Here is a 52991-nt window from a genome sequence, read left to right on the forward strand (position 1 = left end):
TGAGTTGCCTAAACCGAAGATGTGTGAATGCCGTAGCCCGCGAAGCGGGGGAGGGAGGGAGCCATGCGTCCGCATGGGGGGAGGGGGCCTTGGCGGGGGCGGCGTCACAACAGCCGCCCCTGTCGGTCGGGAGGCTCGGCCCGTTTGGGCGGCGGGCGCAGTTCCGGCATCGCCTCCGCCACCAGTTCGGCGGCGGCGGCCAGCAGTTCGTCCGTGGCGTCGCCGTCGATCCGCTCGCGCCCGATTTCCAGGATCACCGGCACGGCCAGCGGGGAAATCCGGTCGACATCCTTGCGGGCGATCCGCCCGCGAATCCGCGCCAGAAAATCGGCCAGTCGCCGGATGTCGGTCAGCCCGCCCGCCGCGTCGGCCCGCGTCGCCCGCAGCAGCACATGCCCCGGATCATGCTTGCGCAGCACGTCGTACATCAGGTCGGACGAGACGGTGACTTGCCGCCCGCTTTTTTCCTGGCCGGGATGGCGGCGTTCGATCACCCCGGCGATCAGCGCCACGTTGCGGAAGGTCCGCCGCAGCATCGAGGATTCCTCCATCCAGGCTTCCAGATCGTCGCCCAGCATGTCCTGATCGAACAGCGCGTCGAGATCGTCGGGGGAGCGCAGCGACCACACCGCCAGCACGTAATCGGTGGCGACGAAGCCCAGCGGCCCCAGCCCCAACCGCTCCATCCGCCGGGTCAGCAGCATCCCCAGCGTCTGGTGCGCGTTGCGCCCCTCGAAGGCGTAGGCGACGAGGAAGCGTTTGCCGTTGCGCGGAAACAGCTCCACCAACAGCCCGTCGCGCGCGGGCAGGACCGAGCGCAGGCGCTGAAGCTCCAGCCACTCGCGCACGTCGTCGGGCAGATCCCGCCAGCCCGCCGGATCGGCCAGAATGGCCCGCACCCGCTCGGCCAGATGGGTGGTCAGCGGCAGCCGCCCCCCGGCGTAGGCGGGGATCTTCGGGTCGCCGGTCCCGCCCTTGGCGACCTGCGCCTCCATCTCGCGCACGCCCAGGAATTTCAGCACTTGCCCGGCGAAGAGGAAGGTGTCGCCCGGCGTCAGCCCCTGAATGAAATACTCCTCCACCTCGCCCAGAACAGGGCCGCGATTCAGGCGGACGCGCAGCAGCGGCTCCTGCGTGATGGTCCCGACATTCATCCGGTAGAGCCGGGCGACCGCCGGGCCGCTTGCCGCCATCCGCCCGTCCTCGCCCCGGCGCAAACGCTGGAACCGCTCATACGCGCCCAGCGCGTAGCCGCCGGTCGCCACGAAATCCAGAACATCGTCGAAGTCGTCGCGGCTGAGGTCGGCGTAGGGGGCGGCGGAGACCACCTCCTCATAGAGCGCGTCGGGGTGGAAGGGCGCGGCGCAGGCCATGCCGAGCATGTGTTGGGCCAGCACGTCGAAGCCGCCGGGGCGGGGCGTTTCGCCGTCCAACGCGCCCGCGCGCACGGCGTCCAGCGCGGCGCGGCATTCCAGCACCTCGAAACGGTTGGCGGGGACCAGCAGGGCGCGGCTTGGCTCGTCCAGCCGGTGGTTGGCCCGGCCAATCCGCTGAATGAGGCGGCTCGACCCCTTGGGCGCGCCGATCTGCACCACCAGATCGACCGCCGCCCAATCAATGCCGAGATCAAGGGAGGAGGTGGCGACCACCGCCCGCAGATCCCCCCGCGCCATCGCCGCCTCCACCTTGCGCCGCTGCTCCACCGCCAGCGATCCGTGATGCAGGGCGATGGGCAGGGTGTCGTCGTTGACCTTCCACAGCGCCTGAAAGACCATTTCGGCCTGCGCGCGGGTGTTGACGAACACCAGCGTCGTGCGTTGCTGGCGGATCCGTTGATAGAGTTCGGCCATGGCGTGTTGGGCGGTGTGTCCGGCCCAGGGCAGCCGTTCGCGGCTGTCGAGAATCTCGATGGCGGGGGCGGCGCCGCTGCGGCCCAGCACCAGCCTCACGTCCCCGTCATTCCGCCCGCCGCGCGACAGCCACGCCAGCAGGTGATCGGGGTCGGCCACCGTCGCCGACAGCCCGACCCGCCGCGCCGCCGGAGCCAGCCGCCCCAACCGCGCCAGCGCCAGCGCCAGCAGATCGCCGCGCTTGGTCCCGGCCAGCGCGTGCAACTCATCGACGATGACGCAGCGCAAGGGATGAAACAGCCGGTCGCCGTCGCTGTAGGACAGCAGCAGGGCCAGACTTTCCGGCGTCGTCATCAGGATGTGCGGCGGGTGGGCGCGTTGCCGCCGCCGCTTGGCCTCCGGCGTGTCGCCGGTGCGCGTTTCGGCCCGGATGGGCAGGCGCATTTCGGCGATGGGGCTTTCCAGATTGCGCTGGACGTCCACCGCCAACGCTTTCAGCGGCGAGATGTAGAGCGTGTGCAGCCCGTCGCGCGGCCGCTCCGCCAATTCGATCAGCGAGGGCAGGAACCCCGCCAGCGTCTTGCCGCCGCCGGTGGGCGCGATCAGCAGCGCGCTCGCCCCCTCGTCCGCCGCCGCGACCATGGCGAGCTGGTGGTCATGCGGCGCCCAACCGCGCGAACGGAACCATCCGGCGACGTTGGGCGGGATGAGGGGGGAGGCAACGGAGTCCATCGGGCGGGGACCGGGCGTTTGAGACACCGCGATACGCGGCGGTCCATCAAAGGCCACGCGGTTCCATCCAAACAAGGCGAATGTCGCCGCAACCCGCGCGGCGGACGATCACGCCGCTTTTTTGCCCGCCCCGATCTTCGGCTCTTCGCCCTTCAGCAGGCGGCGGATGTTCGCCTCGTGGCGGATGAAGACCAGGATTGCGATGAACAGGCACAGGCCCGCCACCAGCGGCCCGCCGAACCACCACCCCGTCAGCGGGCTGAGCGCGATGGCGGTCAGCGCCGACAGGGAGGAGATGCGGAACAGCCCGGCTGTCGCCAGCCAGGTCAGGCAGGCCAGCAGGCCGACCGGCCAGCAGACGGCCAGCAGCACGCCGATGGCGGTGGCGACGCCCTTGCCGCCCTTGAAGCCCAGCCACACCGGAAAGCTGTGGCCCAGCATCGCCCCGCCCGCCGCCAGAACCGCCGCCGTCATGGCCATGTCCGGTCCAAGGGCGCGACCGGCCAGATCCAAAGCGACCAGCGCGGCGACCGCGCCCTTGCCGCTGTCCAGCAGCAAGGTGGCGAGCGCCAGCGGTTTGTTGCCGGTGCGCAGGACGTTGGTCGCCCCGATGTTGCCCGATCCGATCTGGCGGATGTCCCCCAGACCGGCCAGACGGGTCAGCACCAGACCGAAGGGGATGGACCCCAGCAGATAGCCCAGCAGGGCGGCGGCGACCAGAATCAGCACGGCGATCAACCCTCCGACCAGACGGCGCGGCCATCGACGATGGTGCGCAGGGGGCGGCCCTGGACCGGGCGCTTGTCGAAGGGCGAGTTCTTCGACTTCGATTTGAAGCGGCTGACGTCGATTCGCCACGGCTGGTCAAGGTCGAAGGCGACCAGATCGGCGGGGCCGCCCTTGACGATGCGGCCCAGCGGCAGGCCCAGAATGTCCGCCGGTTTCACCGTCACGCAGGCCAGCGCCTGGGACAGGGTCAGCGCGCCCTTGTGCACCAGCTCCAGCGTCAGCGGGAACAGGGTTTCCAGACCGCTGATTCCGCAGGCGGCTTGCCCGAAGGGCAGGCGCTTTTGATCCTGGTCCTGCGGGACATGGTCGGACGCGATGGCGTCGATGGTCCCGTCGGCCAGACCGACGACGATTGCGCGGCGGTCCATTTCGCCGCGCAGGGGCGGCGACACCTTGGCAAAGGTGCGGTAATCGCCGACGTCGACCTCGGTCAGGGCGAAATAATGCGGGGCGGTGTCGCAGGTCACGCGCAGGCCGCGTTCCTTGGCCCGGCGGATCAGATCGACCGATTCCCCGGTGGTGACATGGGCGAAATGCAGCCGCCCTCCGGTCAGCTCGACCAGACGCAAATCGCGTTCGATCATGATGATCTCGGCCTCGCGCGGAATGCCGACCAGCCCCAGCCGGGTGGCGATCTCGCCCGAATTCATCATGCCGCCGCCCAGGCTCGGCTCTTCGGGGTGTTGGACGATCAGCTTGTCGAAGGTCTTGGCGTAGCTGAGCGCCCGGCGCATCGTCTTGGCGCTGCCGATGGCCTTGGTCCCGTCGGTGAAGGCGACCGCCCCGGCTTGGGCCAGCAGGCCCATTTCGGTGATCTCGTTCCCCTCCGTCCCGCGCGTGGCGGAGCCGTAGGCGAAGACCTTGACCAGCTTGGCTTCGCGCGCGCGGCGGGCGACGAACTCCAGCCCGGCGACCTCGTCCAGCACCGGGTCCGTGTTGGGCAGCAGGGCCATGGCGGTGATGCCGCCGACGGCGGCGGCGCGCGACGCGCTCTTGATCGTGTCCTTTTCCTCGTCGCCCGGCTCGCCGATCAGGACGCGCATGTCGACCAGACCGGGGGCCAGGCATTGGCCGGTCAGGTCGATGGTCTGGATCCCGTCGGGCACGCCGTCGGCGAACAGGCCGGGGCCGAAATCGGCGATCCTGGCCCCGTCGGTCAGCAGATTGGCGCGCTGGTCGAAGCCGGTCGCCGGGTCGATCACGCGGGCGTTCAGATAGGCGACGCGGCTCATTGGGCGGCTTCCCGGCAATCGGCGTTGCGGCGGTCACGGGTGAGAAGGTCGAGCACGGCCATGCGGACGGCGACGCCCAGTTCGACCTGATCGAGGATCATGGAGCGCTTGAGGTCGTCGGCAACCTCCGAAGCGATCTCCACCCCGCGATTCATCGGGCCGGGGTGCATGATGACCGCGTCGGGCTTGGCGACCGCCAGTTTTTCGTAATCCAGGCCGTAGAAGTAAAAATACTCCCGCGTCGAGGGGACATATTGGCCGCTCATCCGTTCGGTCTGAAGCCGCAGCATCATGACGACGTCGGCGTCCTTCAGCCCGGTCTTCATCGAATGATGGACCTCGACCCCCAGCCGTTCGATCTGCGAGGGCAGCAGGGTCGGCGGCGCGACGCAGCGCACCCGCGCGCCCATGGCGTTCAGCAGATGGATGTTGGAGCGCGCCACCCGGCTGTGCAGGATGTCGCCGCAGATCGCCACGATCAGCCCCTCCAACCGCCCCAGACGGCGGCGGATGGCCAGCGCGTCGAGCAGCGCCTGGGTCGGGTGTTCGTGGTGGCCGTCGCCCGCGTTGATGACCGAACAATTGACCTTGTCGGCCAGCAGCTTCACCGCGCCCGATTCGGCGTGGCGGACCACCAGCGCGTCGAGATGCATGGCGTTGAGCGTCATCGCCGTGTCGATCAGCGTCTCGCCCTTTTTCACCGAACTGCCGTCGGACGACATGTTGATGACGTCGGCGCCCAGCCGCTTTCCGGCCAGCTCGAAGCTGGTGCGGGTGCGGGTGGAGTTCTCGAAGAACAGGTTCACCAGCGTCCGCCCGTCGAGAAGATGGGACTTCTTCACGGGGCGCCGGTTCTGCTCGACATAGCCGTCGGCGAGGTCGAGGATCTGGGTGATCTCGGCGGACCGCAACCCCTCGATGCCGAGAAGGTGGCGGTGCGGGAAGATCGCTTCGGAGATGGGGTTCGCGCTCATGGGCGCGGACTATAGGAGCGGGGCGGGACGCCCGCAAGCGCCCGCAACGGGCCGCGCCGTCGTGGATCGGCTCAGGGCGGATCGGCTCAGGGCGTTTTCCCAGCCTCCTCGAACAGCCAATCGCGGAACGCCTTGACCTTGGGGCGGGTGAAATAATGCGGCGGGGCGGCGACGTAATAGGCCAGACTGCCCGGAAGATGCACGTCGAACAGGCGAACCAGCCGCCCGGCGGCGATGTCGTCGGCCACCAGAACGCCGCGCGCCAGGGCGATGCCGTGGCCGCTCATCGCCGCTTGCAGGGTGAAGGACGAATCGTCGAAGCGCAGGCCGCGTTCGACGTCCACCCCCTCGATCCCCGCCGCCCGGCACCACACCGCCCACGAGATGCTGTAGTCATCGTGCAGCAGGGTGTGGTGGCGCAGATCCTCCGGGCAGGTCAGCGGGTTGGCGTTTTTCAGCAGCGACGGATGGCTCACCGGGAAAATATCCTCGGTCAACAGCCGCTCGACCTGCAAATCTGGCCAATGGCCGCTGCCGAAGCGAATCGCCAAATCAACGTCCTGCCGGGCGAAATCGACGATCTGCACCGTGCTTTGCACGCGGACGTCCATGTCGGGGTAACGCTTTTGAAAGCGCATCAGGCGCGGCACCAGCCATTTCGACGCGAAGCTCGGCATCGCCGAAATGGTCAGCGGCCCGGCGCTGTCGTTGCGGATCAGCCGTTCGGTCGCCTGGGACAGCGTGTCGAGCGCCTCGCGCACCGACGGGACGTAGCTCTGCCCGGCCTCCGTCAGGGCCAGCGCCCGGTTCATTCGGCGAAACAAAGGTAATCCGAGCCATTCCTCCAGCGCCTTGATCTGGTGGCTGACGGCGGCCTGGGTGACGTGCAGCTCGTCGGCGGCTTTTGTGAAAGACAAATGACGGGCGGCGGCGTCAAAGGCGCGAACCGCGTTCAGCGGCGGAAGACGGCGGGACATCGGAAACCAGATGTGGGGGTGATCGGATTAGCTTTCCTAATTCAGTCTATGAGAAAGCGTCGTTTGTCCGCAAGAACCGGGTGGTTCATGGTTGGTCTCACGACAGACAGTCAGCGTGGCGCTGCCGACCGGCCCTTCGGTCCAGCGACCGCCCTTTGATCCGATGGAGACCGACCATGAGCCAGACCAACCACTCCGCTTTCGACACGTCCGGCGTCGCGGCCCCGCAGGCCGTCGCGTCGTCCAGCCACGTCGGCAGCAGGATCGGCGGCTTCGTCGCCGCGCTGTTCGACGGTCTGGCGACATGGACGGAGCGCCGCCGCCAGCGCTGGGCGTTGGAACGGATGCCCGACCACATGCTGGCGGACATCGGCCTGTCGCGCGCCGACGCCGAACAGGAAACCGAAAAGCCCTTCTGGCGCGGTTGAGCGTGATGAACGAGCTTGCGGAACCGCAGGATCTGACCGGGCGCTGCCTGTGCGGCGGCGTGCGGTTCAGGCTGACGGAACGGCCAATGGGGGTGGTGAATTGCCATTGCGGGCAGTGCCGCCGCTTCCATGGCCATGTCGGCGCTTACGTCAGCGTGCCTCGCCCAACGGTGCGGTTCGAGGCGGAGGAAACGTTGCGTTGGTTTCGGTCGTCCGCCAAGGCGCAGCGCGGCTTTTGCGGGACTTGCGGCTCCTCCCTGTTCTGGAGGGGCGACGACAGCCCGTTGCTGGACGTCACGGCGGGCTGTTTGGACGCGCCGACCGGGCTGGCCACGCTGCGGCACATCTTCGTCGCCGACCAGGGTGATTATTACGTCATCGACGACGCGCTGGAGCGTTTCCCCGGAACCGCGTCGGAACCGCCCTGATTGGGACGGATCACTGTTTTTAGCGCCCCACGCCGACCGGGCCGGAGTTCTTCCGGCCCGTTTTTTATGTTCGATCAATGTGTTGGCGGTTGGCTTCCGAAGCTGCGCGATTCGGTCGCAGGTGTTGCGCGCTTGCAGCAAAAAGCTTTTGATTGACCGAAGAGCCTATGGGTGAGAATGATTTGCAGACGCACACGCATTCCCTTGCTCTGAGGTCATTTTCCGATGCGCTCTTTGATCGCTCCGCTCGCCCTGTGCGCCGCTCTGCTGGCTCCGATGACGCCCGCGCTGGCCGATGACGCGCCGATCACCATCGTCATCAAGGATCACAAATTTGATCCCGCCGAGGTGAAAGTCCCGGCCAACAAGCGGGTGACTCTGCTGGTCGACAACCAGGACGCGACGTCGGAAGAGTTCGAGAGCGCCGAGTTGAAGGTCGAAAAGATCGTCGGCGGGCGCAAGCAAATCAAGGTGGCGTTCGGCCCATTGAAGCCCGGCAAATACCCCTTCTTCGGCGAATTCCACGAAGCCACCGCCAAGGGCGTCGTCATCGCCGAATGATTTGAGAGCGCAGAGTCTGATCGCGTTTTCTCGTAAGAACAGCCGCGCTTCGTTGTCTTTGTCGGATTGGAGAACCCCATGCTCGCCAGCCTGATTATCGTCTTCCGCGAGGTTTTGGAGGCCGGTCTCATCATCGGCATCGTCATGGCGGCGACAAAGGGCGTGGTCGGTCGCGGGCGCTGGGTCGCCATCGGCATTGGCGCCGGAATCGTCGGCTCCTGCGTGGTGGCGTGGTTCGCCGACGCGATCAGCGGCCTGTTCGCCGACACCGGGCAGGAGCTGTTCAACGCCTGCGTTCTGCTGGTCGCCGTCGCGATGCTGGCGTGGCACAACGCCTGGATGGCCCAGCATGGGCGGGAGATGGCGCGCGACATGGCGGCGGTGGGCCGCGCTGTGTCGAACGGCGAACAATCGCTCGCCGCGCTGGCCGTGGTGATCGGCGTCGCCGTCCTGCGCGAGGGGGCCGAGGTGGTGCTGTTCCTCACCGGCATTCTGGCGTCGGAAGAGGGCGGTTTGACGACGGTTCTGGCGGGCGGTCTGGGCGGCGTGGCATTGGGCGCGCTGATGTCCGCCCTGATGTACGCCGGTCTGCTGCGCATCCCGACCCGTCATCTGTTCCGGGTGACGACGTGGCTGTTGACCCTGCTGGCGGCGGGCATGGCGGCGACCGCCATGTCCTTCCTGTCGCAAGCGGGCGTTCTGGAAAGCGGCGGGACCATCCTGTGGGACAGCTCCGGGATTTTGCGCGACAAGAGCGTGCTGGGGCAGGCGCTGCACGTCCTGATCGGCTACACCGACCGCCCGACCGAGGCGCAACTGGCGGCCTACGTCGTCACCGTGCTGGTGATTCTGGCGCTGACCCGTCTGGCGGGCGGCGGCGGCAAACCCGCGCTGGCGGATCGCCGCGTCGCCAACCCGGCTGAGTAAGGCCTGGCGGAGCAAGGCCTCAGCGCTCGCGGTCGGTCCATTCCTCGGCGGAATTTTCATCCTCGGCGTCGCGTTCAGCCTGACGGCGCTGGTTGGCCAGCATGTCGAGCGCGCCTTGCAGGATGTAGGCGGCGGCCATCTTGTCCACCACCTCGTCCCGTCTTTTGCGGGTCATGTCGGCCTCGCCGATCATGAAGCGCTCCACCGCCGAGGTGGACAGCCGCTCGTCCCAAAAGGCGATCTGCGCGTCCCAGCCCAGCAGGTCGGCGCGTTCTTCCAAATTCTTGGCGAAGGCGCGCACGGATTCGACGCGCGGCCCCTCGGTGCCGTCCATGTTCAACGGCAAGCCGACGACCAGCCCGCCGACGCTGTAATCGCGAATCGTCTTGGCCAATTCGCGGGCGTCCTGGGTGAATTTTGTCCGCATCAGAACGCCGATGGGCGAGGCGACGATCAATCCAGGATCGGCGACGGCCAACCCGACGGTCTTGGAGCCAACATCCAGCCCAAGCAGACGCTGGCCTCTGCCCAACCGGGCGGTGAGTTCGGGGAGTGTGTGAATCATGCCCCGGACCATAAGATCCCGGACGCCTCCCGGCAAGATCGCACGGGCGCCGCCACACGGTGATCGGACTCTCCCTCTCCCGTTCCGGGAGAGGGAAGGGGCCTGCCGCGAAGCGGTGGGAAGGGTGAGGGGTGATCCAAGGAACCATACAGTTTTGGTCTCTTGGGCAACCCCTCACCCTCCCCACTTTGTGGGTCCCCTCCCTCTCCCGTTCCGGGAGAGGGCAATGATCGCCAAATGCGCCCCCCAATGCGCCCCCCCTGGCCGTCGCCAGCGCGGCGCGCGTTTTGCGCCACGCCGTCATGCGTGAACGGCTGCGGCGGCGCAGCATCGGTTGGGTGACAAGGCCCGCTGTTGGCGTTACGGTGCGCCTTCGCTTTGCCGTGGCCCGCCGTCGGAGTGTTTCGCGGCGGACGGGCCGTTGACCAAGACGGATGCCGACCGTGACCAAGCTCTCGCTCTCCAAGGACAAGATCAACATCCTTCTGTTGGAAGGGGTTCACGACAACGCCATCGACGAGTTGGCGCGGGGCGGTTACGCCTCGGTCGAGCGCCTGCCGCGCGCGCTGGACGAAGAGGAATTGCTGGAGCGCATCGGCTCCGTCCATATTCTCGGCATCCGCTCGCGCACGCATCTGACCGCGCGCGTTCTGGAGGCGGCCAACAAGCTGATGGCCGTCGGCTGCTTCTGCATCGGCACCAACCAGGTCGATCTGAAGGCGGCGCGCCGTTTGGGCATTCCCGTCTTCAACGCCCCCTATTCCAACACCCGGTCGGTGGCCGAGCTGGTGATCGGCGAGATCATCATGCTGATGCGCGGCATCTTCGAGAAGTCGGCGCTGGTCCATGACGGCGGCTGGATGAAGTCGGCCAAGGATTCCTACGAGATTCGCGGCAAGACGCTGGGCATCATCGGCTATGGCCACATCGGCACCCAGGTGTCGATCCTGGCCGAAGCCATGGGCATGCAGGTCCGTTATTACGACGTGGTCCGCAAGCTGGCTCTGGGCAACGCGCGCCCCTGCGAGACGCTGGAGGAACTGCTGTCGGTTTCCGACGTCGTCACCCTGCATGTGCCGGACACCCCGCAGACCCGCAACATGATCGGCGCGGCGGAACTGGCGGCGATGAAGAAGCGCAGCCATCTCATCAACGCCGCGCGCGGGCAGGTCGTGGACATTCCGGCGCTGGCCGCCGCGATGGAATCGGGCCATGTGCTGGGCGCCGCCATCGACGTCTTCCCCAAGGAGCCGGGGGCCGACAACGAGGTGTTTGAAAGCGCGCTGCGCGGCATCAAAACCGCCATCCTCACCCCGCACATCGGCGGCTCGACGGTGGAGGCGCAGGCCAACATCGGCACCGAGGTGGCGCAGAAGCTGATCGAGTATTCGGACAACGGATCCACCGTCGGGGCGGTCAATTTCCCGCAGGTGGCCTTGCCGGTTCAGGCGGGCTGCACGCGCTTCCTGCACGTCCACGAAAACCGTCCGGGCATGCTGCGCAAGGTGAACGAGGTGTTTTCGGGCCGCGATCTGAACATCGCCGCGCAGTTCCTGCAAACCGATCCCGAACTGGGCTATGTCGTCGTCGATGTCGATGGCGAGGTGGACGAGTTGGAGGTCACGAACGATCTGCGCGCCATCGACGGCACGCTGAAGGCGCGCTTCCTGTTTCCGGGCAAGCGTTGATTTTGGCCTGAGGCATTTGCTGAGGGCTTTTGTTGAAAGGGGTCTTGCCGGTGGGCGGCGTCGCGGCGACATTGGTCGCATGATCGCCCATCGGCTCGCCTTGATTGTCGTGTGTCACGTCGCGGCGGCGGGCTTCGCGCCCCCCGCCGGGGCGCAGACCGCCGCCTGCCCGCCGATGGCGCGGGCGACTCTGTCCCTGGACATCGCGCTGGCCCCGATCCAACGCGACGACGGCCTGTCCATCGCGCAACTCGCCCGGCAGCCGGGGCGGGCGCCCGGACCGGCGGGGTCGGCGCGCGGCCATGTGTTGGGGCTGACGCAAGCCCGCTATGGCGAGCAATCCCAGGTCAGCGCCCTGTTCCAACCGATGGGCGACGGCAGTTTTTGCGCCTCGCCCAAAACGCTGACCGTGTCCTTCGGCTTTCAGCAGCGGGTGGTTCACGTCGCCCGCGAATTGCCCCCGGCGAGCTGCATTTTCCGCGAAGTGCTGGAGCATGAGATGAAGCACGTCGCGGTGGACGAGGCGCTGTTGCGCGACTTCGCCCCGCTGGTCCGCCGCCGTCTGGACGACGTGGCGGCGCAGTTGGCGCCGGTGCGCGCGCGCAGCGAAAACCAAGCCATGCAAGCTTTCCGCCGCCGCCTGGATTCGGCGATGCGGGCGACGATGCAGGAGTTTGGTCGGGAGCGCGACCGGCGGCAGGCCCTGGTGGACACCGCCGAAGAGTATGAGCGGGTGTCAAAATCCTGCGGCGGCGAGGTCCGCGACTATCTGCCCAAACCGCCGACGCGGCGGCAGGGCTGACGCGGGACCACGCCTGGCATCAACGATCCTGCGCTCACTCACCCCTGCGGATCTGGCGGGCGTGGCGCATGGCGCAGCGCGCAAAACACCAGGATTGTCAGGAGACCGAGGAGCAAGGCGGCGGCGCCGAGGACTGTTTGGTGGGCGCTGGAAAAGGCGCGCGTCGCTGTCGCGACGATGGCGTCCCCCTCCGCGCCGCCGATGGATTGAGCGGCGGTCATGGCGTCGTTGATCGAGTTCGCCGCTGTCGCTGGAACGGCGCCAAGGACTCCCATCGCGCCGCTGAAATGGGAATGATAGGCGGCCCCCAGCAACACTCCGAAAAAGGTGATTCCAAGCCCAGCGCCGAGTTCATAGCCGGTCGCCTCAAGGGAACCGGCGGCGCCCGCCTTGTCGGTGGGCGCGCTGCTCATGATGGCGACGGACGAGGCCAGAAGACCGCAGCCCAACGCCGTTCCAAGCAGGCCAAGCAAGGCTGCGGCGACGAGGGGGGAGGCGTCGACGCTCACGCGCCCAAGCAGGAAGAAGGACGCCGCCGCCGCGCCCATGCTGGCCGTCGCGACCGCGCGCAGGCCGAAACGTTCGGTGAGCATCCCGGAAAACGGGCTGACGGCGGCGGACGCGGCGGCGAGCGGCAGCAGGAACAGCCCCGCTTCCAGCGGCGTCTTGCCGAAGACATATTGAAGCTCCTGCGCCAGGACCAGCTCAAAGCCCGCCATCGCGCCGGACGCGACGAAGGCCATCAGCAGGCCGACGCTGAAGACGGGCGCGGCGAACAGCGACAGATCCAGCATCGGCGTGGTGGACGCCCGCTGAATCCGGGCGAACCACACGAGCATGGCGACGCCGAGAACCAGCGTCAGCGTCCCAAAGACTCCTTCCCCGGTCGGCATGAAGCCCGACTTGATCGCGTAGGCGGTGGCGATCAAGCCGACGATGAGGATCAACGCCTGTTGGATGTTCCAAGGCCCCAGCGGTTTGGACGGCTGACGCGGCAGGACGAACCAGGCGGTCGGCAGGACCACCAGCATGACCGGCAGGTTGATGAGGAAAACCGACCCCCACCAGAAATGCTCCAGCAGGGCGCCCCCGGCGAGTGGACCCAAAGCCGCGCCGACCGACGCGACGGCGCTCCAGACGCCGAGGCCCAAGGCGCGCTCCCGTTCATCCTCGAAGCTCTGGCGGATCAACGCCAAAATCGAAGGCATAATCATCGACCCGCCGACCGCCATCAGGGCGCGGGCGGCGATGAGAAGCAGAGGCGCGGGCGAGAAGGCGGCCATCACCGAGGCGATGGTGAAGGCGGACAGCCCGATCAGCATCATCGGGCGATGGCCGACTCGGTCGGCCAGCGTGCCCATCGGCACCAGAAGCCCGGCCATCATCAGCGAATAGATGTCGATGATCCAAAGCGCCTCGGTTCCGGACGCGCCAAGCGCGGCGGTCAGCGAGGGGACGGCGATGTGCAGAATCGTCATGTCGATGACGATTGGAATAAAAGCGAGAATGACGGTGGCGAGAACCAGCCATCGGTTCGGCTGCGGATGCACGATACACTCCTTGTGGGGCGTTCACAGGCCCCGACGCAGGGGTTATATATAAATCCGTCCAGATGGATTGAAAAGAGGGGAGTCGAGTGGGAAGACGTCAGTCGATTGATCGCGACAGCGTTCTGGACGCCGCCGAAAGGGTTGTGGCGCGGGACGGGGCGCTGGCCCTCACCCTGGACGCCGTCGCCACAGAGGCGGGCGTCAGCAAAGGCGGCGTGCAATATTGCTACAACACGAAAGACGCGCTGATCGAGGCCATGGTCGATCGGGTCATGAAGAGCTATGACGACAGCGTGAAACGCTATTTGGCGGCCCATTCGGGCGAGCCGTCCGCCCGCGTTCTGGCGCATGTCGAGGCGACGCGCGCCGAGGACGTCGCCAGCGGCGCCCGATCATCGGCGCTGTTGGCGTCGCTGGTCCGCGCGCCCGACTATCAGCGCGAAATCAAAAAGGGGTATCGGGAGATCTTTGACGGCGTTGACGCCAGTTCCAACGCGGCTTCCGGCGCCAACTCCAGCGCCAGGGACCGGGCGCTCATCGCGATGCTGGCCGCCGAGGGCGCGTTTCTGTTGCGCGGCCTGGGCCTGCACGACATCGGCGAACAGGAGTGGGAGCGGGTCTTCGCCGCGATCCGCAAACTCGTCACGGACGCGCCCGCCCCGACCGAATAAAAAGCGCCGACCGAATAAAACGGCGCGCCGGTCCGTCACACCCCCCGCCGCGCGGAAGGTGTGACGGACGGAGCGTCAGGCCGCCGCCTTGTCGGCCATGAAGCCGACGAAGCGGTCGAACAGATAATGGCTGTCTTGCGGGCCGGGCGAGGCTTCCGGGTGGTATTGCACCGAGAAGACCGGCTTGCCGGTCAGGCGGATGCCCTCGTTGCTGCCGTCGAACAGGCTGACATGGGTGACTTCGGCGTCGGCGGGCAGGGTTTCCGGCAGAACGACGAAGCCGTGATTCTGGCTGGTGATCTCCACCCGGCCCGAGGCCAGATCCTTGACCGGATGGTTGGCCCCGCGATGGCCCAACGGCATCTTGGTCGTCTTGGCCCCCAGCGCCAACGACAGCATCTGATGGCCCAGGCAAATGCCGAAGATCGGCAGGCCGGTGGCGATCAGGCTCTGGATGGTCGGCACGGCGTACACGCCGGTGGCGGCGGGGTCGCCGGGGCCGTTGGACAGGAACACGCCGTCGGGCTTGTGGCGCAGCACGTCTTCGGCGGTGGCGGTCGCCGGGACCACCGTCACCTTGCAACCGGCGGCGGCCAGACAGCGCAGGATGTTGCGCTTGGCTCCGTAATCGATGGCGACGACGTGGAATTTCGGATCCGTCTGGGTGGCGTAACCGCCGCCGATGCTCCAGGCGGCCTCGTCCCAGCCATAGGTCTGGCGGCAAGACACGTCCTTGGCCAGATCCATGCCCTCCAGGCCCGGCCAGCCCTTGGCCTTGGCGACCAGCGCGTCGAGATCGAAATGACCGTCCGGCGCGTGGGCGACGACGCCGTTCGGCGCGCCCAGATCGCGGATGCGGCGGGTCAGACGACGGGTGTCCACGCCGCTCAGCCCGATCAGGTTGTGGCTTTTCAGCCAACCGTCGAGATGCTGGGTGGAGCGCCAGTTCGACGGATCGGTGATGTCGGCGCGCAGGATCAGGCCGCGCGCCGCCGGAGTCGTCGTTTCGATGTCTTCGGCGTTCGTGCCGGTGTTGCCAATGTGCGGGAAGGTGAAGGTGATGATCTGCCCGGCGTAGCTGGGGTCGGTCAGGATTTCCTGATAGCCGGTCATCGAGGTGTTGAAGCACACCTCGCCCACCGAATCCCCCACGGCCCCGATGCCTCGGCCACGGAACACGGTGCCGTCAGCCAGAACCAGCACGCCGGTGTGAACGGCCTTGTCGGAGGGGGGAGAGGCGAGAGTCATTCCGTTGGACCTTCCAAAAACCGCGACCGTCGACGAATCGACCAAAAGCTGCTGCGGCGGAACGGCGACGGTCTGGCGTCCCGCCGGGCGCGCGCGCAGACCCGCTCGCACCCCCTCTCCGCCGAAAGGGGCGGTTGACGGGATCGAGTGGGCGGATCAGGGCGGGCCGGACATCGTATAGGACGATTGCCGCCGCGATTTCCAGCAATAGCTTTGCAGAGCGGCGTTGCGGTCGCGCTTTCTCGGGCGTTTCATAGGATCCGCCATGGGGGGGTGGGCCATGGGGGTGGGCCATGCGCCGTCACTCTTATATAAGCATGGCAATCGGCGGCCATTTTCGGAATAGTCGCCCTCCGCCGCTGGCCCTTCGCGCCATCGGCCAGACGATGAGGAACAGGAACATGCTGCGCACGCGGTTGAACGACGCCTTGAAGGAGTCCATGCGCGCCAAGGACGCGCGGGCCGTCTCCACCCTTCGCATGGTCCTGGCGGGCCTGAAGGACCGGGATATCGCCGCCCGCCCGCGCGGCGTGACCGACGGCGTCGACGACGGCGAGATCATGTCCATGCTGCAAGGCTTGATTAAGCAGCGCAACGAATCGGCGACGATGTACGATCAGGGCGGCCGCCCGGAACTCGCCCAGCAGGAGCGCGAGGAGATCGCCGTCATCGAACGCTTCCTGCCCAAGCAAATGACGGAGGAGGAGGTCCAGGCCGCCATCGCCGCCATTGTCAGCGAACTGGGCGCGTCCTCGATCAAGGACATGGGCAAGGTGATGGCCGAGCTGAAGAGCCGCCACGCCGGCGAGATGGACTTCGCCAAGGCTGGCCCCTTGGTCAAGCAACGCCTGTCGGCGGGCTAAACCGCGCTTGTCCCGAGTCGCGCGACTCGGGACAGATGGAGTCGGATCGACGCGGTCGTTGGCGCGGCGCGCGGCGATCCGCTATAGCCTGCCGCCCCGCGTGACCCGGTGATGTGAGCCATGGCCTTTCCGCCCCAATTCCTGGAAGAGCTGCGCACCCGACTGGCTCTGTCGGACGTGGTGTCCAAACGGTTGCGCCTGATTCGCGCCGGGCGCGAGTTCAAGGCGCCCTGTCCCTTCCACAACGAAAAATCCCCGTCCTTCTACGTCAATGACCAGAAGGGATTCTTTCATTGTCTGGCGGCGGAAACCCGAGTCATCCTGCGCGACGGCGCGCGGGACATCGCGGAGCTTGCTGGAACGACGCAGACGGTGCTGACGCGTGGCGGCGTCTGGGTTCCGGCGGACTTCCGATCGTATGGCGTCCAAAAGCTGCTCCGGATCACCTTGTCGCGCAACGGCCAATCCAAAACGCTGTTCGCGACCGGCGGCCACCGCTGGTTCGTGCGCGGCGTCGCCCGCGACGTGCTGACCAGCGAGTTGCGTCCGGGGCATCGGTTGGAGTCGGTCCTTCCCGAAGCTGAGGAATCCGACAAGTCGTTCGACCGTCTGCGTTGGGCGGTGGTTTCGGTCGAGGAAACCGAGCGCGAGGAAGAGGTTTATTGCGCCAGCGTGCCCGGCGAGCACGCGTTCGCCTTGGAAGACAACATTCTGACGGGAAATTGCTTCGGTTGCGGCGCCCATGGCGACGTCATCGGTTTCGTCATGCGCCACGACAACCTCGCCTTTCCCGAGGCGGTGGAGCATCTGGCGGGCGAGGCCGGGTTGCCGGTGCCGCGCCCGACCGAGGAGGACCGCCACCATTATGAGCGCCGCAAAACCCTGCATGATCTGGTGGAGCAGGCGGCGCGCTGGTTCGAGCAACAACTTCACGCCCCCGCCGGGCGGACCGGGTTGGATTATCTTCTGCGGCGCGGGCTGGACACGGACAGCATGGCGCGCTTCCGGTTGGGCTACGCGCCCGGCGATTCCGGGGCGCTGCGCCAGCATCTGCTGAAGCTGAAGTTCGACGAAGAGGACATGGTGTCGGCGGGGCTGCTGAAACGGCCCGAGGATGGCCGCACGCCCTACAGCTTCTTCCGCAACCGGGTGATGTTCCCCGTCACCGACCGGCGCGGGCAGGTCGTCGCCTTTGGCGGGCGAATTTTGGAGGGCGACGGGCCGAAATACGTCAACACGCCTGACACCCCGCTGTTTCACAAGGGAACATTGCTCTACGGCCTGTCGCGCGCGCGCCAAGCGGCGGCGGACGGCAAGCCGGTGATCGTCGCCGAAGGCTATATGGACGTCATCGCCCTGGTCCGCGCCGGGTTCGAGGGCGCGGTCGCCCCGCTGGGCACGGCGCTGACCGAAACCCAGGTGCAAGAGCTGTGGAAGCTGATCCCGGCGTCGGAGAAAGTGCCCTTCCTGTGTTTTGACGGCGACAACGCCGGGCGGCGGGCGGCGTGGCGGGCGGTGGAGCGCATTTTGCCCCATCTGGCCCCCGGCCAATCGGCCCGCGTCATGTTCATGCCCGAAGGCGAGGACCCGGACAGCCTGATCCGCGCCCAGGGGGCGAAGGCGATGACGGCCCTGCTGGAACAGGCGATTCCGCTGTCCGAAGCGGTTTGGCGGATGGAAAGCGAAGGCAAGCCGACCGACACGCCCGAATCAAAGGCGGCGGTCAAGGCGGCGCTGGAATCCCGCGTCGGAACCATCGCCGACCGCGACGTCCAGGCCTTTTACCGCGCGGAAATGCGCCGCCGGGTGGACGAGGCGTTCGCCCCGCCCGCGCGTGAACGCTTCAGCCGTGGCCCCTGGCAACCAGGTCGCCGACCGGGCGAACCGCCGCGCCGCCATGTCGCTGGAACGCCGGGCCGTTTGACCGCCAAGCCAGCGGGAGAGGGGCGCGGTCGTGTGTCCCGTCTGGCGTCGGTGCGCGAGCGGATTTTGTTGGCGACCATCATCAACCACCCCAAGTTGTTCGGCGAGTTGGGCGAGTCTTTGGGGCTGTTGCCGTTGGGCGACCCTGATCTCGAAAAATTGCGTTGGGCGGTCATAGAATGTCTGTCGGATGACCGGAACCGCGACTCGGGACTTGACGCCGCCGCCCTTTGTCGCCACTTGTCATCCGCTGGCCATGAAACGATGGTCAGCGCTTTGCTAGGCGAATCGACCTATGTCCACGCTGGCTTCGCCCGCCCGGAAGCCTCAACCGAGGATGCCCGGAAAGGCTGGTGGCCGACATGGCAGCATCTGCTTCATCAGCGGCTGCTCGATGATCTTAGGGAAGCCAAGGCGGCTTTGACCCGTGACAACAGCGAGGCCAACCTCGCGCGGGTCGTGGCGCTTCAACAGGAGCTTATGGCGTCCGCTCGGGGAATGACGGATGGCGAGGACTCCGACGATGCGTGATCGCGCAAGCGGTTGTTGATCGGGTTGATGGGCCGCACGCCATGTCAGGTTCGAGGGCGGGTACAGAGCTGAGGGGTGGGGGCGGACGGTGCGGGAAACCGCAGCCGAGCGTCCCTTTCGTCTTTTTTTCAATGGGGTAATGCGGGGGCACCGATCGCATGGCCACGAAAGCTGCGAACAGCGTGGAAGTTTCCGAAACGCGGGAGGAATCCGGCGACGGTCCTCTGATGGATGGCATGGGTCTTGCCGTCAAGAAGATGATCGCGCGCGGCAAAGAGCGCGGGTATGTCACCTATGACGAGCTGAACGCAGCTCTGCCGCAGGATTCGTCATCCTCCGAGCAGATCGAAGACACGATGGCGATGCTGTCCGAAATGGGCATCAACATCGTCGAATCGGAAGAGCAGGATTCGGAAAACAACGCCGAGGCGGCGAGCGACGGCGAAGGTCGTTCTTCGGGCAACCTCGACGACGACGACATCGGTCGCACCGACGACCCCGTGCGCATGTATCTGCGTGAGATGGGGTCGGTCGAACTGCTGTCGCGCGAGGGCGAAATCGCCATCGCCAAGCGCATCGAAGCCGGGCGCGAGATGATGATTGGGGCGATTTGCGAATCGCCGCTGACCATTCGCGCGATCCTTGAGTGGCACGACGCCCTCATGGAAGGGAAGATGCTGTTGCGCGACATCATCGATCTCGACGCCACCTATGGCGGCGGTCCTGATGGCGAGGAAATTCCCGAAGCGCTGACCGAGGCGGTGGAAGGGGCCGCCCCCCCGCCCGCTGAGGACGGTGAAGAACCGCCGCCGCCGCGCCCAGAAGGCGAAGGCGAGGAAGGCGAGGAAGGCGAGGAGGGTGACAACAGCCTGTCCCTGTCCGCCATGGAAGCCGCGCTGAAGCCGCAGGTCATCGAGACCTTCGAGAGCATCAAGGCGACCTACGACAAGCTGCACAAGATCCACGAATCGCGCATCGCCTCGATGCAGCGCGGCGAGGACATCACCAAGCAGACGGATAAGAAGTACGAGAAGCTGAAGCTCGAAATGGTCGAGCTGATGAACACCGTGCGTCTGAACAACCAGCGCATTGAGCAGTTGGTCGAGCAGCTCTACATCCTGAACCGCAAGTTGACCAGCTTTGAAGGCCGTTTGCTGCGTATGGCGACGGATTGCCGGGTCAAGCGCGAGGATTTTCTGAATCAGTATTTCGGCCATGAGCTGGATCCGGGTTGGCAGGATCGCATTCGGGGCCTGAACCCCAAGACCTGGGGCAAGTTCGCCGAAAAATACGATTCAGAAATCCGCAAGGTGCGCGAAGGCATTTCCGGCGTCGCCGAGGAAGGCCGCCTGCCGATCAGCGAGTTCCGCCGCATTGTCTCGACGGTTCAGAAAGGCGAGAAGGAAGCCAGCCGCGCCAAGAAGGAAATGGTCGAGGCGAACCTGCGTCTCGTGATTTCCATCGCGAAGAAATACACGAACCGTGGCCTGCAATTCCTGGATCTCATCCAGGAGGGCAACATCGGCCTGATGAAGGCGGTGGACAAGTTCGAGTACCGGCGCGGTTACAAATTCTCGACCTACGCCACCTGGTGGATTCGTCAGGCGATCACCCGCTCCATCGCCGATCAGGCGCGGACGATCCGCATCCCGGTCCATATGATCGAGACGATCAACAAGCTGGTCCGCACCAGCCGCCAGATGCTGCACGAGATCGGTCGCGAGCCAACCCCGGAAGAGCTGGCGGAACGTCTGATGATGCCGCTGGAAAAGGTCCGCAAGGTCCTGAAGATCGCCAAGGAGCCGATCTCGCTCGAAACGCCGATTGGCGACGAAGAGGATTCGCATCTGGGCGATTTCATCGAGGACAAAAACGCGGTCCTGCCGCTCGACGCCGCCATCCAGGCGAATCTGCGCGAGACGACCACCCGCGTTCTGGCCTCGCTCACCCCGCGTGAGGAGCGGGTCTTGCGGATGCGGTTCGGCATCGGCATGAACACGGACCACACGCTGGAAGAGGTCGGCCAGCAGTTCAACGTGACCCGCGAGCGCATCCGTCAGATCGAAGCGAAGGCGCTGCGCAAGCTGAAGCACCCGTCGCGGTCGCGCAAACTGCGCAGCTTCCTCGACACCTGAGCGCAGTATCTTTTTGACGAGAGGCCCCCCTTGGTCAGCCAAGGGGGGCTGTTCGCTGGATCGGTCCAGAGGCGCGGCGCGTTGTTGCTCTGGCTGCGCGACAGATCTGACTGGACTTTAAACAAATTACGTTCGCAACGTGGAAATTTTTCTTAAGCCGTAGGCTCGCGAACTCATTCTGAATGTTGTCTCGTAGAGCGACTTCACTTTTGGATGATGTGATCTCCAACACGGCAGCGGCGATTTTCTGATCTTCAGCCTATCCGCAACCGGTGCGGTCTCTTGGCCTTTTGTCGCAACCGTCAGCCTTTCGGGTGATGCGCCGATGGCTTGTTTCTTCACCAGCCTCAGTCACGAATCTCCTGAAAAACTGGTAGGCCTGGCCGGATTTGAACCGACGACAACACCGTTATGAGCGGCGCGTTCTAACCACTGAACTACAGGCCCATCCAGGGGTCGAGAATGTGTATCGAAACTGCCGATTGTGCAAGAGTTTGATGAGAGGAGGACGCCGTTCCGTTGCACGCTTCAGATTCAGCGGGCTGGCGGAATGCATCTCAGCGCCAATCTCGGATGGAGGCCGTCTCTCCCGGCGGCGTTGTCGTTCCAACGATGCGCCTTGAAGAAACGCGGACAGTGGTCGTCATGGGTGATTCCTCTTGGGGCGGCAAGGGGGAGTTCCCGATGACCGCACAGGATGGGCCGCCATCTTTGCGTCAGGTCGATTTGATGAAGTTCTGAAGCTCAGCCTTCAAGGTGTCCGACAGGTTGGACACGGCGCTGGCGATGTCATGCACCGACCTTGCGGCCCGGTCGGTGTTCTGCGTGGCGTCGCTGACGCCGATGATGCTGCGCGAAACCTCTTGCGTCGCCGCCTCCTGGAACTCCATCGACGCGGTGACGCTCTGGGCGATGTCCTGGACGTTGCGGATCGCCGCCCCGATGCGGTCAAAGGCGGTGATGGTGCCGTTCGCCGCCTGTTGAATCTCTTTCACCCGCGTGGCGATGTCGTCGGTCGCCTTCGCGGTTTGATTGGCCAAGCTCTTCACCTCGCTGGCGACCACGGCGAATCCCTTTCCGGCTTCTCCGGCGCGGGCGGCTTCAATCGTGGCGTTCAGCGCCAAAAGATTGGTTTGCCCCGCGATCGACGCGATGATTTGGACAATCTGACCAATGGCTTGTGCGCTTTGTGACAGAGTCAAAACCAACTGATCAGACTCCTCGGCTTCCTTCACCGCGTTGATCGCCATGGCGGAGACGTTGGCCATCTGCTGGGTGATCTCGCTGACCGACGCGCGGATCTCCTCAATCGCGGACGACGCGCCGGTGGCCTGCTCGCTGGCGACGCCCCCGGCGCTGACCAACTCCTCGGCGGCGGTGGTCATCCGTTCGGCGGCGCCCGCCATGGTGGCGACAATTTCCGTGACGTTCTCGGCCATACGGTGGCTGGCCGTCACCACCGACCAGGACAGCATCGCGGCCTGATAGCGCCCATGATCGTCATGAATCGCCGAAACCCGGAGTTTCAGAACCTCCGGCCCCAACCGGATGGTGGCGTTGCAGGGCAGTTGACTGGGATCAGAGAGCACACGCCGCTGGTGGTGCGGATTTTTGTGAAAAATATCAATGGATTGACCAACCATCCTGTCGAGCGTCACCGGCAGGTGCCGCTCCAGCGGTTTCAACGTCTTCCGGCTGGTTTCGTTGATGTAGGTGATGCGGAAGTCGTCGTTCGGGTCGCAGACCATAACGGCGGTCGGCATCTCGTCCAGCATGCGCAGCAGGCGGGCGTTGCGTTCGTTGGCCTGCACAGCGTCGGTGACGACGTTCCACATCAGCATCGCCGCCACGTAGCGCCCCTTCTCATAGACCGCCGTGACGTGCAGATCGATCACCTCGTCGCCCAGATGGATGCGGGTGTTGAGTGGCAGATTGGCCGGATCGGCGAGCAAACGCCGTTGATGCTCGGGATTGCGGTGGAAGACGTCAATGCTGGATCCCACCACGTCGTCGGCGGACAGCTTCAGCAGATGACCGATGGAGCGCAGCATCTCCATGGATTTGGGGTTGGCGTGGATGATGTCGAAGCTTTTGACGTCGCACAGCATGATCGCGGTCGGCGCATGATCGATCAGGGCGTAGGCCCCAGGGCCAAACAGATCGGGAGACTGGGACATCCGGGAAAAGGCTGCGAACATGTCGATTGTCTCCTTCACGCCACAGAACGTGGTTTGACGGAACGCAAAGCAAACGGCGTACCAGCCGGATTCACCACGTCGCGCCGCGCGCGCTCTTGCCAGTGGGACGCGAAACCTCAACTATGGGCGCGGATTTTGATTAAGAGGGCATCGATGCGCTTCACCGGAACCGACAGCTACGTCGCCACCGAAGATCTGATGGTGGCGGTCAACGCGGCGATCACGCTGGAACGTCCGTTGTTGGTGAAGGGCGAACCCGGCACCGGCAAGACGGTGCTGGCGGTGGAGATCGCCCGCGCGTTGAACAAGCCGTTGCTGTCCTGGCACGTCAAATCCACCACCAAGGCGCAGCAGGGCCTGTACGAGTATGACGCGGTCAGTCGGTTGCGCGACAGCCAGCTTGGCGAGGCCAAGGTTCACGACATCGGCAACTACATCGTGCGCGGCAAGCTGTGGGAGGCGTTCGACGCGCCGACGCCGCCGGTGCTGCTGATCGACGAAATCGACAAGGCCGACATCGAGTTTCCCAACGATCTTCTGCTCGAACTCGACCGCATGGAGTTCCACGTCTACGAGACCCGCCAGACCATCAAGGCGGCCAAGCGGCCCATCGTCATCATCACCTCGAACAATGAAAAAGAATTGCCGGACGCCTTCCTGCGCCGCTGCTTCTTCCATTACATCCGCTTTCCCGACCGGGCGACGATGGAGCAGATCGTCGAGGTGCATTATCCCGGCCTGAAGGCCGACTTGCTGCGCGAAGCGCTGAACCTGTTTTACGATCTGCGCGACGTGCCAGGGCTGAAGAAGAAGCCCTCGACGTCGGAATTGCTCGACTGGATCAAGCTGCTGATGGTCGAGGACATTGACCCGGAAACCTTGCGGGTGAAGGACGCGCGCAAGCTGATTCCGCCGCTGTGTGGGGCGCTGCTGAAGAACGAACAGGACGTTCACACCCTGGAACGCTTGGCTTTTCTGGCCAAACGCGAGGGGCGTTGAGCCTTGTCGATCGTCGCGCCGACAGAAAATTGATTGCGGCGGCGGATGATGGGTTGACGGACCGCCGCCGCAACGGGTAAGCAAGAGCCATGACTTACGCCCACACCATGCGAATGCGAATTACCGGCCCGGCGCTCTGACAGCGTCGGTTGTTTGCCGTCTTCGTGTTTGATGATTGTGTGGAGTGTGTGGCGTGATGCTGCACGATGTGGTCGCTGGAACCCTCAATCCAGTCTCTTCTCTTTCTGCTGTTTGTCGTCCGATTTCGGTTCCGCCTTGCGGGGCTGAGCTTGGCGAGCGAATGCGTGGCTTGGCGCGAATTATTCCCCCGGTTCGCTGAGGCGATCCGGGTCACGCCCGACACCCCCACGTCATTCCGCTCCCAAGGATTTTTCCGATGCACACCGCGCATCTCGATGCCGCGCGCACGCTGTCCGTCTGCGCCTCCTCCGAAGATTGTCTGCCCGCCTGGCTGCCGTTGAGCGCCGTCACCAACGCGGCGGAGCGTTTGCATGGCCACATCGTCCGCACGCCGCTGCTGCACGCCCCGGCGCTGGGCCGGGATCTGTGGCTGAAGGCGGAAACCTTCCAAGCGACCGGGGCCTTCAAAGAGCGCGGGGCGCTGAACCGTCTGTTGCGCCTGACGGCGTTGGAGCGGGCGGGCGGCGTCGTCGCCATGTCGGCGGGCAACCACGCGCAGGGGGTGGCTCTGCACGCCCGGCGGTTGGGGGTGAAGGCCACCATCGTCATGCCGGTGACGGCCCCGCGCTGCAAGGTGGACCGCACGGCGGAACTGGGGGCCGAAGTGGTGTTGCACGGCGCGACGGTGGGGGAGGCCAAGGGCAAGGCGCTGGAGTTGGCGGCGGAACGGCGCCTGACCTTCGTTCATCCCTACGACGATCCCGACGTCATCGCCGGGCAAGGCACCGTTGGTCTTGAGGTGTTGGCGGATCGGCCGGATGTGGAAACGCTGGTGGTTCCCGTCGGCGGCGGCGGGCTGCTGGCCGGGATCGCGGCGGCGGTGAAGGCGATCAAGCCGTCGGCGCGGGTGATCGGCGTGCGGTTGGGCGAGCGCGGCGGCCTGACCTTGGCCGACGGCATCAACGTCCACGCTCTTGGCAAACTGCCGCAAGAGGTGGTGGCGACGCTGGTCGACGACCTGGTCGAGGTGACGGAAGGCGAGATCGCCGCCGCGATGCGCGCCCTGCACGGCTCCTTCGGCATGGTGGCGGAGGGGGCTGGCGCGGCGGCGGTGGCGGCGCTGCTGACCGGACGGCTGGGCCGCACGGGGCGGACGGTCGCCGTGCTGTCGGGCCGCAACGTCGATGGCGACACGCTGGCGCGGACGCTGGCGGCGGCGTGATCGGAGCGGGTGGGCGAGGCGAGGGCGGGTTACTCCCGCCCCAGCACCCGATCCACCACAGCGTCGGCCCATTCGCGGGAGCGGAAACTGGCTTTGGCCTCCACTGGGTCATAGACGCGCTCGACCCACTCCCAAAAGGGGGTTGGGCGCTTGTCGTTGTAAGCGGCGTAGAGGTCAAAGAAATAGTCGAGGATGCCGGTCTTGGCCTGCTTGAAATGGCCGTATTTCCACGACAATTGCTTGGTGGCGTCGGGCAGGGCTTGTTGCTCATGGATGAACATGAACAGAGCCGCCATGAATCCAGCGCGATCCGCGCCTGATTTGCAATGCATCAACGCTGGATATTGCATGGTTGCGAACAGGTCGCGCGCTTTCAGCAGCGTTTCCTTTTTCGGCATGTCGCGGGAGTTGACGGGGAAATCGACCAGTTCAACCCCATGCGCCCGACAGGCTTCCGCCTCCAAGATGTAGGATGCGCAGTCGCGCCCGCCGCGCAGGTTCAAGATGGTCCGCACGCCGTTGCGCGCCGCCGCCGCGATGTGCGAGGGCGAGGGCTGGCTCGCCCGGAACATGTTGGGGGAGATGCGGTGGGTGTTGGAATAGATCAGCCGGAAACAGGCGTGGTCGATGAACACGCTTTCAAAATGGCCAAGCGCCCGCTGCCACGGCGTCGCCATGCGGCCACGCCCCTGCTTGATGCCATCCGCAAGCGCCGTGGTGATGCGGCGCAGGAACCATTTCTTGTTGGCCAACGGAAACCCTTCCAACTGCATACGCGCGCCAACATAGGGGCGGAACGGGCCACGTCAAGCGGTCAGGCCAGCGCCCTTGCCTTGCAAACGCTGATAGATCCCATAGCGGGCGGCCAGCGCCAGCACGATTTCCATATAGAGGTTGATGAGGCCGTTGGCGTAAAAGGCCGGGCAGCCGGTGTAATGGCGCTCCCCGACCATCGCCGTCGGCTCGATGAGGGCGGCGTTCAGCAGGATGACGTCCTGCTCCTCGTCATAGACGAAGGCCAATTGGTCGGCGCGCAGCGGGTGAATCGCCTGATGGTCGTCGGCCTCGATCCTGCCTGCGGCCATGAATTGGCAGAGCATGCCCAGGCTGCCCATCGACAAGGGCAGGATCTGTTTCAGGCTGCGGCGGGCGAGATCGTCATAGGCGGCGGCGTCCAGATCGGGCCGCAGCAGAGGGGCCGATTCGACCAGATTCCAACAGACATGCAACGCGGTGTGGCTGCCGGTTTTGGTGATCGACATCATGTCGTAGCCCGATGGCGAATGCAGAACCGAGTTTTGCAGCGCCTGCGACAGCACGAAACAGGCGGCGGCCAGTTCGGTGATCGTCCCTTCGGTGCGGCAACGATCCTCCTCGACCATCACCTTGATCGTCCATTCGGTGATGATGGCGTCCAGCAGATGACAGATGGCGTCGCGCAGAAAGCCGACCATGCGGTCGGGATCGGCGGCGTCCAACCCGGCGGGATCGGCGACGTCCAGCCCATGCGGCGAATCCGGCGGGTTGGCGAGGATGATGTGTCCATCCTCTCCCAGCGGCAGCCGATTCGTGATGTGCGCGCGCAGATCGCCGTAGAGCAGGGCCAGCAGCGTGTTGATGACGACCTTCTCGTAATCCTCCTTGCGGGTGTCGCCATGGATCGGGCATTGCCCGCCAAGCTGTTGCAACTCCTGGTCGAACAGATAGTTCGGATCTTCGGCGATGCGGTGAAGGATCGGCGCCAGATTGACGCGGGTCATGCCCGCCGCCTCGTGGGCGGCCAGATAATTCAGGGCGAAATCATTGGCGCGCGCCATGGATCTCAAGCCTCCTGCAAGCGTTGGTACGCGTTGTAATCCATCGCCAAACCGCCGACGATGTCGAGATACAGCTTGATGAGGCCGGTGGTGTAGAAGGCCGGGCAGCCGGTGTAATAGCGCTCGCCGGGTTTGGCGAAGCTCGTGATCGGATCGACGTTCAGGCGGATCAGCCCGGACTCGTCCAGAACGAAGGCGGTCTGTTCCTTGGGCAGCCGGTGAACGGCCAAGCCGTCCTGCGGCTCGATCCCGCTTTTTTCCATGTAATGAACCAGCATGCCCAGGCTGGCCATCGACAGCGGCACGATCTGTTTCAAGCTGCGGCGAATGAGATCGTCGTAAAACGCGTTGTCCTTGCCGGGAACCAGCAGCGGCGCGGCTTCGACCAGCGCCCAACAAATGTGAATGGCCGTGTGGCTGCCGGTCTTGGTGATCGACAGCATGTCGTACCCGGCGCGCTGGTAGAGCGGCGAATTGTCCAGCGTCAGCCGCAAGATGAAGGTCGCCGCCGCGTCGATGGAGATTTCGCCCGAGCCGAGCGCGCGGTAATGCTCCTCCTCCAGCAGCAGATCTTTGACCCAGCCGGTGATGAGCGCGTCGAGCAGATGGCAAGTGGCGTCGCGCAGCACCGAACAGAACACGTCGGGCGGGGCCGCCGCCATGGCGTCGCGATGCGCCGGGTTCAGACCGTGGGGCGACAACGGCGGAATCGGCAGCATCAGCATGCCCGCCTCGTCAAACGGCATCTTCACCGCGATGTGGTCGCGCAGCCGGTTGAACAGAAAGGCCAGCAGGGTGTTGACGACGATCTTGTCGGCGTCGTCCTTGGGCAGACCGGGCGCCGCTTCCCCCTCGGCGGATTCTCCTTCGGAGGAGGCGGCGCTGTGGAAGGGGCATTGCCCGGCCCCACGCTTCAACTCCTCGCCAAACAGGTAAGAGGGGTCAGACTGGATGCGTTGCAGGACATGGGCGACGGAAACCCGAGACAGTCCGACCTCGCCATGGGCGGCGTTGAAGGTCTGGGCGAAGTCGTTGGAGCGGGACTGCGGGGTTTTGGACATGGAGCGTCTTCGTCGCAGGAAAAGGGGCAGCCCTTGCACCCTAAAGTGAAAGAGCCGCCCCTTGCAACGCGGCGACGGTGGACGGGTCGATTATGACGCGCCTTGCGATTATTTCGCCACGACGCGGCCCTCGATCCCGACCGAAACGGTCTTCAAGGCTTCGACATGGTTCATCACGATGGTGGCGAGCAGCACCGCGCCGGAGGCGTCGATCAGAACCTTGGAACGGGGGAAGGCATCGTAGCCGTCGCCGCCCTTCAGCATGTAATCGTTGGTGGCGACGCGGTAGGTCGCCACGGGATCCAGCGGCTTGCCGCCCACCGTCACCGCGATCACCCGTTTTCCGGCGGCGGCCTTGGGATCGTAGGTCATGGTCAGGCCCGACACCTGCGGGAAGCGCCCGGCCTTGTCCTCCACCTTGCTGACGCCATGCTCCAGCGAGGCCAGCAGATCGGCGCCGCTCATCTCCACCAACACCCCGACATTGCCGAAGGGCAGTTCGGCGAAGATGTCCTTGCGGGTCAGGGCGGTTCCCGCCGGGCGCAGGGCGTCGGCGCGGATGCCGCCGCCGTTGGTGATGGCGACGTCGGCCTTCAACGCGCCGCGCAGGGCGTCGGCGATCAGGTTGCCCATCGTCGCCTCGCGCGTGCGGACGCTGTCCTTTCGGCTGTCGAGATCGACGCTGGTCGTGCCGATCACGGCGGCCAGATCGCTGTCCAGCTTCTGCGTGTAGCCGCCAACCACCCGTTCGACTTCCGCGTCCGGGGCGACGCCAGCGGTGGAGACGAAGCGCCATTCGGTCGGCAGGGTGGTGGTGGCCGGTCCCTTGTCCGTCGTCTTGGTGGAGACCAGAAGCTTGACGACGCCCAGATATTGCGCGTCGTGGCCAGCCTTCAAAATCAGGGTCGAACCTTCGTAAAAGCTGATCGGATCATGGTCGTGACCGCCGAGGATAAGATCAATGCCCTTGACCTTACTGGCCAGTTCGCGGTCTTCCTCGATGGTCAGATGGGTCAGGGCGACGATCACCGACGCGCCGTCGGCCTTCAACGCCTTGATCGCCGCCGTGGCGCTGGCCTGCACCGGGGCGAAGGACAGGCTGGGGCCGCCGCTCGACAGCCGGGCGCTTTCCGGGGTTATCAGGCCGAGAAAGCCGATTTTGACGTCGCCGACGCTCTTGGTCCAATGCGGGACGGTGGTGGCGAAGGTCGAGCCGTCGGCTGATTTGACGTTGGTGCCGATCCAGGGGAAGGCGGCTTCGGCCATCCGCTTTTTCAACGGCTCCACGCCGAAATCAAATTCATGATTGCCGAAGGTGACGGCGTCCACCTTGACGGCGTTGAACAGCGCGATCATCTGCTCGCCCTGCGTCGTTCCCGACAGCAGGGACGGCGACAGGAAATCGCCGCCAACCGTGGTGATCGCCTGCCCGTCGCGCTGGCGCTCCTGCCGCAGCAGGGTCATCAGGGGGCCGAAGCCGCCCTGGCCCTTCACCGGCGCGATCTCGTACACGTCGTTGACGTGCAGAAAGGTCAGGCTGCCGTTCTGCGCCCAGGCGTCGCCGGTCAAAGCCAGCGAACCAAGACCAAGCGAACCGGCGAACACCGACGCGGCGAGCAGCGTGCGAAGGGGGGCGAACATGCGGGTCAAACCTCTGTGTGCGGCGAACGTCGGCGCAGTCTAAACCAGATCATCGACGCCGCGCATAGCGGCTTTGCGCGGCCACGGCCCGGCTTGAACTCCGCGTCGGCTCCTATCACAACAAGGGAACGGTTCATCGAAGCTCGCGAGCGTGGTCCATCATGCGCATCCTGGTCCTGCAAAACAGCCAAACCGCCCCCATCGGCATCGTTGGCGAGGCGCTGGTCGACAATGGCGCCAGTCTGGTGACGGTCGCCGCGAACGAGGGGGAGGCCATCCCCGACCGCGACGGATTCGCCGGTCTGGTCGTTTTGGGCGGCCCGCAAGACGCCTGGGACGACAGCCACGGCCCGCATTTTCCCGAGGTGATGGAGACGATCCGCGCCTTCGCCGACGCTGACCGTCCGGTGATGGGCATTTGCCTGGGCGCGCAATTGACGGCGCGGGCCTATGGCGCGCGGGTTTACCGGCATGACGCGGCGGAACTGGGCGTCTGTCCGGTGACTCTGCACGACCACGCCGCCGAGGATCCGGTGCTGGGCGGCTTCGGCCCGTCGCTCAACCTCGTGCAATGGCATTACGACACCTTCGAGTTTCCCGACGGCGCGGTTCCGCTGGCCCACAGCGCGGTTTGCGGGCGGCAGGCTTTCCGTTTGGGCCGCGCCACCTACGCCTTCCAGTTCCACCCGGAGGCGACGGCGGGCATCGTCCGGGGCTGGGCCTCACGCTTTGGCGAGGAGGCGCGGGAGAAGAACCGCAGCGTGCTCGACGGGTTGGACCACGCGCTCGACGCCCATCTTCCGGCGGCGGCGGAGTTCGCCCGCGCCATCACCCGGCGCTGGCTGGCGCTGGCCTGAGCGGGGCGCGCTTCCAGCGCGCGGGGGGCTTGCTACCCTGCGCGGAATTGGGCCAGCAGGTCGGGTGTGTCCACGTCGTAGAGGACGCCCGCGTCGTCCACCGACACCTCGCACAGTTGGTCGGCGTGCTGGCCGATCAGGCGCTTCGCTCCGGAATCGCCGGTCAAGCCCGCCATTTCGGTGAAGTAACCGCGATCCCAGAGAACAGGGTTGCCCTGCTTGCCGTGGGTGGTGGGAACGCAGATGGCGCGGCCTTCCAGCGGGTTGTAGGCGGCGATCAGCCGGTCGATCACCCCGGCGGCGACGCGCGGCATGTCGCCCAAACAGACGACCACCGCGTCGGCGCCCGCCGGAACCGCCGCCAGTCCGACCCGCAAGGTAGCGCTGAGGCCGTCGGCGAAATGCGGGTTGTGAACGAAGCGAACCGGCTTGCCCGCCAGCGCGGCGGCCACCGCCTCGCCCTGATGGCCGGTGACGACGATGACGCTGTCGGCTTGCGAGGCCAGCGCGGCGTCCACCGCGCGGGCGACCAGGGGGGCGCCGCCGACGTCGGCCAGCAGCTTGTTGGTTCCGCCCATCCGGCTCGACCGCCCAGCCGCCAGAACCAGGGCGGTGACGCGCGGCGCGCGCGGGGCCTCCGGCGCTGGCGCCGCGCCCGCGCGGGGCAGGGGGCGGCTGGGAATCTCGGCGAGCAGACCGCCCACCCCCATCCGCATGACGTCCTGACGGGTTGGCGGAACCCCCGCCGCGATCCGTTGCAACACCCAGTCGAAGCCGTTCAGCTTGGGCGAACGGGCGCATCCGGGCAACCCCAGAACCGGAACGTCGCCAAGCCGGGCCAGCAGCAGCAGATTGCCCGGATCGACCGGCATGCCGAAATGCTCGACCACGCCGCCCGCCCGCGCGATGGCGGCGGGCAGCACGTCGCGCCGGTCGGTGATGGCCGATGCCCCGGCGATCAGCAGCAGATCGACCGCAGGGAACGCCCGGACGCAGGCGGCAAGGTCGGTTTCGTCATGGGCGCACCGGGTCTCAACGACCAGGGAGCCGCCCAACGCCTCCACCCGCTCGCGGGTTACGGAAACGGTCTTGTCGAGCACGCTGTCTTTGACGCCCGCCAGGCGTGTCTGGATCAAACCGACGGAGAGCGGGCGAAAGGCGGCGACGGCCAGCGGCGGAGAACCGGCGGCGGCCAACGCCTCCGCTTGAGCGACGACGGACTCCGGCGCGGCGAAGGGGATGATTTTGACGGTCGCCAGCATCTGCCCCGGCTCGACCACGGCGAAGTCGGGCAGGGTGGCGATGGTGACGCTTTCGTCGATCAGATTGATGGCGTCGATCCGCGCCGGGTCCAGCCGCAACAGGCCGCGCGACGCTGCGAAGATGTTGACCCGCCCGGTGAAGGGGGCGGCGACGGTCACGCCCGAACCCGCCCTGGAGCTTCCGACGACCGCGCGGGCCACCCGCGCCGCCGCCGCATCCTCGCCAACGTCCTGCGGATCGAGCGCGACGGCGACCACCGTTTCAACGCCCGCCTTGCGCAACGCGGCGACATCCTCGGCGGACAGGCGGCGCCCTTTCTTGAACGACAGACCGTCGCGCCGGAGGGAATGCGCCAAGATGGCGCCCTCGGCCTCGTCAAGCGGCAGGGAGCCGAATCGCATGGGCGCGGTGGTTCCTGTTCAAGCGGTCAGCAGGAGGGGCGGTCAGCAGGGGTGGTTTTCGCCACGGCGGACGCAGGTGATCTGCCCCAGGATCGACAGGGCGATTTCAGCGGGCGTGACCGCGCCAATGGACAGGCCGACCGGCCCCCGGATGCGCTTGACCTGAGCCTCGCTCAACCCCTCGTCGCGCAGGCGGTCGAGCCGCAGGGCGTGGGTGCGCTTGCTGCCCAGCGCGCCGACGTAAAAGGCGGGGGATTGCAAGGCGGCGATCAGCGCCGGATCGTCCAGCTTGGGATCGTGCGACAGGGTGACGATGGCGGTGCGGACGTCGGGGGCGAGCGCGGTCAACCCCTCGTCCGGCCAATTGTGATTCAGTTTGATGCCGGGAAAGCGCGCTTCCGTGGCGAAGGCCGCGCGCGGGTCGATCACCGTCACGTCATAGCCGCTGAGCACGGCCAAGGGGGCCAGGGCCTGGGCGATGTGAACGGCGCCGACGATCAGCAGGCGCATCGCCGGATTGTGGACATGGACGAAGAGACGAAAGCCGTCCTCGTCCTGCGGGTCGGTCAGAACGCCGGAACGGTCCTGGCGGATGCGTCGTCGCACCTCCTCCAGAATTTCCGGCTCCAGGCCGAAGGCGCCATGCACGGCGTCGTCAAGGACCAGTGATTGCAGGCCGCTGTTCAGATCGGTGACGATGGCCACCGGGGTCGCGGCGGCTTTCGCGGCGACCAGACGATCCAGGATGTCGCGTTTCATTCCACGGCCTCGACATAGACTTGAACCTGCCCGCCGCAGGCCAGCCCGACTTCCCAGGCCATTTCGTTGGTGATGCCGAAGGACAGCAGACGCGGTTCGCCGTCCTCCATGGTTTTCGCCGCTTCGTGCGCGACGGCGCTTTCGATGCAGCCGCCCGACACCGAACCGGCCATGGCACCGTCCTCGTCAACCGCCATCTGGCTGCCGACCGGGCGGGGGGAGGATCCCCAGGTCGCGATCACCGTCGCCAACGCCACCTTGCGTCCGGCGGATCGCCACACGGCGGCCTGTTCTATGATGTTGTCCGCCATCAGGGTGTCGCTCATTCCGCCGCCTCCTTTGCCCAACGGCTCAAGCCCGCTTGGCGACGCGGCTCCTGCCGCGACAGGGCGTCGGCAAGGCTGGCGAGGCTGTTCAGGTTGTGCGTCGCGCGAAAATCATCCACATGCGGCAGCAACGCCCGAATGCCGGAGGATTTTGGCGCGAAGCCTTCCCACCGCAGCAATGGATTCAGCCAGACGAGCCGCCGACAGCTTTTGTGCAACCGTTCGGCCTCCTCCGCAAGCCCTTCCCCTGCATCCCTGTCCAGCCCGTCGGTAATGAGCAAAATGATCGCGCCCTGGCCCAAGACCCGACGCGCCCATTGCCGGTTGAAGGCGCGCAACGCGGTGCCGATCCGCGTTCCGCCCGACCAGTCGGCCACCGCGCTTGACACCGCGTCCAGCGCCACATCCACATCCTTGTGGCGCAGGTGACGGGTGATGTTCGTCAGCCGCGTGCCAAAGACGAAGCTGTGCACGCGGTCACGATCATTCGTCACCGCGTGCATGAAATGCAAAATCATGCGCGAATAGCGCGTCATGGAACCGGAAATGTCGCACAGGACCACCAGCGGCGGCGGTCGCGTGCGTTTGCGCTTGCGCGCCAGATCGGCCAGATCGCCGCCCGACCGCAGCATCCGCCGCAGCGTGCCGCGCGGATCGACGCGCGGTCCATGCGGGTCGGGTTGATAGCGGCGGGTCGTGACCTCCGCCAGCGGCAGGGCGAGGCGGGCGAGCAGTTTTTTCGCCTGCGCCATCTCCTCGGCGCTCATCGTCTCGAAATCCTTCGCCTGCAACCGTTCGGCGGCGGACATGGTGAAGGTGGCGTCGATCTCGATTTCGGTCTTTTCCTTGCCCTCCACCTCTGGGGCGGTTCCGTGCAGGGCGTCGGCCAGACGCTGCGCCATCTCCGGCTTGTCCGGGGCGGGTTCCGTCCGCACCGTCGGCAGCATCATCGCCATCATCTTTTTCAGGATGTCGGGATTGCGCCAAAAGACGTGAAAGGCTTGGTCGAACAGCTCGCTCTGGTCGTGACGGTTGACCAGAACGGCGTGCAGCGCCCAATAGAAATCACTGCGGTTTTTTAAGCCGACCGCCTCCACCGCTTCGACCGCCTGCAAGACCTTGCCCGGCCCGACCGGCAAACCGGCGGCGCGCAGCGCGCGGGCGAAATGCATCAGGTTCAGGGCCAGACGGTCCCGGTTGGCGGGCGTGACGTCGCTGCCGGTCATGCCGTCCTCACCGCGCCGTGGTGGCGGCCAGTTCGGTCTTGACCTGGGACAGGATGCGGGCGGCCTCGCTGCCCTGTATGCGGGCGATGTCGTCCTGATACTTCAGCAGCGTGCCCAGCGTGTCGTTGATGACGGAGGGTTCCAACTCCAACTGGTTCAGTTCGACCAGCGCCTGCGCCCAATCCAGCGTTTCCGCCACGCCGGGCGACTTGTAGAGGTCCAAGCCGCGCAGGGATTGGACGAACTCCACCACCTGCGCCGCCAGCCGGGCGTCGGCCTGCGGGGCCTTCAGGGCGACGATTTGCCGTTCGCGCGCCGCCGAGGGGTAATCGACCCAATGATAGAAACACCGGCGCTTCAGCGCGTCGTGGATTTCGCGGGTCCGGTTGGACGTCAGGATGACGATGGGCGGTTCCGGGGCGTGGATCGTGCCAAACTCTGGAATCGTCACCTGAAAGTCGGAGAGGATTTCCAGCAGATACGCCTCGAACGGTTCGTCGGTGCGGTCCAACTCGTCGATCAGCAGCACCGGCGGCCCGGCGGTATCCGCTTCCAACGCCTGCAACAGCGGGCGTTTGATGAGGAAGCGTTCGGAAAACAGATCGGAAGCCAGCGCGTCGCGGTCTTTCGCGCCCGACGCCTCGGCCAGCCGGATTTCCATCATCTGACGGGCGTAGTTCCACTCATAGACGGCGGACGAGGCGTCCAACCCCTCATAGCACTGCAAACGCAGCAGGCGGCGGCCCAGCGTGGCCGACAGCACCTTGGCGATCTCGGTCTTGCCGACCCCGGCCTCGCCCTCCAGAAACAGCGGGCGCTTGAGCTTCAAGGCCAGAAACAGCGCGGTCGCCAGCGAACGGTCGGCGACGTAATCGCCACGGGCAAGCAGGGCCGCCGTGTCATCGACGGAGGCGGGGAGGGCAATCGGCATGGGATCCGTTCGGGTAAAGCGATCATGTTTGCCCTCTCCCATCCCGGGCTACGGCATTCACACATCTTCGGTTTAGGCAACTCATTGGAAGAAAAGAACTTTTCTCCGTCATTCCCGCGAAGGCGGGAATCCAGACTTACCCATAGGGTTCGTCTGGCAAACTCTGGATCCCCGCCTGCGCGGGGATGACGGAAAATCCTTTTCATTTCAATTGGTTGTAGCAAGAAAAAGATGTGTGAATGGCGTAGCCCATCCCGGGAGAGGGAGGGATCCGCCAAAGGCGGGAGGGTGAGGCGAGAATAGCGCGCCTTGATTCTTGGCGCACCCCTCACCCGGCCCTGCGGGCCACCCTCTCCCAAAACGGGAGAGGGCAACATGGCGACCGCTGAATCAGCCCGCCGCCTCAACCGCCCGCTTGGCCATCACGGTGACGAGATGGGCGCGGTAGTCGGCGCTGGCGTGCAGGTCGGCGTTCAGATCGTCGGCGCTGACCGACAGGCCGTTCAAGGCTTCGGCTTTGAAGTTGGCGGCGAGCGCGGCTTCAAAGGCCGGGACGCGGAACACCGACCCGGCGGCCCCGGTCACGGCGACCCGCACCTCCGCCCCGAACTTGGCCACGAAGACGCCGACGATGGCGTAGCGGCTGGCCGGGTTGCGGAACTTGGCGTAGGCCGCCTTGTCGGGCGTGGCGAAACGCACCGAGGTGACGATCTCGCCCGGCTCCAACGCCGTCTCGAACATGCCGGTGAAGAAATCATCCCCGGCGATGGTTCTGCGGTCGGTGGTCAGCGTGGCTTTCAGCGCCACCACCGCCGACGGGTAATCCGCCGACGGGTCGGCGTTGGCGATGGAGCCGCCGAGCGTCCCCATGTTGCGCACCTGCCGGTCGCCGATCCCCTCGGCCAGATGGGCCAGCGCCGGGATGGTCGCCTTGACCAGGGCGGAATGCGCCACCTCGGCGTGGCGGGTGAAGGCGCCGATTGTCAGGCCGCCATCGACCGCCGCGACGCCCTTCATGTCGGGAACGGCGCTGAGATCGACCAGAACCGACGGCTGGGCCAGCCGCTGTTTCAGCGTCGGCAGCAGGGTTTGCCCGCCGCTCAACAATTTGGCCTCGTCCGCCTGGATGGCGGCGACCGCCTCGGCGAGCGACGTGGGCCGTTGGTACGAGAACGCGTACATCGGATCTTCTCCTTCTTACTCAGCGGCCATGGCGGGCGTCGCGTCCTGAATGACGCGCCAGATTTTTTCCGGCGTGGCGGGCATGTCGAGATGGGTGACGCCGAAATCGCCCAGCGCGTCGACCACCGCGTTCATCACGGCGGCGGACGCGCCGATGGTCCCGGCCTCACCGCAGCCCTTCACGCCCAGCGGGTTGTGGGTGCAAGGCTGGTCTTCGTGGTAACGCACGGCGAAGGACGGCACGTCGTCGGCGCGCGGCATGCAGTAATCCATGTAGGAGCCGGTCAGAAGCTGCCCGGATTCATCATCGTAGACGCAATTTTCAAGCAGCGCCTGCCCGATGCCCTGGACGATGCCGCCATGCACCTGCCCCTCGACGATCAGCGGATTGATGACGTTGCCGAAATCATCGACCGCCGAGAAGGCGACGACCTGCGTCACGCCAGTGTCGGGATCAATCTCCACCTCGCAAACATGGCAACCGTTGGGGTAGGTGAAGTTCTTCGGATCGTAGAAAGCCTGCTCGTCCAAGCCCGGTTCCAGCTCGTCGAGCGGGAAATTGTGCGGCACATAGGCTTGCAGGGCGATGTCGCCGATGCCCAGGCTCTTGTCCGTTCCAGCGACGGTGAAGCGGCCTTCCTGGATTTCGATGTCGGTTTCGGCGGCTTCGAGCATGTGGGCGGCGATCTTCTTGGCCTTGCGCTCCACCTTGTCCATCGCCTTGACGATGGCCGAACCACCAACCGCGAGCGAGCGCGAGCCGTAGGTGCCCATGCCGAACGGGATCTTTGACGTGTCGCCGTGAACGATCTCGACATTCTCGATCGGCACGCCGAAACGCTGGGACACCAGTTGAGCGAAGGTGGTTTCGTGGCCCTGGCCGTGGCTGTGCGATCCGGTGAAGACCGTCACCGACCCTGTGGGGTGGAAGCGGACCTCGGCGCTTTCGTACAGACCGGCCCGCGCGCCCAACGCCCCGGCGACGTTGCTCGGCGCGATGCCGCAGGCTTCGATGTAGGTGGAGAAACCGATGCCGCGCAGCTTGCCCTTGGCTTTTGACGCCGCCTTGCGCGCCGCGAAGCCGTCGTAATCGACCAGCGGCAGGGCGATGTCGAGATTCTTGGCGAAGTCGCCGCTGTCATACTGCAAGGCGACCGGCGTCTGATAGGGCATGGCGGAGGCTGGGACGAAGTTCCGCCGCCGAATCTCGACGCGGTCGAGACCCGCCACCCCCGCCGCGATGTCCACCAGCCGTTCGATGAGATAGCAGGCTTCCGGGCGACCGGCCCCGCGATAGGCGTCCACCGGGGCGGTGTTGGTGAAGACGGCCTTCACCTCCGCGTAGATCGCCGGGGTCTTGTACTGACCGGCCAGCAGGGTGGCGTAGAGGTAGGTCGGAACCGACGGCGCGAAGGTCGAAAGATAGGCGCCGAGATTGGCCAGGGTCGCGACGCGCAGCCCCAGGAAATGGCCGTCCTTGTCCATCGCCAGTTCGGCGTGGCTGACATGGTCGCGGCCATGGGCGTCGGTCAGGAAGCTTTCAGAACGGTCGGCGGTCCATTTCACCGGGCGCCCGATCTTCTTCGCCGCCCAGGTGACGACGGCCTCCTCGCCATAATGGAAGATCTTGGAACCGAAACCGCCGCCGACGTCCGGCGCCACCACCCGCAGCTTGTGTTCGGGAATCCCCAGCACGAAGGCCCCCATCAGCAGACGGATGACGTGGGGGTTCTGGCTGGTGGTGGTCAGCGTGTGTTCGCCGCTGGACGGGTCATACTCGCCAAGCGCCGCGCGCGGCTCCATAGCGTTGGGAACCAGCCGATTGTTGACCAGATCAATTTTCGCCACATGGGCGGCTTGGGCGAAGGCGGCGTCCACCGCCGCCTTGTCGCCGAGATGCCAATCGTAACAGACGTTGCCGGGCGCTTCGTCATGCACCTGCGGAGCGTCGGGCGTCGCGGCGCGGGTGGATGCGGCGACGGCGGGCAACTCCTCGTAATCGACCATGACCAGTTCGGCGGCGTCGCGCGCCTGATCCTTGGTCTCGGCGATCACCACGGCGACGGCGTCGCCGACGTAACGGACCCGGCCACGGGCCAGCGGAAAATGCCCCGGCTCCTTCATCGGCGAGCCGTCTTTGGAATGGATCTGCCAGCCGCAGGGCAGGCTGCCGACCTTGTCGGCCTCCATGTCGGCCCCGGTCAGCACGGCGACCACGCCGGGGGCGGCCAGCGCGGCGCTGGCGTCAACGCCCTTGACCAGAGCGTGGGCGTAGGGCGAGCGGACATGAACCATGTGGGTCATGTTCGGGCGCTTGAAGTCGTCCGTGTAATTGCCACGGCCCGTCAGAAACCGAGGATCTTCGCGCCGACGCACCGACGCGCCGACGCCATTGGGGTTCGCCATCTGGTGTATCCTCCCACAATCGACCGTGTTCCGGCCCGTTATGACGAGTGATTGGGACGCGCCGCCGTTAGTCTTTGCCGTTCGCTCGATACTCCGACGTCAGAACTCCGCAATATCCCCAATTCTCGACGTCGATTTCGTCGATCACGATGTGCGTGTGTTCGGGCTTCTTGTTCAGAACACGGACGAGAAGATCCGTTATTCCGCGCACAAGTTCGGCCTTTTGCTCTTTGGTCACACCGTCCTTGGTGATCTTCAGGTTGACGTAAGGCATTCGCCTTCTTCCTCGTTCAAGCGCGCTTCAGGCTGATGGGCGGCCCGCAGAGCGGACATCGCTTCGCTTTGGACGCTCCGCTTACTCGGCGGCGATCTTCGCCGCTTGGTCGGCGTTCATCGCCTCGGCTCCGGCCTGCACCGCCTTCACGATGTTGTGGTAGCCGGTGCAGCGGCAGATGTTGCCCTCCAACCCCTCGCGGATGTCCTGTTCGGACAGGGACGGGTTGCTGTTCACCAGATCCACCGCGCTCATCACCATGCCCGGCGTGCAGAAGCCGCATTGCAGTCCGTGATGCTCGCGAAAGGCCGCCTGCATCGGGTGCAGCGCGCCGTCGGTCGCCGCCAGCCCCTCGATCGTCGTCACGCTCGCGCCGTCCACCTGGAGCGCCAGGGTGGCACAGGACTTGACCGAACGGCCATCGACATGGACGACGCAGGCGCCGCACTGGCTGGTGTCGCACCCGACATGGGTGCCGGTAAGTCCCACATGTTCGCGAAGGAAGGTGACGAGCAGGGTCCGCTCCTCCACCTCGCGCGAGACCGTCTTGCCGTTGACGGTCATCGTAACGGTACAGGGCATTGAAAATCCTCCCGCTGGCTTTGAATGGCTGGCTGTTCTTGGGATCGAGAGTCGGTTGCTGGATCAAGGATAGGGTGTGTCGGTGGGCCAAGGTCAAGCCGTCCGATGGCGGATGGCTAAAAGAAGTGCCTTGAAACCGTCGAAGACTCGGATAGTCCGTACTAGCGTGTAATTTTTCATCGCGTTACAGTGGCTTGGCAATCCCCGCAGCAAGCGGGCGCACCAATGACAATCGGGAGAGTCAGCATGAAACGCCTTGTCGCCGCCGTCGGAGTCTGCCTGTTCGCGTCGCTGCCGGCCCAGGCCGAGTCGTTCATCACCGTGCTGACCGGCGGAACCAGCGGGGTTTACTACCCGTTGGGCGTGGCTCTTTCCAACGTCTATGGCAAGGCGCTGCCAGGCGCGAAAGTGACGGCGCAGGCGACCAAGGCGTCGGTGGAAAACCTCAATCTTCTTCAGGCCGGGCGTGGAGAGATCGGTTTCACGCTGGGCGATTCGCTGGGCGACGCCTGGAAGGGCAACGAGGAGGCGGGCTTCAAAACCAAGTTGTCGAAGCTGCGCACCATCGCCGCCATCTACCCCAACTACATTCAGGTTGTGGCCAGCAAGGAATCGGGAATCAAGACGCTGGCCGACCTGAAGGGAAAACGGATCTCGGTCGGCGCGCCGAAATCGGGGACGGAGTTGAACGCGCGGGCGATCTTCGGCGCCGCCGGTCTGGCCTATAAGGATTTCGCCCGCACCGAATATCTGCCTTTTGGCGAATCGGTCGATCTCATCAAGAATCGCCAGTTGGACGCCACCTTGATTTCCGCTGGGTTGGGCGTCGCCGCGATCAAGGATCTGTCGGCTTCGCAAGAGGTGACGATCGTCAGCATTCCGGCGGATGTGGTGGCCAAGGTCGGCGATCCGGCTTTCATCGCTGAAATGGTTCCCGCCAACACCTATCCGGGGCAGACGGACGCCGTGCCGACCGCCGCCGTCCGCAACCTGTTGGTCACGCATTCCGGCGTGTCGGACGATGCGGCCTACGCCATGACCAAGACGTTGTTCGAGAATCTCGACGCGCTGGCCGCCGCCCATGTCGCCGCCAAACAGATCAAGCTGGACGCCGGGGCCACCCAGTCGCCGACGCCGCTCCATCCCGGCGCGATCAAGTTCTTCAAGGAAAAGGGCCTGATGTGAGCGCGCGTGGACCGGAGCGGGCGCCATGAACGCGAAGACAGACAATGCGGACGCCCAAATCCGCCAAGCCATCGACCGTGAGAACCCGTCCACCGTCATCGCGTTCGAGGGCTTTGACGGCAAGGCTGTGTTTTTGATCGCCGTGGCCTTTTCCATCTTTCAGGTGTGGACCGCCGCCTTCAACCCGCTGTCCAGCATGGTGGTGCGGTCGGTTCATGTCGGCTTTCTGCTGCTGATGACCTACGCTCTGTTCGGCTTCCGGAAAGAGGCGGAACGCAAGAGCGTGCCATGGCACGATTGGCTGTTGGGGCTGACCGCCTTCGCCATCGGCCTGTATCAATATGTGTTCGAGGTTGACCTGATTCAGCGGGCGGGGGATCCGAACGCCACCGACTTGGTGGTTGGAACCATCGCTGTGGCGCTGGTGTTCGAGGGCGCGCGGCGCATCATGGGCGTCGCCTTGCCGATCATGTGCGGCGTCTTCATTCCTTACGCGCTGTTTGGTCGTCATCTGCCCTTCGGGTTGGGGCATCGTGGCTATGATTTTGACCAAGTCATCGACACGCTGTTCCTCTCGACGGAGGGAATCTACGGCACGCCAACCTTCGTGTCGTCCAGCTACATCTTTTTGTTCATCCTGTTCGGCGCCTTTCTGGAACGGGCTGGGATGATTAAGCTTTTCAATGACCTTTCTTTGGGTTTGGTCGGCCACGCCAAAGGCGGACCGGCCAAGGTCGCGGTCATTTCCTCCGGTTTGATGGGAACCATCAACGGATCGGGCGTGGCCAACGTGCTGACCACCGGGCAATTCACCATCCCGCTGATGATGCGCTTTGGCTACCGCCCAGCCTTTGCCGGGGCGGTCGAGGCGACGGCCAGCATGGGCGGTCAGTTGATGCCGCCGGTGATGGGGGCCGCCGCCTTCATCATGGCGGAAACCATCGGCGTTCCCTACAGCGAGGTGGCGATGGCCGCCACCATTCCGGCCATCCTGTATTTCGGCAGCGCCTTTTGGATGGTCCATCTGGAAGCTGGAATGCGCAATCTCGTTGGTCTGCCACGCGATCAATGCCCGAACGCTCTGCGGGCGGTGATCGAGGGCTGGTATCTGATCCTGCCGCTCGCCGCCTTGGTCTATCTGCTGTTTTCCGGCTTTACTCCGCTGTTCGCCGGGGTGATGGGGATCGCGGCGACAGCGGCGCTGATTCTGGGCATGCGCATCGTCACCACCATCGGGCCGTTTGGACTGCGGGTGGCCTTTTGGATTGTGGTCGGTTTGGCCGCCGCAGGGCTGTGGCGGTTGGGGCTGCGCACGGAGCATCTGGCCTTCACCATGGTGGTCCTGCTCGTCATTCCCTGCCTGCTGTTTCGGGGCGGGCGGGAAACCCTGTCGCTGGTGGTGCACAGCATTGCCGACGGCGCCAAGAACGCCGTCGGCGTCGGCGTCGCCTGCGCGCTGGTCGGCGTGTTGATCGGCATGATGACGCTGACCGGGCTGGCGTCGAGCTTCGCCTCCACCATCGTCGATTGGTCGGGCGGGAATCTGCTGGCGGCGCTGGTGCTGACGATGATCGCCTGCATCGTCCTTGGCACTGGGCTGCCGACGACGGCCAACTACATCATCACCGCGTCCATCGCCGCCCCGGCCCTGCTGACCATGGGCGTGCCGCTGATCGTCTCGCACATGTTCGTCTTTTATTTCGGCATCATGGCCGATTTGACGCCGCCGGTGGCGCTGGCCGCGCTCGCCGCCTCGTCGATCTGCAAGGCCGATCACATGGACATCGGCTGGATCGCCACCCGCATCGCCATGGCCGGGTACGTCGTTCCGTTCATGGCGGTCTATGATCCCGCTTTGGTTCTGCAAAGCGGCGATTGGCTTGCCGTGGCCTATGTTTTCATCAAGGCCTGCGTCGCCATCGCGCTGTGGGGAGCGGCGACCATCGGCTTTTTCTGGACCCCCTTGTCGATGCCAGCGCGGATCTACGCCGCCGCCACGTCTTTTTTGTTCGTGGTGGCTTTGCCAATGACCGACGAGGTGGCCTTCGTCATGACCGGTCTGTTCCTGATCTGGCAGCGCCGCCAACAGCGGGCGCTGGCGGCGGTTTCAGCGTGAGCGGTCGATGATCGGTCTGTGCGTGGCGGCGCTGGGCGGCGCCCTGCTCGCCACGTTGCCGGGGGAATCCTTCACCCTGTCCTGGACCCATTCGGTGGAGAAGACCGAATGGCGAGAGGAGTGGCGGGTGGCGGAAGGGCGCATGATCCTAAGCGAAGCGCGCGTTCGGGGAACCGGCGCGGGCATGGAGCCTGGACCAGACGCTCGTCTGATCGGCGGCTGGTGGGTGTGGACGCCACGCCTGCCGCCGCAAGACAGCGTGACGTTGGCGGCGTCGGGTTTCACCGGCGATCATCGGCTGTGCGCCGGAAAGGACTGCCGGTTTTTGAGCGCCTGGACCGGGCGGGCAGGGGAGCCGGTTGTTTTGCGCCCCTGCCATACGGGCTACGAAAGTTCATCGCCATCCCGGCCTTAGCGTCTTGGCTTCGCCGGGATCAAACCGCATACTCCGGCACCTTTTCCCGCCGGCGCCTTGGACCGATGACCATGCAGATATCCCTTCGCCGCGCCCTCGCGCTGTCGCTTCTTTTGATCGCCCTTGTCGGAATCGGCGCGCCCGGAAGCGCTTGGGCGGCGGAGGGCGGCGCGCCTCATCTCGACGGTCGGGCGATGGGCGCGCTGTGGGTGGTTCCATTCGCTGGGATTCTCCTGTCCATCGCCCTGTTTCCGCTTCTGGCTCCGATGGTCTGGCACCATCATTTCGGCAAAATCTCCGCCGCCTGGGCCTTGGCCTTCCTGCTGCCTTTCGCCGCGTCTTTTGGTGTGGAACTGGCGGCGTATGAGCTGTTGCACACGGTTCTGTTGGAATACATCCCCTTCATCGTTCTGCTGACCGCGCTGTTCACCGTGGCGGGCGGGGTGCGGTTGGTCGGATCGCTGGTGGGAACGCCGCTGGCCAACACGGTTGGCTTGGCGTTGGGAACGGCGTTGGCCAGCCTGATGGGAACGACGGGCGCGTCGATGCTGCTGATCCGTCCGCTGCTGCGCGCCAACGAACACCGCCGCCACAAGGTCCACACGGTGGTGTTTTTCATCTTCCTGGTGTCGAACGTCGGCGGTTCGCTGACGCCGCTGGGCGACCCGCCGCTGTTTCTGGGCTTTCTGAAGGGCGTCGATTTCTTCTGGCCGACAACCCATCTGTTGGGGCCGATGGCCTTCCTGTCCGGCCTGCTGCTGGCGATCTATTTCGTCCTGGATCTGGTCCTGCACACCCGCGATCCCGGCAAACACCCGCTGATCGAAGGCGTGCATGAGCGCGAACCGGTTCGGATTGAGGGTGGCGTCAATCTGCTTCTGCTCGTCGCCATCATCGGCGCGGTTTTGCTGAGCGGCGTTTGGCATCCTGGCGTCGGCGTCACGCTGTTCCACGTCACGGTTCCGGTGGAGAGCGTCGCCTCGCAGATTTTGCTGGTCGGCATCACGGTTCTGTCGCTGACGCTGACCAGCGAAAAAAGCCGCCGTTTGAACGGATTCAGTTGGGGGCCGATGATCGAGGTCGCCAAGCTGTTCGCCGCTATTTTTCTGACCATCATCCCCGCCATCGCCATTCTGAAGGCGGGAACCGACGGCGCGCTGGGCGCGATCATCGCGGCGGTGAACGATGGCGGCAAACCCAACCCCGCCGCCTATTTCTGGGCGGCGGGCATCTTGTCGAGCTTCCTCGACAACGCGCCGACCTATCTGATCTTCTTCAATACGGCGGGCGGCGACGCCGCGACGCTGATGGGCGATCTGGCCCTGACCCTGACGGCGATTTCCGCCGGGGCGGTCTTCATGGGGGCCAACAGCTACATCGGCAACGCCCCCAACTTCATGGTCAAGGCGATCGCCGAAGAGCGCGGCGTCGCCATGCCGAGCTTCTTCGGCTATATGGTGTGGTCCTTTGGCATCCTGGTGCCGCTGCTGGGGTTGACCACGCTGGTCTTTTTTCTCTGACGGAGGACTTGAGTCGGGCAGGGGCGGGGCGTCACGCCTCGCCACGCTCCTCCCGCTTGGCCTGTTGCCAGAAGGCTTCCATCTCGTCGAGCGTGGCGTCTTCCGGCTTGCGGCCTTGGTCGGCCAGCAGGGCTTCGATGCGGTGAAAGCGGCGCTCGAACTTGGCGTTGGCGCCGCGCAGCGCCGTTTCCGGTTCGACCTTCAGGCGACGACCGAGGTTGACCAGGGCGAACAGCAGGTCGCCCAACTCGTCGGCGACGCGGTCTTGCGCTGATCCTGCGTCCATCTCAACACGCAGTTCCTGGATCTCCTCCTCGATCTTGTCGAGGATGTCGCGGGCGTCGGTCCAGTCAAAACCGACCCGCGCCGCGCGGTTTTGCAGCTTCAGCGCGCGGGTCAACGCGGGCAGGGCAGGGATGACGCCCTCCAGCGCCGACGGGGCGCGGCCCTCCTCGGCGGCCTTGGCGGCGCGTTCGGCGGCTTTGTGCTCTTCCCAACGCGAGGTCTGTTGATCGGCGCTGTTGATCTCCTCGGGGCCGAAGACGTGGGGATGGCGGCGGATCATCTTGTCGGTGATGACGCCTGCGACCTCCTCGAAATCGAACAGGCCTTCCTCGCGCGCCATTTGGCTGTAATAGACGACCTGGAACAGCAGATCGCCCAATTCCTCCCGCAACGCGGCTTTGTCGTTCTTTTCAATGGCGTCGGCGACCTCATAGGCTTCTTCGATGGTGTGCGGCGCGATGGTCTTGTAGGTTTGCACCAGATCCCACGGGCATCCACCATTGGGATCGCGCAACCGCGCCATGACGTCGATGAGCCGGTCGATGTTGCGGGCCATGATCTTCGGGTCTCCGAGAAGCGAAAAAACCTGTTGAATTTGACCGGAACCATAGCCGACCGGCCCGGACATTTCCCGCAGATTCAAGTTGAAGCGCGACGTCCGGTGGTTATGTATGACTATAATCCTTCCCGCCTACACATCAAAAACACATAATTATGATTATGGAAAATAATGGGTGAGATTCGGGAAGTAGGGCGGCTTCGCCGAACGACGCGCCTGTCACAGGTCGCGCCATCAGCCATTCTTCCGATCCGACGGGCGATGGTCTATCGTCGCCAGCGATGATTGTCCAATACAAGGCGATGCAAGGATGGCGCGTTCGACGGTGCGGTTTTTTGGCTGGGCCGCTCTTCTTATGGCCGGATTGGCGGCGGGTGGCGGTTCATCAATCGCCAACGCCCAGGGCGCGACCGCAACACACGGAACCCCGCAAACCGCGCCGCTGAGCTGCGCCAAGCCCGCGACCCCGGTGGATCGCACGCTGTGCGCCAGCGCCGACCTCAAGGTTTCGGTGGAGGACGTCGCCACCACGCTGCGCGAGACGTTGGCCAACACTCCGGTCAGCGAACGCGACGCGGTTCTGCGCGGCCAGCAAAGCTTTCTGGCAGAACGCGATCGGATCTGCGCGGACCGCGCCAACATCGACGCCTGCCTGCGGCTGTACAACAAGCGCGTCGGCGACATCCAGGCGCTGAACAGCGCCGCGCAGAGGAGGCTTGCGGCCATCGCCGCCGCCATTCCCAAGGATCCGAAGGCCGCCGTCGCCGCGCTCCAGCGTTATGACGGCCCAGCGGCCAAGGCGTGGTTGATCTATCTGCTTCAGTCCGGCATGGCCGCGCCGCCGGACAAGGACGCGCCCCGGGAAGCCATGGTTCGGTCGCTGACGACCGCCATTCTCCGCGATCTGATGCCTGATCCCGACATGCAAGAGGAACTGGTCAAATTGGGCGACGTCGCCGCCGCCCCGGTGGGGTCCGCTCTGCTGCTGCTGCGCCATGTGCTGTCCACCACCGAAATGGACGCCCCCTGCTTCCTGTTCACCAAACACGGTGTAACCGCCTTCGAGGCCTTTGGCGCCTTCTGGAACAGCAGCCGGGACGCCTCCCCCGCCCTGTGCAACGCCTCGGTCTCCGTGTTCGATCTGCCGGAATGGAAGAAAATTATAGCCCGGATGTCGCCGAACACGCCTCCGGGGCAAGAGGACAGCGGCGGCCTCCTCCGTCAGAATGGCGGTCGTCAAACCGAGATTGACGCGCTGCAAGCCTCGCTGATGCCCGCCACCCTGCTCGACCCGCCGCAGTCGGAGGACGCCAAACTGGCGGCGGAACAGCGCAAGGCCGTGCTGGCCGCTTTCCGCGCGTGGCGCGATTTCAATGTGTGGTCGGAGGCCGATTACAAAGCGACGGTCGCCGCCCTGCCCGCCGCGATCAGCGCCACCGCCAAACTGTACCGGGACACATTCAACCTCGCCCCGTCGCTGGCCGAGCAGGCGGCGCGCGCCGCCGCCGACCGACTCATCGCGTCCCACCTGTCGGCGCTGATGCAGGACGAATGAGCGACCGCCCTGCCCGCCGCCAATCCGATGGATTGGCGGCGGTTGTGGCGGCAACCCTGGCTCGTCACGTCAACCCTGGTTTCAGGCGGCTTGCGCCCGCGCCGACTGGACGTCGCCCTTGCGGTTCAGCGCCTTGGCGAGCGCGTCCACCCGGCGCTGCACCGCTTCGCCCGACGGCACGCTGCCGTCCTCCGGCAAGGTTAGGACCAACCGCTCGCCGTTGATCTTCAGAGAGGTCCGCTTCAGCAGGCCGGTGGCGCCGCCTGACAAGGTGTGCGCCAGACGCAGCGCCAGCCCCAAAACCAAGGCGCGAAGCCCCTGCCCTTCCGAAGCCAAAGACCGCGCGCTGACCGTGGCTGGCGAGTCAATCGTCCCAGCGTAACGCGCGTAGGCCGACAGCGCCAGAAACGCCCGCTCGTCATGGTCAAGCGCCGGAAACGGGTAGCGCAGGATGCGCAAAAAGGCGTGGTCTGCCCGATAGTCAGGATGCTCAGCCCAACCAATGTCGCTCAACAAACAGGCGGCATGACGCAAACGGATGGCGTTGTCGTCCTCGCCCGCGAACAGACCGGCGGTCCAGTCGGTCAACAGCGACGAATCCCCCATCCGCACGAAGCGCCGCGCCCAATCGGCGGCGGACGCCAACAACGGATCCTCGCGTTGGCCTTCGGGCGACAGCAGCGAAAAGAGATGCCCCTCGCGCAGGCCATAGGCGGAAAACACCACTTTGGATGGTTGCGCCGCCCGCAACAGCCGCTCGAACACCAGAGCGGCGAAGGGCAGCGTGTCCAGGCGGCGGCGCGATCCGGCCATCTTTTCCAGCGACGAGCGGCTTTGCCGCCCCATCAGCGCGGCGAACTCCCGCGCCTCAACCGCCGGAAGGGTGTAATGGTGGATGATGTGCAGCGGCGCGCTGGTCTGTTCCATGTGCAGCTTGGCGATGGCGCGCCAGCTTCCGCCCACCGGGTAGAAGGGCCGACCTTTGGCCTTGTGCAGCCAAGGCAGCGATTCCAGATGCTGGTCGATCAGGCGGATCAGGCCATTTTGGCGGGTGACGCCGGTTTCCATCAACCGCAGCGGGCCGAGCGGCAGAGTCACCTGCTCCCCAATCACGCCGCGATCCAGCCCGACCAGCTCCAGGCTGCCGCCGCCCAGATCGCCGACCAACCCGTCGGCCTCCGGCGTGCCGGACAGCACGCCCATGGCGGAGAGCCGCGCCTCTTCCTCGCCGCTGATGACGCGGACGGTCAGGCCGGTGCGGCGTTCAATCGATTCGACGAAGGCCGCGCCGTCCTTCGCGTCGCGCACCGCCGCCGTGGCGATCACGTCGAGGCGGGCGATCTCCATTCCGGCGGTCAGGCTGGCGAAACGTTCCAAGGCGGTCAACGCCTGGGCGACGCCGTCGGGGTTGAGCGTTCCCGCCTTTTCCACGCCGCGCCCCAGACCGCACAGAACCTTTTCGTTGAACAGCGCCATTGGCGAGCGCGTCAACCCATCATAGACGACCAACCGGATCGAATTCGATCCGATGTCGATCACCGCGACCCGCTCAGCGCCATGGCGTGCATGACCGGAAAGCAGCGGGCCGCCCCCCAGCGAGGGCGTGACCGACGCGATCACGCGATTGTCGTCCATAACCATCATCGACTCCATCACCCGGGCGTCACGACACCGTGCGGAGCATCAAGCGCGGCGGCGTGCGTTTGCTGCTCAAGGCGCTGCCCCGGCCCGACAGGCTGGGGTTGGTCATGAAGTAATTGTGGACGCTGAACGCGTCTGGGCCAGCCTTGATGCGATGATACACGCCATCGGGGCAAAGTTTCCAGGTGCTGGCCTCGTCCTTCAGATTGCCGACCATGATCTGGTCAAGCACCTGCTCGTGGACCGTCGGGTTTTCGATGGGAACCAGCGTCTCGATCCGGCGATCCAGATTGCGGGTCATCCAGTCGGCCGAGGAGATGAAGATCTTCGCTTGCGTGCTGGGCAGGCCATGACCGTTGCCAAAGCAGATCACCCGACCATGCTCCAGGAAGCGACCGACGACGCTGCGCACGCGGATGTTTTCCGACAACCCCTTGACGCCCGGACGCAGGCAGCAGATGCCGCGAATCACCATGTCGATCTGCACGCCCGCCTGCGACGCCTTGTAAAGCTGGTCGATGATGGTCGGATCGACCAACGAATTCAGCTTCACCCAAATGGCCGCCGGACGACCAGCGTTGGCGTGGGTGATTTCCGCCTCGATCAGGTCGGTCAGGCGCTGGCGCAGAGTGATCGGCGCGATGGCGATCTTTTCCAACAGCTTCGGCGTGGCGTAGCCGGTCATAAAGTTGAACATCACCGCCGCGTCATGGCAGAGCGCCGGATCGCAGGTGAAGAAAGACAAGTCGGTGTAAATTTTCGCGGTGATCGGGTGATAATTGCCCGTTCCGAAATGGACGTAGCTGCGCAGCGCCTTGTTCTCGCGACGGACCACCATCGACACCTTGGCGTGCGTTTTCAGATCGACGAAGCCATAGACGACCTGAGCGCCCGCGCGTTCCAAATCGCGCGCCCAGCGGATGTTGGCCTCTTCGTCGAAGCGCGCCTTCAACTCGATCAGCGCCGTCACCGACTTGCCCGCCTCCGCCGCCTCGATCAGCGCGGCGACGATGGGGCTGTCTTTGCTGGTGCGGTAGAGCGTCTGCTTGATGGCGACGACCTGCGGGTCACGCGCCGCTTGCCGAATGAACTGCACCACCACGTCAAAGCTCTCATACGGGTGGTGGACGACGATGTCCTTGTGGCGGATGGCGGCGAAGCAGTCGCCGCCGAAATCGCGAATCCGTTCCGGGAAGCGGGCGTTGAAGGGGCGGAAGACCAGATCCGGACGCTCGTCCACGATCAACTGCTTGGTGTCCACCAGTCCAATCAGCCCATCAAGTTCAAACACGTCGTCCGGCGGCACCTTCAACTCGCTGCGCAGGAAGTCACGCAGGTCGGCGGCCATGTGGTTGTCTGTGGCCAAGCGGATGACGCTGCCCCGACGGCGGCGTTTCAGCGCGGATTCGAAGGTGCTGACCAGATCCTCGGCCTCTTCCTCAATTTCCATTTCGCTGTCGCGCAGGACGCGAAAAACACCGTTCGCCTTGACCTGGAACGGAGGGAACAGACGGTCGATGAACAGCATCACCGTCTTTTCCAATTGGATGAAGCGAATCTCCGATCCCGGCAGGCGGATGAAGCGTTCAAGCTGCGAAGGCAGCGGCACCAGAGCGTCGATGTGGCGCGACTTCACCGGGTCGTGCAGTTGCAGGGCGATGGAAAAGCCCAGATTGGGCAGAAACGGGAAGGGGTGGGCCGGATCGACGGCGATAGGGGTCAGAATCGGAAAAATATCGTCGAGGAACTTGGCCTCCAGCCAATCTTTTTCCGATTCGGTCAGCTCCTCGGGATCGACGACGGAGATTCCCGCTGCGCGCATTTCACCCTTCAGCGTGCGCCACATCGCCTGCTGACTGTCCATCAGTTCGACGATGCGGGCCTTGACGGCGCTCAACTGCTGGGCAGGAGTCAGGTTTTCCGGGCTGGGGGTCTTCACTCCAGCCGCCACCTGGCCCTTCAGACCGGCGACGCGCACCATGTAGAATTCGTCGAGGTTGCTGGCCGAAATCGACAGGAAGCGCAGCCGCTCCAGCAACGGGTGGCTGGGATTTTCCGCTTCGTCCAGGACGCGCTGGTTGAACGCCAGCCACGACAGCTCACGGTTGATGAAGCGTTCCGGGGCAGTCGCTTCAATGCAAACCGCATCGAGATCCTGGAGATTGGTCACGGCAGCCTCTGATGTTCGTTCGGGTGCGCCGGTGATCGGCGCGGTCAAAGCTCAGGGCGACAACTCTACCCCATTTGCGTTACGATTTCAGGACTCCCGTTGTTTTCCCTCTCGCCGCCCTGTGCGTTTTCCTGGATTAGCCTCGCCATGAAGACATTGTTCCTGCTGCGCCACGCCAAATCCTCGTGGGATTGCCCGGCCACCGGCGATCACGACCGTCCGCTCGCTCCACGCGGTGAAAAGGCGGCGACTCTGGTCGGCAACCACTTGCGGCTGCACCACGCGCGCGTCGATCTGGTGCTCTGCTCGACCGCGTTGCGCGCGGTGGAAACGCGCAAGCGGGTGATGGCGGCCATGGGATCGCCTTTTCCCCCGGTGGAGCATGAACGGGGATTGTATCTGTGCGGCGCGCGGACCCTGCTGGAGCGGTTGCGCGACGCGCCGGAGTCCGCCACCGGGTTGATGTTGATCGCTCACAACCCCGACCTGCACGAGTTGGCCCAAGAGCTGACGGGAAGCGGCGACCACGGCCACCGTCAGGATCTGGCGGAAAAATACCCAACCGGCTCCTGCGCCGTCTTGGTGTTCGAGACGATGCGGTGGCGCGATCTGGATCTGGGGGCCGGGCGGCTGGCCGATTTTGTGCAGCCGCGCAAACTCTCTTAACGCGGCGCCGCATCTTGGGGTATCCACGGATCCGACCGACCGGAAGGAGCCACCCGTTTGCCCCCAGTCACCCCCGACGCGCCGCCCAACGGCCCCACCAACCCGGCGTCCTCCCCGGTCGCCAAGGGAACCGCCGTTCGCGAGGTGGAACTGAAACTCCACGTCGCCCCGGCGGATCTGGCGCGCGTGGTTGCTCTTCCCAGCGTGTTGGAGCAGGCGGAAGGCGCGGCGACGGTGCGCCATCTGCGCACGGTCTATTTCGACACCCCTGATTTGCGGCTGTTCGCCCAGGGCGTGGCCTTGCGGGTGCGGCAAGACGGCGACCGCTTCATCCAAACCCTGAAGACGGTGAACAGCGCCACTTCCAGCGATTCGGCGGGCGTGGCGGTGCGCCGCGAGTGGGATTGGCCGGTGACGGGCGAGGCGCTGGATCTGTCGGTGTTCGCCGCCGAAAGCCTCGCCGGTCTGGTGCCTGTTGACGCGCGCGCGGCGCTTGCTCCGCAGTTCGTGACCGATTTCCACCGAACCACGCTGTTGATCCGCCCGGATCCTCGGACCGCCATCGAATTGGCGGTGGATGAGGGGATGATCGAGGCGGGTGGACGCTCTCACCCGATCAGCGAGGTCGAATTGGAATTGAAGGCGGGCCGGGTCGCCCGCCTGTTCGACGTGGCGTTGCGCCTGCAAAACGCCGTGGGGGGGGGGGGGGGGGGGGGGGG

Annotated in this window: 45 protein-coding genes and 1 tRNA gene; 20 read left to right on the plus strand and 26 right to left on the minus strand. The window is 65.3% G+C overall.

Going from position 1 to position 52991, the window contains the following annotated elements; genetic code table 11:
* Positions 1–104 precede the first annotated feature (104 nt).
* The 5 genes from ACODS4_RS25700 to ACODS4_RS25720 form a co-directional block, all read right to left on the minus strand.
* On the minus strand, positions 105–2582 hold the full coding sequence (locus ACODS4_RS25700) for a ligase-associated DNA damage response DEXH box helicase (RefSeq protein ID WP_488868512.1): 2478 nt from the start codon (positions 2580–2582) through the stop codon (positions 105–107).
* A 108-nt stretch (positions 2583–2690) separates the two neighbouring features.
* On the minus strand, positions 2691–3320 hold the full coding sequence (gene plsY, locus ACODS4_RS25705) for a glycerol-3-phosphate 1-O-acyltransferase PlsY (RefSeq protein WP_488868513.1): 630 nt from the start codon (positions 3318–3320) through the stop codon (positions 2691–2693).
* Positions 3317–4603, minus strand: a complete 1287-nt coding sequence (locus ACODS4_RS25710) for a dihydroorotase (protein ID WP_488868514.1) — start codon at positions 4601–4603, stop codon at positions 3317–3319. The genes plsY and ACODS4_RS25710 overlap by 4 nt, the downstream gene beginning before the upstream one ends.
* Positions 4600–5577, minus strand: a complete 978-nt coding sequence (locus ACODS4_RS25715; RefSeq protein WP_488868515.1) for an aspartate carbamoyltransferase catalytic subunit — start codon at positions 5575–5577, stop codon at positions 4600–4602. Before ACODS4_RS25715 ends, ACODS4_RS25710 begins: the two co-directional genes overlap by 4 nt.
* An 86-nt stretch (positions 5578–5663) precedes the next feature.
* Positions 5664–6554, minus strand: a complete 891-nt coding sequence (locus ACODS4_RS25720) for a transcriptional regulator GcvA (protein ID WP_488868516.1) — start codon at positions 6552–6554, stop codon at positions 5664–5666.
* Between the two features lie 176 nt (positions 6555–6730).
* On the opposite strand from ACODS4_RS25720, the gene ACODS4_RS25725 reads away from it, so the two are divergent.
* The 4 genes from ACODS4_RS25725 (at position 6731) to ACODS4_RS25740 (ending at position 8898) form a co-directional block, all read left to right on the plus strand.
* The gene (locus ACODS4_RS25725) at positions 6731–6982 is read left to right on the plus strand and encodes a DUF1127 domain-containing protein (RefSeq protein ID WP_488868517.1); all 252 of its coding nucleotides are present in this window, start codon (positions 6731–6733) and stop codon (positions 6980–6982) included.
* A 5-nt stretch (positions 6983–6987) separates the two neighbouring features.
* Positions 6988–7410 (plus strand): GFA family protein, encoded by a 423-nt coding sequence (locus ACODS4_RS25730; RefSeq protein WP_488868518.1) that lies wholly within the window; start codon positions 6988–6990, stop codon positions 7408–7410.
* A 225-nt stretch (positions 7411–7635) separates the two neighbouring features.
* A complete protein-coding gene (locus ACODS4_RS25735) occupies positions 7636–7971 on the plus strand; it encodes a cupredoxin domain-containing protein (protein WP_488868519.1) in 336 nt (111 codons plus the stop codon).
* A 78-nt stretch (positions 7972–8049) separates the two neighbouring features.
* Entirely contained in the window at positions 8050–8898 is an 849-nt protein-coding gene (locus ACODS4_RS25740) for an FTR1 family iron permease (RefSeq protein ID WP_488868520.1), read from the plus strand.
* Between the two features lie 19 nt (positions 8899–8917).
* Here the strand turns inward: ACODS4_RS25740 and ruvX are convergent, their stop codons facing one another.
* Positions 8918–9463, minus strand: coding sequence for a Holliday junction resolvase RuvX (gene ruvX, locus ACODS4_RS25745; protein ID WP_119830761.1), 546 nt, complete (start codon positions 9461–9463; stop codon positions 8918–8920).
* Between the two features lie 443 nt (positions 9464–9906).
* On the opposite strand from ruvX, the gene serA reads away from it, so the two are divergent.
* Both serA and ACODS4_RS25755 read left to right on the plus strand, forming a co-directional pair.
* Entirely contained in the window at positions 9907–11151 is a 1245-nt protein-coding gene (serA, locus tag ACODS4_RS25750) for a phosphoglycerate dehydrogenase (RefSeq protein ID WP_488868521.1), read from the plus strand.
* Positions 11152–11230: 79 nt separating this feature from the next.
* The gene (locus ACODS4_RS25755) at positions 11231–11953 is read left to right on the plus strand and encodes a hypothetical protein (protein WP_488868522.1); all 723 of its coding nucleotides are present in this window, start codon (positions 11231–11233) and stop codon (positions 11951–11953) included.
* A gap of 38 nt (positions 11954–11991) precedes the next feature.
* Here ACODS4_RS25755 and ACODS4_RS25760 read toward each other — a convergent pair whose 3' ends face one another.
* Positions 11992–13503 carry an MFS transporter gene (locus ACODS4_RS25760; protein ID WP_488868523.1) on the minus strand — a complete coding sequence of 504 codons (1512 nt, stop codon included), beginning with the start codon at positions 13501–13503 and terminating at the stop codon, positions 11992–11994.
* An 86-nt stretch (positions 13504–13589) separates the two neighbouring features.
* On the opposite strand from ACODS4_RS25760, the gene ACODS4_RS25765 reads away from it, so the two are divergent.
* The gene (locus ACODS4_RS25765; RefSeq protein ID WP_488868524.1) at positions 13590–14174 is read left to right on the plus strand and encodes a TetR/AcrR family transcriptional regulator; all 585 of its coding nucleotides are present in this window, start codon (positions 13590–13592) and stop codon (positions 14172–14174) included.
* 75 nt (positions 14175–14249) lie between these two features.
* Here ACODS4_RS25765 and carA read toward each other — a convergent pair whose 3' ends face one another.
* Complete coding sequence (gene carA, locus ACODS4_RS25770) at positions 14250–15422, minus strand: glutamine-hydrolyzing carbamoyl-phosphate synthase small subunit (RefSeq protein WP_488868525.1); 1173 nt, start codon at positions 15420–15422, stop codon at positions 14250–14252.
* 401 nt (positions 15423–15823) lie between these two features.
* On the opposite strand from carA, the gene ACODS4_RS25775 reads away from it, so the two are divergent.
* The 3 genes from ACODS4_RS25775 (at position 15824) to rpoD (ending at position 20874) form a co-directional block, all read left to right on the plus strand.
* Positions 15824–16285: a GatB/YqeY domain-containing protein gene (locus ACODS4_RS25775; protein ID WP_488868526.1), complete on the plus strand. Its 462-nt coding sequence runs from the start codon at positions 15824–15826 to the stop codon at positions 16283–16285.
* 120 nt (positions 16286–16405) lie between these two features.
* Positions 16406–18739, plus strand: a complete 2334-nt coding sequence (gene dnaG, locus ACODS4_RS25780) for a DNA primase (RefSeq protein ID WP_488868527.1) — start codon at positions 16406–16408, stop codon at positions 18737–18739.
* 158 nt (positions 18740–18897) lie between these two features.
* Positions 18898–20874 carry an RNA polymerase sigma factor RpoD gene (gene rpoD, locus ACODS4_RS25785; RefSeq protein ID WP_488868528.1) on the plus strand — a complete coding sequence of 659 codons (1977 nt, stop codon included), beginning with the start codon at positions 18898–18900 and terminating at the stop codon, positions 20872–20874.
* 371 nt (positions 20875–21245) lie between these two features.
* Here rpoD and ACODS4_RS25790 read toward each other — a convergent pair.
* Together ACODS4_RS25790 and ACODS4_RS25795 are read right to left on the minus strand one after the other, a co-directional pair.
* Positions 21246–21321: transfer RNA gene (locus tag ACODS4_RS25790), tRNA-Met, on the minus strand.
* 269 nt (positions 21322–21590) lie between these two features.
* Positions 21591–23072 (minus strand): methyl-accepting chemotaxis protein, encoded by a 1482-nt coding sequence (locus ACODS4_RS25795; protein WP_488868529.1) that lies wholly within the window; start codon positions 23070–23072, stop codon positions 21591–21593.
* Between the two features lie 153 nt (positions 23073–23225).
* Here ACODS4_RS25795 and ACODS4_RS25800 point away from each other — a divergent pair, with 153 nt between their 5' ends.
* Complete coding sequence (locus ACODS4_RS25800) at positions 23226–24071, plus strand: AAA family ATPase (RefSeq protein ID WP_488868530.1); 846 nt, start codon at positions 23226–23228, stop codon at positions 24069–24071.
* A 397-nt stretch (positions 24072–24468) separates the two neighbouring features.
* Positions 24469–25434, plus strand: a complete 966-nt coding sequence (locus ACODS4_RS25805) for a threonine/serine dehydratase family protein (RefSeq protein ID WP_488868531.1) — start codon at positions 24469–24471, stop codon at positions 25432–25434.
* A gap of 29 nt (positions 25435–25463) precedes the next feature.
* On the opposite strand, the gene ACODS4_RS25810 is transcribed toward ACODS4_RS25805, so the two are convergent.
* From ACODS4_RS25810 to ACODS4_RS25825, 4 genes are all read right to left on the minus strand, one after another.
* Positions 25464–26186: a protein tyrosine phosphatase family protein gene (locus ACODS4_RS25810; RefSeq protein ID WP_488868532.1), complete on the minus strand. Its 723-nt coding sequence runs from the start codon at positions 26184–26186 to the stop codon at positions 25464–25466.
* 54 nt (positions 26187–26240) lie between these two features.
* Complete coding sequence (locus tag ACODS4_RS25815) at positions 26241–27251, minus strand: hypothetical protein (RefSeq protein ID WP_488868533.1); 1011 nt, start codon at positions 27249–27251, stop codon at positions 26241–26243.
* Between the two features lie 5 nt (positions 27252–27256).
* Complete coding sequence (locus ACODS4_RS25820) at positions 27257–28312, minus strand: hypothetical protein (protein ID WP_488868534.1); 1056 nt, start codon at positions 28310–28312, stop codon at positions 27257–27259.
* A gap of 108 nt (positions 28313–28420) precedes the next feature.
* On the minus strand, positions 28421–29953 hold the full coding sequence (locus tag ACODS4_RS25825) for a bifunctional metallophosphatase/5'-nucleotidase (protein ID WP_488868535.1): 1533 nt from the start codon (positions 29951–29953) through the stop codon (positions 28421–28423).
* Between the two features lie 161 nt (positions 29954–30114).
* On the opposite strand from ACODS4_RS25825, the gene ACODS4_RS25830 reads away from it, so the two are divergent.
* Positions 30115–30810: a type 1 glutamine amidotransferase gene (locus tag ACODS4_RS25830; RefSeq protein ID WP_488868536.1), complete on the plus strand. Its 696-nt coding sequence runs from the start codon at positions 30115–30117 to the stop codon at positions 30808–30810.
* Positions 30811–30842: 32 nt separating this feature from the next.
* Here the strand turns inward: ACODS4_RS25830 and ACODS4_RS25835 are convergent, their stop codons facing one another.
* The 9 genes from ACODS4_RS25835 to ACODS4_RS25875 form a co-directional block, all read right to left on the minus strand.
* Entirely contained in the window at positions 30843–32474 is a 1632-nt protein-coding gene (locus ACODS4_RS25835; protein ID WP_488868537.1) for an NTP transferase domain-containing protein, read from the minus strand.
* A gap of 42 nt (positions 32475–32516) precedes the next feature.
* Entirely contained in the window at positions 32517–33233 is a 717-nt protein-coding gene (locus ACODS4_RS25840) for an XdhC family protein (RefSeq protein ID WP_488868538.1), read from the minus strand.
* Entirely contained in the window at positions 33230–33559 is a 330-nt protein-coding gene (locus ACODS4_RS25845; RefSeq protein WP_488868539.1) for an XdhC family protein, read from the minus strand. Before ACODS4_RS25845 ends, ACODS4_RS25840 begins: the two co-directional genes overlap by 4 nt.
* A complete protein-coding gene (locus ACODS4_RS25850) occupies positions 33556–34785 on the minus strand; it encodes a vWA domain-containing protein (protein ID WP_488868540.1) in 1230 nt (409 codons plus the stop codon). The genes ACODS4_RS25845 and ACODS4_RS25850 overlap by 4 nt, the downstream gene beginning before the upstream one ends.
* A gap of 7 nt (positions 34786–34792) precedes the next feature.
* Positions 34793–35716, minus strand: coding sequence for an AAA family ATPase (locus tag ACODS4_RS25855; protein ID WP_488868541.1), 924 nt, complete (start codon positions 35714–35716; stop codon positions 34793–34795).
* 390 nt (positions 35717–36106) lie between these two features.
* Positions 36107–36898 (minus strand): FAD binding domain-containing protein, encoded by a 792-nt coding sequence (locus ACODS4_RS25860; protein ID WP_488868542.1) that lies wholly within the window; start codon positions 36896–36898, stop codon positions 36107–36109.
* Positions 36899–36913: 15 nt separating this feature from the next.
* Positions 36914–39304 carry a xanthine dehydrogenase family protein molybdopterin-binding subunit gene (locus ACODS4_RS25865; RefSeq protein ID WP_488868543.1) on the minus strand — a complete coding sequence of 797 codons (2391 nt, stop codon included), beginning with the start codon at positions 39302–39304 and terminating at the stop codon, positions 36914–36916.
* Between the two features lie 67 nt (positions 39305–39371).
* A complete protein-coding gene (locus tag ACODS4_RS25870; RefSeq protein ID WP_298378326.1) occupies positions 39372–39578 on the minus strand; it encodes a tautomerase family protein in 207 nt (68 codons plus the stop codon).
* 81 nt (positions 39579–39659) lie between these two features.
* The gene (locus ACODS4_RS25875) at positions 39660–40160 is read right to left on the minus strand and encodes a (2Fe-2S)-binding protein (RefSeq protein WP_488868544.1); all 501 of its coding nucleotides are present in this window, start codon (positions 40158–40160) and stop codon (positions 39660–39662) included.
* A gap of 246 nt (positions 40161–40406) precedes the next feature.
* Between ACODS4_RS25875 and ACODS4_RS25880 the strand changes: the two genes are divergently transcribed.
* From ACODS4_RS25880 to ACODS4_RS25895, 4 genes are all read left to right on the plus strand, one after another.
* On the plus strand, positions 40407–41345 hold the full coding sequence (locus tag ACODS4_RS25880) for a TAXI family TRAP transporter solute-binding subunit (RefSeq protein WP_488868545.1): 939 nt from the start codon (positions 40407–40409) through the stop codon (positions 41343–41345).
* Positions 41346–41370: 25 nt separating this feature from the next.
* Complete coding sequence (locus ACODS4_RS25885; RefSeq protein WP_488868546.1) at positions 41371–43461, plus strand: TRAP transporter permease; 2091 nt, start codon at positions 41371–41373, stop codon at positions 43459–43461.
* Between the two features lie 7 nt (positions 43462–43468).
* Entirely contained in the window at positions 43469–43876 is a 408-nt protein-coding gene (locus tag ACODS4_RS25890; protein WP_488868547.1) for a DUF1850 domain-containing protein, read from the plus strand.
* 71 nt (positions 43877–43947) lie between these two features.
* Positions 43948–45396, plus strand: a complete 1449-nt coding sequence (locus ACODS4_RS25895; RefSeq protein WP_488868548.1) for a sodium:proton antiporter — start codon at positions 43948–43950, stop codon at positions 45394–45396.
* A gap of 31 nt (positions 45397–45427) precedes the next feature.
* Here the strand turns inward: ACODS4_RS25895 and mazG are convergent, their stop codons facing one another.
* Positions 45428–46237: a nucleoside triphosphate pyrophosphohydrolase gene (gene mazG / locus ACODS4_RS25900; protein ID WP_488868549.1), complete on the minus strand. Its 810-nt coding sequence runs from the start codon at positions 46235–46237 to the stop codon at positions 45428–45430.
* Positions 46238–46550: 313 nt separating this feature from the next.
* Between mazG and ACODS4_RS25905 the strand changes: the two genes are divergently transcribed.
* Positions 46551–47795: a lysozyme inhibitor LprI family protein gene (locus ACODS4_RS25905; RefSeq protein ID WP_488868550.1), complete on the plus strand. Its 1245-nt coding sequence runs from the start codon at positions 46551–46553 to the stop codon at positions 47793–47795.
* Between the two features lie 81 nt (positions 47796–47876).
* On the opposite strand, the gene ACODS4_RS25910 is transcribed toward ACODS4_RS25905, so the two are convergent.
* Positions 47877–49430 (minus strand): Ppx/GppA phosphatase family protein, encoded by a 1554-nt coding sequence (locus tag ACODS4_RS25910; protein WP_488868551.1) that lies wholly within the window; start codon positions 49428–49430, stop codon positions 47877–47879.
* 28 nt (positions 49431–49458) lie between these two features.
* Positions 49459–51606, minus strand: coding sequence for an RNA degradosome polyphosphate kinase (locus ACODS4_RS25915; RefSeq protein ID WP_488868552.1), 2148 nt, complete (start codon positions 51604–51606; stop codon positions 49459–49461).
* 147 nt (positions 51607–51753) lie between these two features.
* Here ACODS4_RS25915 and ACODS4_RS25920 point away from each other — a divergent pair, with 147 nt between their 5' ends.
* Positions 51754–52272: a SixA phosphatase family protein gene (locus ACODS4_RS25920; protein ID WP_488868553.1), complete on the plus strand. Its 519-nt coding sequence runs from the start codon at positions 51754–51756 to the stop codon at positions 52270–52272.
* A gap of 57 nt (positions 52273–52329) precedes the next feature.
* A partial coding sequence (locus ACODS4_RS25925; RefSeq protein ID WP_488868554.1) for a CYTH domain-containing protein occupies positions 52330–52991 on the plus strand: 662 nt, incomplete at its 3' end.

The organism is Azospirillum sp. FG154 (assembly GCF_057809575.1).

Excerpts from the sequence above, each read along its gene's own strand:
- ACODS4_RS25825 (WP_488868535.1), bottom strand. The coding sequence starts at position 29,953 with ATGTTCGCCCCCCTTCGCACGCTGCTCGCCGCGTCGGTGTTCGCCGGT.
- ACODS4_RS25720 (WP_488868516.1), bottom strand. The coding sequence starts at position 6,554 with ATGTCCCGCCGTCTTCCGCCGCTGAACGCGGTTCGCGCCTTTGACGCC.
- ACODS4_RS25920 (WP_488868553.1), top strand. The coding sequence starts at position 51,754 with ATGAAGACATTGTTCCTGCTGCGCCACGCCAAATCCTCGTGGGATTGC.
- ACODS4_RS25860 (WP_488868542.1), bottom strand. The coding sequence starts at position 36,898 with ATGTACGCGTTCTCGTACCAACGGCCCACGTCGCTCGCCGAGGCGGTC.
- carA (WP_488868525.1), bottom strand. The coding sequence starts at position 15,422 with ATGACTCTCGCCTCTCCCCCCTCCGACAAGGCCGTTCACACCGGCGTG.
- ACODS4_RS25850 (WP_488868540.1), bottom strand. The coding sequence starts at position 34,785 with ATGACCGGCAGCGACGTCACGCCCGCCAACCGGGACCGTCTGGCCCTG.
- ACODS4_RS25700 (WP_488868512.1), bottom strand. The coding sequence starts at position 2,582 with ATGGACTCCGTTGCCTCCCCCCTCATCCCGCCCAACGTCGCCGGATGG.
- ruvX (WP_119830761.1), bottom strand. The coding sequence starts at position 9,463 with ATGATTCACACACTCCCCGAACTCACCGCCCGGTTGGGCAGAGGCCAG.
- rpoD (WP_488868528.1), top strand. The coding sequence starts at position 18,898 with ATGGCCACGAAAGCTGCGAACAGCGTGGAAGTTTCCGAAACGCGGGAG.
- ACODS4_RS25870 (WP_298378326.1), bottom strand. The coding sequence starts at position 39,578 with ATGCCTTACGTCAACCTGAAGATCACCAAGGACGGTGTGACCAAAGAG.
- ACODS4_RS25830 (WP_488868536.1), top strand. The coding sequence starts at position 30,115 with ATGCGCATCCTGGTCCTGCAAAACAGCCAAACCGCCCCCATCGGCATC.
- ACODS4_RS25800 (WP_488868530.1), top strand. The coding sequence starts at position 23,226 with ATGCGCTTCACCGGAACCGACAGCTACGTCGCCACCGAAGATCTGATG.
- ACODS4_RS25725 (WP_488868517.1), top strand. The coding sequence starts at position 6,731 with ATGAGCCAGACCAACCACTCCGCTTTCGACACGTCCGGCGTCGCGGCC.
- ACODS4_RS25895 (WP_488868548.1), top strand. The coding sequence starts at position 43,948 with ATGCAGATATCCCTTCGCCGCGCCCTCGCGCTGTCGCTTCTTTTGATC.
- ACODS4_RS25910 (WP_488868551.1), bottom strand. The coding sequence starts at position 49,430 with ATGGACGACAATCGCGTGATCGCGTCGGTCACGCCCTCGCTGGGGGGC.
- ACODS4_RS25835 (WP_488868537.1), bottom strand. The coding sequence starts at position 32,474 with ATGCGATTCGGCTCCCTGCCGCTTGACGAGGCCGAGGGCGCCATCTTG.
- ACODS4_RS25890 (WP_488868547.1), top strand. The coding sequence starts at position 43,469 with ATGATCGGTCTGTGCGTGGCGGCGCTGGGCGGCGCCCTGCTCGCCACG.
- ACODS4_RS25740 (WP_488868520.1), top strand. The coding sequence starts at position 8,050 with ATGCTCGCCAGCCTGATTATCGTCTTCCGCGAGGTTTTGGAGGCCGGT.
- ACODS4_RS25820 (WP_488868534.1), bottom strand. The coding sequence starts at position 28,312 with ATGTCCAAAACCCCGCAGTCCCGCTCCAACGACTTCGCCCAGACCTTC.
- ACODS4_RS25905 (WP_488868550.1), top strand. The coding sequence starts at position 46,551 with ATGGCGCGTTCGACGGTGCGGTTTTTTGGCTGGGCCGCTCTTCTTATG.
- mazG (WP_488868549.1), bottom strand. The coding sequence starts at position 46,237 with ATGGCCCGCAACATCGACCGGCTCATCGACGTCATGGCGCGGTTGCGC.
- dnaG (WP_488868527.1), top strand. The coding sequence starts at position 16,406 with ATGGCCTTTCCGCCCCAATTCCTGGAAGAGCTGCGCACCCGACTGGCT.
- ACODS4_RS25795 (WP_488868529.1), bottom strand. The coding sequence starts at position 23,072 with ATGTTCGCAGCCTTTTCCCGGATGTCCCAGTCTCCCGATCTGTTTGGC.
- ACODS4_RS25840 (WP_488868538.1), bottom strand. The coding sequence starts at position 33,233 with ATGAAACGCGACATCCTGGATCGTCTGGTCGCCGCGAAAGCCGCCGCG.
- ACODS4_RS25715 (WP_488868515.1), bottom strand. The coding sequence starts at position 5,577 with ATGAGCGCGAACCCCATCTCCGAAGCGATCTTCCCGCACCGCCACCTT.
- ACODS4_RS25875 (WP_488868544.1), bottom strand. The coding sequence starts at position 40,160 with ATGCCCTGTACCGTTACGATGACCGTCAACGGCAAGACGGTCTCGCGC.
- ACODS4_RS25710 (WP_488868514.1), bottom strand. The coding sequence starts at position 4,603 with ATGAGCCGCGTCGCCTATCTGAACGCCCGCGTGATCGACCCGGCGACC.
- ACODS4_RS25880 (WP_488868545.1), top strand. The coding sequence starts at position 40,407 with ATGAAACGCCTTGTCGCCGCCGTCGGAGTCTGCCTGTTCGCGTCGCTG.
- ACODS4_RS25805 (WP_488868531.1), top strand. The coding sequence starts at position 24,469 with ATGCACACCGCGCATCTCGATGCCGCGCGCACGCTGTCCGTCTGCGCC.
- ACODS4_RS25845 (WP_488868539.1), bottom strand. The coding sequence starts at position 33,559 with ATGAGCGACACCCTGATGGCGGACAACATCATAGAACAGGCCGCCGTG.
- ACODS4_RS25775 (WP_488868526.1), top strand. The coding sequence starts at position 15,824 with ATGCTGCGCACGCGGTTGAACGACGCCTTGAAGGAGTCCATGCGCGCC.
- ACODS4_RS25865 (WP_488868543.1), bottom strand. The coding sequence starts at position 39,304 with ATGGCGAACCCCAATGGCGTCGGCGCGTCGGTGCGTCGGCGCGAAGAT.
- ACODS4_RS25815 (WP_488868533.1), bottom strand. The coding sequence starts at position 27,251 with ATGGCGCGCGCCAATGATTTCGCCCTGAATTATCTGGCCGCCCACGAG.
- ACODS4_RS25885 (WP_488868546.1), top strand. The coding sequence starts at position 41,371 with ATGAACGCGAAGACAGACAATGCGGACGCCCAAATCCGCCAAGCCATC.
- ACODS4_RS25730 (WP_488868518.1), top strand. The coding sequence starts at position 6,988 with ATGAACGAGCTTGCGGAACCGCAGGATCTGACCGGGCGCTGCCTGTGC.
- ACODS4_RS25755 (WP_488868522.1), top strand. The coding sequence starts at position 11,231 with ATGATCGCCCATCGGCTCGCCTTGATTGTCGTGTGTCACGTCGCGGCG.
- ACODS4_RS25735 (WP_488868519.1), top strand. The coding sequence starts at position 7,636 with ATGCGCTCTTTGATCGCTCCGCTCGCCCTGTGCGCCGCTCTGCTGGCT.
- ACODS4_RS25855 (WP_488868541.1), bottom strand. The coding sequence starts at position 35,716 with ATGCCGATTGCCCTCCCCGCCTCCGTCGATGACACGGCGGCCCTGCTT.